The 53,547-nt window shown below is 68.2% G+C and carries 59 protein-coding genes and 1 pseudogene (2 of these 60 only partly in view); 28 read left to right on the top strand and 32 right to left on the bottom strand.

Annotated elements, in window-relative coordinates; translation table 11 throughout:
• The 3 genes from AC23D6_RS16680 to AC23D6_RS16670 form a co-directional block, all read right to left on the bottom strand.
• Nucleotides 1–1,229 carry the 5' portion of an RNA polymerase sigma factor gene (locus tag AC23D6_RS16680; protein WP_487750324.1) on the bottom strand. Its footprint begins 40 nt before the window's first position, so only the first 1,229 of its 1,269 coding nucleotides appear in the window; it begins with the start codon at nucleotides 1,227–1,229; the stop codon falls past the left edge of the window.
• Nucleotides 1,230–1,320: 91 nt separating this feature from the next.
• Nucleotides 1,321–1,734 (bottom strand): VOC family protein, encoded by a 414-nt coding sequence (locus AC23D6_RS16675; protein WP_487750323.1) that lies wholly within the window; start codon nucleotides 1,732–1,734, stop codon nucleotides 1,321–1,323.
• 119 nt (nucleotides 1,735–1,853) lie between these two features.
• On the bottom strand, nucleotides 1,854–2,240 hold the full coding sequence (locus AC23D6_RS16670; RefSeq protein WP_487750322.1) for an MmcQ/YjbR family DNA-binding protein: 387 nt from the start codon (nucleotides 2,238–2,240) through the stop codon (nucleotides 1,854–1,856).
• Between the two features lie 210 nt (nucleotides 2,241–2,450).
• On the opposite strand from AC23D6_RS16670, the gene AC23D6_RS16665 reads away from it, so the two are divergent.
• From AC23D6_RS16665 to AC23D6_RS16655, 3 genes are all read left to right on the top strand, one after another.
• Nucleotides 2,451–2,807, top strand: a complete 357-nt coding sequence (locus AC23D6_RS16665; protein ID WP_487750321.1) for a hypothetical protein — start codon at nucleotides 2,451–2,453, stop codon at nucleotides 2,805–2,807.
• A gap of 25 nt (nucleotides 2,808–2,832) precedes the next feature.
• Complete coding sequence (locus AC23D6_RS16660; protein WP_487750320.1) at nucleotides 2,833–3,168, top strand: hypothetical protein; 336 nt, start codon at nucleotides 2,833–2,835, stop codon at nucleotides 3,166–3,168.
• An 85-nt stretch (nucleotides 3,169–3,253) separates the two neighbouring features.
• On the top strand, nucleotides 3,254–3,649 hold the full coding sequence (locus AC23D6_RS16655; RefSeq protein WP_487750319.1) for a low affinity iron permease family protein: 396 nt from the start codon (nucleotides 3,254–3,256) through the stop codon (nucleotides 3,647–3,649).
• A 76-nt stretch (nucleotides 3,650–3,725) separates the two neighbouring features.
• On the opposite strand, the gene AC23D6_RS16650 is transcribed toward AC23D6_RS16655, so the two are convergent.
• From AC23D6_RS16650 to AC23D6_RS16640, 3 genes are all read right to left on the bottom strand, one after another.
• Nucleotides 3,726–3,926, bottom strand: coding sequence for a hypothetical protein (locus tag AC23D6_RS16650; RefSeq protein WP_487750318.1), 201 nt, complete (start codon nucleotides 3,924–3,926; stop codon nucleotides 3,726–3,728).
• Nucleotides 3,927–3,966: 40 nt separating this feature from the next.
• Entirely contained in the window at nucleotides 3,967–4,434 is a 468-nt protein-coding gene (locus AC23D6_RS16645) for a GNAT family N-acetyltransferase (protein ID WP_487750317.1), read from the bottom strand.
• Nucleotides 4,435–4,812: 378 nt separating this feature from the next.
• Nucleotides 4,813–5,703 (bottom strand): TIGR01777 family oxidoreductase, encoded by an 891-nt coding sequence (locus AC23D6_RS16640; protein WP_487750316.1) that lies wholly within the window; start codon nucleotides 5,701–5,703, stop codon nucleotides 4,813–4,815.
• Nucleotides 5,704–5,818: 115 nt separating this feature from the next.
• On the opposite strand from AC23D6_RS16640, the gene AC23D6_RS16635 reads away from it, so the two are divergent.
• The 7 genes from AC23D6_RS16635 to AC23D6_RS16605 all read left to right on the top strand — a co-directional run bounded on the left by AC23D6_RS16635 (nucleotide 5,819) and on the right by AC23D6_RS16605 (nucleotide 10,714).
• The gene (locus AC23D6_RS16635; RefSeq protein ID WP_487750315.1) at nucleotides 5,819–6,517 is read left to right on the top strand and encodes an alpha/beta fold hydrolase; all 699 of its coding nucleotides are present in this window, start codon (nucleotides 5,819–5,821) and stop codon (nucleotides 6,515–6,517) included.
• A gap of 94 nt (nucleotides 6,518–6,611) precedes the next feature.
• Entirely contained in the window at nucleotides 6,612–7,517 is a 906-nt protein-coding gene (gene gnd, locus AC23D6_RS16630; RefSeq protein WP_487750314.1) for a phosphogluconate dehydrogenase (NAD(+)-dependent, decarboxylating), read from the top strand.
• Nucleotides 7,518–7,609: 92 nt separating this feature from the next.
• Nucleotides 7,610–8,320, top strand: coding sequence for a type 1 glutamine amidotransferase domain-containing protein (locus tag AC23D6_RS16625; protein ID WP_487750313.1), 711 nt, complete (start codon nucleotides 7,610–7,612; stop codon nucleotides 8,318–8,320).
• Between the two features lie 25 nt (nucleotides 8,321–8,345).
• Nucleotides 8,346–8,633: a DUF3247 family protein gene (locus AC23D6_RS16620; protein ID WP_487750312.1), complete on the top strand. Its 288-nt coding sequence runs from the start codon at nucleotides 8,346–8,348 to the stop codon at nucleotides 8,631–8,633.
• Nucleotides 8,633–8,827 (top strand): CPXCG motif-containing cysteine-rich protein, encoded by a 195-nt coding sequence (locus AC23D6_RS16615; RefSeq protein WP_487750311.1) that lies wholly within the window; start codon nucleotides 8,633–8,635, stop codon nucleotides 8,825–8,827. Before AC23D6_RS16620 ends, AC23D6_RS16615 begins: the two co-directional genes overlap by 1 nt.
• Before the next feature lie 64 nt (nucleotides 8,828–8,891).
• The gene (locus AC23D6_RS16610; RefSeq protein ID WP_487750310.1) at nucleotides 8,892–10,205 is read left to right on the top strand and encodes a PQQ-dependent sugar dehydrogenase; all 1,314 of its coding nucleotides are present in this window, start codon (nucleotides 8,892–8,894) and stop codon (nucleotides 10,203–10,205) included.
• A gap of 65 nt (nucleotides 10,206–10,270) precedes the next feature.
• Nucleotides 10,271–10,714 carry a hypothetical protein gene (locus AC23D6_RS16605; RefSeq protein WP_487750309.1) on the top strand — a complete coding sequence of 148 codons (444 nt, stop codon included), beginning with the start codon at nucleotides 10,271–10,273 and terminating at the stop codon, nucleotides 10,712–10,714.
• A 300-nt stretch (nucleotides 10,715–11,014) separates the two neighbouring features.
• Here the strand turns inward: AC23D6_RS16605 and AC23D6_RS16600 are convergent, their stop codons facing one another.
• Together AC23D6_RS16600 and AC23D6_RS16595 are read right to left on the bottom strand one after the other, a co-directional pair.
• Nucleotides 11,015–12,862 carry an ABC transporter ATP-binding protein gene (locus AC23D6_RS16600; protein ID WP_487750308.1) on the bottom strand — a complete coding sequence of 616 codons (1,848 nt, stop codon included), beginning with the start codon at nucleotides 12,860–12,862 and terminating at the stop codon, nucleotides 11,015–11,017.
• 105 nt (nucleotides 12,863–12,967) lie between these two features.
• On the bottom strand, nucleotides 12,968–13,108 hold the full coding sequence (locus AC23D6_RS16595) for a hypothetical protein (RefSeq protein ID WP_487750307.1): 141 nt from the start codon (nucleotides 13,106–13,108) through the stop codon (nucleotides 12,968–12,970).
• 334 nt (nucleotides 13,109–13,442) lie between these two features.
• Here AC23D6_RS16595 and soxR point away from each other — a divergent pair, with 334 nt between their 5' ends.
• The 3 genes from soxR (at nucleotide 13,443) to AC23D6_RS16580 (ending at nucleotide 14,836) form a co-directional block, all read left to right on the top strand.
• Nucleotides 13,443–13,919 carry a redox-sensitive transcriptional activator SoxR gene (soxR, locus tag AC23D6_RS16590; protein ID WP_487750306.1) on the top strand — a complete coding sequence of 159 codons (477 nt, stop codon included), beginning with the start codon at nucleotides 13,443–13,445 and terminating at the stop codon, nucleotides 13,917–13,919.
• A gap of 73 nt (nucleotides 13,920–13,992) precedes the next feature.
• A complete protein-coding gene (locus AC23D6_RS16585; protein ID WP_487750305.1) occupies nucleotides 13,993–14,223 on the top strand; it encodes an SHOCT domain-containing protein in 231 nt (76 codons plus the stop codon).
• Nucleotides 14,213–14,836 carry an HAD family hydrolase gene (locus AC23D6_RS16580; RefSeq protein WP_487750304.1) on the top strand — a complete coding sequence of 208 codons (624 nt, stop codon included), beginning with the start codon at nucleotides 14,213–14,215 and terminating at the stop codon, nucleotides 14,834–14,836. Before AC23D6_RS16585 ends, AC23D6_RS16580 begins: the two co-directional genes overlap by 11 nt.
• An 84-nt stretch (nucleotides 14,837–14,920) precedes the next feature.
• Here the strand turns inward: AC23D6_RS16580 and AC23D6_RS16575 are convergent, their stop codons facing one another.
• Nucleotides 14,921–15,973, bottom strand: coding sequence for an oxidoreductase (locus AC23D6_RS16575; protein ID WP_487750303.1), 1,053 nt, complete (start codon nucleotides 15,971–15,973; stop codon nucleotides 14,921–14,923).
• 172 nt (nucleotides 15,974–16,145) lie between these two features.
• Here AC23D6_RS16575 and AC23D6_RS16570 point away from each other — a divergent pair, with 172 nt between their 5' ends.
• Together AC23D6_RS16570 and AC23D6_RS16565 are read left to right on the top strand one after the other, a co-directional pair.
• Nucleotides 16,146–16,502, top strand: a complete 357-nt coding sequence (locus tag AC23D6_RS16570; protein WP_487750302.1) for a BON domain-containing protein — start codon at nucleotides 16,146–16,148, stop codon at nucleotides 16,500–16,502.
• A gap of 117 nt (nucleotides 16,503–16,619) precedes the next feature.
• Nucleotides 16,620–17,168 carry a lipocalin family protein gene (locus AC23D6_RS16565; RefSeq protein ID WP_487750301.1) on the top strand — a complete coding sequence of 183 codons (549 nt, stop codon included), beginning with the start codon at nucleotides 16,620–16,622 and terminating at the stop codon, nucleotides 17,166–17,168.
• A 172-nt stretch (nucleotides 17,169–17,340) separates the two neighbouring features.
• On the opposite strand, the gene AC23D6_RS16560 is transcribed toward AC23D6_RS16565, so the two are convergent.
• From AC23D6_RS16560 to AC23D6_RS16530, 7 genes are all read right to left on the bottom strand, one after another.
• A complete protein-coding gene (locus AC23D6_RS16560; RefSeq protein ID WP_487750300.1) occupies nucleotides 17,341–17,925 on the bottom strand; it encodes an acyloxyacyl hydrolase in 585 nt (194 codons plus the stop codon).
• 82 nt (nucleotides 17,926–18,007) lie between these two features.
• Nucleotides 18,008–19,423, bottom strand: coding sequence for an efflux transporter outer membrane subunit (locus tag AC23D6_RS16555; protein WP_487750299.1), 1,416 nt, complete (start codon nucleotides 19,421–19,423; stop codon nucleotides 18,008–18,010).
• On the bottom strand, nucleotides 19,417–20,166 hold the full coding sequence (locus tag AC23D6_RS16550; RefSeq protein ID WP_487750298.1) for an SDR family oxidoreductase: 750 nt from the start codon (nucleotides 20,164–20,166) through the stop codon (nucleotides 19,417–19,419). The genes AC23D6_RS16555 and AC23D6_RS16550 overlap by 7 nt, the downstream gene beginning before the upstream one ends.
• A gap of 27 nt (nucleotides 20,167–20,193) precedes the next feature.
• Complete coding sequence (locus AC23D6_RS16545) at nucleotides 20,194–23,364, bottom strand: efflux RND transporter permease subunit (RefSeq protein WP_487750297.1); 3,171 nt, start codon at nucleotides 23,362–23,364, stop codon at nucleotides 20,194–20,196.
• A 90-nt stretch (nucleotides 23,365–23,454) separates the two neighbouring features.
• Entirely contained in the window at nucleotides 23,455–24,657 is a 1,203-nt protein-coding gene (locus AC23D6_RS16540) for an efflux RND transporter periplasmic adaptor subunit (protein ID WP_487750296.1), read from the bottom strand.
• Between the two features lie 131 nt (nucleotides 24,658–24,788).
• Nucleotides 24,789–25,592, bottom strand: a complete 804-nt coding sequence (locus AC23D6_RS16535) for an SDR family NAD(P)-dependent oxidoreductase (protein WP_487750295.1) — start codon at nucleotides 25,590–25,592, stop codon at nucleotides 24,789–24,791.
• The gene (locus tag AC23D6_RS16530; protein ID WP_487750294.1) at nucleotides 25,589–25,861 is read right to left on the bottom strand and encodes a hypothetical protein; all 273 of its coding nucleotides are present in this window, start codon (nucleotides 25,859–25,861) and stop codon (nucleotides 25,589–25,591) included. The genes AC23D6_RS16535 and AC23D6_RS16530 overlap by 4 nt, the downstream gene beginning before the upstream one ends.
• A gap of 526 nt (nucleotides 25,862–26,387) precedes the next feature.
• Between AC23D6_RS16530 and AC23D6_RS16525 the strand changes: the two genes are divergently transcribed.
• Both AC23D6_RS16525 and AC23D6_RS16520 read left to right on the top strand, forming a co-directional pair.
• Nucleotides 26,388–27,419, top strand: coding sequence for a LysR family transcriptional regulator (locus AC23D6_RS16525; RefSeq protein ID WP_487750293.1), 1,032 nt, complete (start codon nucleotides 26,388–26,390; stop codon nucleotides 27,417–27,419).
• A 251-nt stretch (nucleotides 27,420–27,670) separates the two neighbouring features.
• Entirely contained in the window at nucleotides 27,671–28,213 is a 543-nt protein-coding gene (locus tag AC23D6_RS16520; RefSeq protein ID WP_487750292.1) for a hypothetical protein, read from the top strand.
• A gap of 228 nt (nucleotides 28,214–28,441) precedes the next feature.
• Here AC23D6_RS16520 and AC23D6_RS16515 read toward each other — a convergent pair whose 3' ends face one another.
• Both AC23D6_RS16515 and AC23D6_RS16510 read right to left on the bottom strand, forming a co-directional pair.
• Nucleotides 28,442–28,777 carry an OmpA family protein gene (locus tag AC23D6_RS16515; RefSeq protein WP_487752668.1) on the bottom strand — a complete coding sequence of 112 codons (336 nt, stop codon included), beginning with the start codon at nucleotides 28,775–28,777 and terminating at the stop codon, nucleotides 28,442–28,444.
• A 60-nt stretch (nucleotides 28,778–28,837) separates the two neighbouring features.
• Nucleotides 28,838–30,865, bottom strand: a pseudogene (locus AC23D6_RS16510) (sodium-translocating pyrophosphatase); the annotation flags it as partial.
• 249 nt (nucleotides 30,866–31,114) lie between these two features.
• Here AC23D6_RS16510 and AC23D6_RS16505 point away from each other — a divergent pair.
• Nucleotides 31,115–31,636: a hypothetical protein gene (locus AC23D6_RS16505; RefSeq protein ID WP_487750291.1), complete on the top strand. Its 522-nt coding sequence runs from the start codon at nucleotides 31,115–31,117 to the stop codon at nucleotides 31,634–31,636.
• A gap of 52 nt (nucleotides 31,637–31,688) precedes the next feature.
• On the opposite strand, the gene AC23D6_RS16500 is transcribed toward AC23D6_RS16505, so the two are convergent.
• From AC23D6_RS16500 to AC23D6_RS16475, 6 genes are all read right to left on the bottom strand, one after another.
• Nucleotides 31,689–32,174: a DUF2846 domain-containing protein gene (locus AC23D6_RS16500; protein WP_487750290.1), complete on the bottom strand. Its 486-nt coding sequence runs from the start codon at nucleotides 32,172–32,174 to the stop codon at nucleotides 31,689–31,691.
• A gap of 5 nt (nucleotides 32,175–32,179) precedes the next feature.
• Nucleotides 32,180–32,734 (bottom strand): hypothetical protein, encoded by a 555-nt coding sequence (locus tag AC23D6_RS16495; RefSeq protein WP_487750289.1) that lies wholly within the window; start codon nucleotides 32,732–32,734, stop codon nucleotides 32,180–32,182.
• 205 nt (nucleotides 32,735–32,939) lie between these two features.
• Nucleotides 32,940–33,308 (bottom strand): nuclear transport factor 2 family protein, encoded by a 369-nt coding sequence (locus tag AC23D6_RS16490; RefSeq protein ID WP_487750288.1) that lies wholly within the window; start codon nucleotides 33,306–33,308, stop codon nucleotides 32,940–32,942.
• 31 nt (nucleotides 33,309–33,339) lie between these two features.
• Nucleotides 33,340–33,471 (bottom strand): hypothetical protein, encoded by a 132-nt coding sequence (locus tag AC23D6_RS16485; protein WP_487750287.1) that lies wholly within the window; start codon nucleotides 33,469–33,471, stop codon nucleotides 33,340–33,342.
• 70 nt (nucleotides 33,472–33,541) lie between these two features.
• Entirely contained in the window at nucleotides 33,542–33,934 is a 393-nt protein-coding gene (locus AC23D6_RS16480; RefSeq protein ID WP_487750286.1) for a DUF488 domain-containing protein, read from the bottom strand.
• A 7-nt stretch (nucleotides 33,935–33,941) separates the two neighbouring features.
• The gene (locus tag AC23D6_RS16475) at nucleotides 33,942–35,198 is read right to left on the bottom strand and encodes a 6-phosphofructokinase (RefSeq protein WP_487750285.1); all 1,257 of its coding nucleotides are present in this window, start codon (nucleotides 35,196–35,198) and stop codon (nucleotides 33,942–33,944) included.
• A gap of 121 nt (nucleotides 35,199–35,319) precedes the next feature.
• Between AC23D6_RS16475 and AC23D6_RS16470 the strand changes: the two genes are divergently transcribed.
• Nucleotides 35,320–35,898 (top strand): adenylate kinase, encoded by a 579-nt coding sequence (locus AC23D6_RS16470; protein ID WP_487750284.1) that lies wholly within the window; start codon nucleotides 35,320–35,322, stop codon nucleotides 35,896–35,898.
• A gap of 73 nt (nucleotides 35,899–35,971) precedes the next feature.
• Here the strand turns inward: AC23D6_RS16470 and AC23D6_RS16465 are convergent, their stop codons facing one another.
• Entirely contained in the window at nucleotides 35,972–36,772 is an 801-nt protein-coding gene (locus AC23D6_RS16465) for a S1 family peptidase (protein ID WP_487752667.1), read from the bottom strand.
• A gap of 568 nt (nucleotides 36,773–37,340) precedes the next feature.
• Here AC23D6_RS16465 and AC23D6_RS16460 point away from each other — a divergent pair.
• The 4 genes from AC23D6_RS16460 (at nucleotide 37,341) to AC23D6_RS16445 (ending at nucleotide 42,843) form a co-directional block, all read left to right on the top strand.
• Entirely contained in the window at nucleotides 37,341–39,050 is a 1,710-nt protein-coding gene (locus AC23D6_RS16460) for a cellulase family glycosylhydrolase (protein ID WP_487750283.1), read from the top strand.
• Nucleotides 39,051–39,170: 120 nt separating this feature from the next.
• Nucleotides 39,171–40,502 carry a UDP-N-acetylmuramate:L-alanyl-gamma-D-glutamyl-meso-diaminopimelate ligase gene (gene mpl / locus AC23D6_RS16455; protein ID WP_487752666.1) on the top strand — a complete coding sequence of 444 codons (1,332 nt, stop codon included), beginning with the start codon at nucleotides 39,171–39,173 and terminating at the stop codon, nucleotides 40,500–40,502.
• A 280-nt stretch (nucleotides 40,503–40,782) separates the two neighbouring features.
• Complete coding sequence (locus AC23D6_RS16450; protein ID WP_487750282.1) at nucleotides 40,783–42,168, top strand: S8 family serine peptidase; 1,386 nt, start codon at nucleotides 40,783–40,785, stop codon at nucleotides 42,166–42,168.
• Nucleotides 42,169–42,264: 96 nt separating this feature from the next.
• Nucleotides 42,265–42,843: an LON peptidase substrate-binding domain-containing protein gene (locus tag AC23D6_RS16445; protein ID WP_487750281.1), complete on the top strand. Its 579-nt coding sequence runs from the start codon at nucleotides 42,265–42,267 to the stop codon at nucleotides 42,841–42,843.
• Nucleotides 42,844–42,852: 9 nt separating this feature from the next.
• Here AC23D6_RS16445 and AC23D6_RS16440 read toward each other — a convergent pair whose 3' ends face one another.
• Nucleotides 42,853–44,859, bottom strand: coding sequence for a bifunctional DedA family/phosphatase PAP2 family protein (locus AC23D6_RS16440; protein ID WP_487750280.1), 2,007 nt, complete (start codon nucleotides 44,857–44,859; stop codon nucleotides 42,853–42,855).
• Between the two features lie 129 nt (nucleotides 44,860–44,988).
• On the opposite strand from AC23D6_RS16440, the gene AC23D6_RS16435 reads away from it, so the two are divergent.
• The 5 genes from AC23D6_RS16435 to AC23D6_RS16415 all read left to right on the top strand — a co-directional run bounded on the left by AC23D6_RS16435 (nucleotide 44,989) and on the right by AC23D6_RS16415 (nucleotide 48,820).
• Nucleotides 44,989–45,585, top strand: a complete 597-nt coding sequence (locus AC23D6_RS16435) for a protein kinase family protein (RefSeq protein WP_487752665.1) — start codon at nucleotides 44,989–44,991, stop codon at nucleotides 45,583–45,585.
• A gap of 99 nt (nucleotides 45,586–45,684) precedes the next feature.
• Nucleotides 45,685–46,503: an SDR family oxidoreductase gene (locus tag AC23D6_RS16430; RefSeq protein ID WP_487750279.1), complete on the top strand. Its 819-nt coding sequence runs from the start codon at nucleotides 45,685–45,687 to the stop codon at nucleotides 46,501–46,503.
• Between the two features lie 13 nt (nucleotides 46,504–46,516).
• Entirely contained in the window at nucleotides 46,517–46,954 is a 438-nt protein-coding gene (locus tag AC23D6_RS16425; RefSeq protein ID WP_487750278.1) for a VOC family protein, read from the top strand.
• 22 nt (nucleotides 46,955–46,976) lie between these two features.
• Nucleotides 46,977–47,507 (top strand): cysteine hydrolase family protein, encoded by a 531-nt coding sequence (locus AC23D6_RS16420; protein WP_487750277.1) that lies wholly within the window; start codon nucleotides 46,977–46,979, stop codon nucleotides 47,505–47,507.
• A gap of 80 nt (nucleotides 47,508–47,587) precedes the next feature.
• Nucleotides 47,588–48,820, top strand: a complete 1,233-nt coding sequence (locus AC23D6_RS16415; protein WP_487750276.1) for an acetylornithine transaminase — start codon at nucleotides 47,588–47,590, stop codon at nucleotides 48,818–48,820.
• On the opposite strand, the gene AC23D6_RS16410 is transcribed toward AC23D6_RS16415, so the two are convergent.
• The 6 genes from AC23D6_RS16410 to thiE form a co-directional block, all read right to left on the bottom strand.
• Nucleotides 48,795–50,117, bottom strand: coding sequence for a sensor histidine kinase (locus AC23D6_RS16410; protein WP_487750275.1), 1,323 nt, complete (start codon nucleotides 50,115–50,117; stop codon nucleotides 48,795–48,797). The two genes, AC23D6_RS16415 and AC23D6_RS16410, sit on opposite strands and share 26 nt — an antisense overlap.
• Nucleotides 50,114–50,803: a response regulator transcription factor gene (locus tag AC23D6_RS16405; protein ID WP_487750274.1), complete on the bottom strand. Its 690-nt coding sequence runs from the start codon at nucleotides 50,801–50,803 to the stop codon at nucleotides 50,114–50,116. The genes AC23D6_RS16410 and AC23D6_RS16405 overlap by 4 nt, the downstream gene beginning before the upstream one ends.
• A 3-nt stretch (nucleotides 50,804–50,806) precedes the next feature.
• Entirely contained in the window at nucleotides 50,807–50,956 is a 150-nt protein-coding gene (locus AC23D6_RS16400; protein WP_487750273.1) for a hypothetical protein, read from the bottom strand.
• Nucleotides 50,957–51,037: 81 nt separating this feature from the next.
• On the bottom strand, nucleotides 51,038–51,667 hold the full coding sequence (locus AC23D6_RS16395) for an HAD-IA family hydrolase (RefSeq protein ID WP_487750272.1): 630 nt from the start codon (nucleotides 51,665–51,667) through the stop codon (nucleotides 51,038–51,040).
• On the bottom strand, nucleotides 51,664–52,956 hold the full coding sequence (hemL, locus tag AC23D6_RS16390) for a glutamate-1-semialdehyde 2,1-aminomutase (protein ID WP_487750271.1): 1,293 nt from the start codon (nucleotides 52,954–52,956) through the stop codon (nucleotides 51,664–51,666). Before hemL ends, AC23D6_RS16395 begins: the two co-directional genes overlap by 4 nt.
• 103 nt (nucleotides 52,957–53,059) lie before the next feature.
• Nucleotides 53,060–53,547, bottom strand: the 3' portion of a protein-coding gene (thiE, locus tag AC23D6_RS16385) for a thiamine phosphate synthase (protein WP_487750270.1). It continues 151 nt past the right edge of the window; the window shows 488 of its 639 coding nt (coding positions 152–639); the start codon falls outside the window, past its right edge; it ends in the stop codon at nucleotides 53,060–53,062.

The following is a 53,547-nucleotide window of genomic DNA, read 5'->3' as shown; positions in this document are numbered from 1 at the left end:
AGCGCCTGTTCGCGCGCGTTGCGCGTCATCGTCGCGGCGCGCTCGAATTCGGCGCGTGCCTCGTCGTGCCGCGCCAGCTTGAACAGCAGGTCGCCGCGCACGCTGGGCAGCAGGTGGTAGTGCTTCATCGCCGGATCGTCCTGCAGACGATCCACCAGCGGCAGCGCGCTGGCGGGGCCGTCGGCCATCGACACGGCGACCGCGCGATTCAACTCGACCACCGGGGAAGGATTCACCTGCGCGAGCGCGGCGTACAGCGTGGCGATGCGCGTCCAGTCGGTCGCCTCTGCGGTCACCGCGCGCGCATGGCAGGCGGCGATCGCGGCCTGCAACGCATACGGCCCGAAAGCGCCGCCCAACTGTTCCGCCCGCGCCAGCGCGTCCAGGCCGCGCCGGATCAGCAAGCGATCCCAGCGACTGCGATCCTGGTCGAGCAACAGCACGGCTTCACCGTCCTTACCCACGCGCGCATGCAGGCGCGAGGCCTGGATTTCCATCAACGCGACCAGGCCGTGCACCTCCGGCTCGCGCGGCGTCAGCGCGGCCAGCATGCGGCCCAGGCGCAGCGCTTCCTCGCATAGTGCCGGACGCACCCAGTCGTCGCCGCTGGTCGCGGAATAGCCTTCGTTAAAGACCAGATACAACACGCCGAGCACGCTGGCCAGGCGCTCCTGCAAGGCCTCGCCGCGCGGTACTTCGAACGCCACGTCCGCCTCGGCCAAGGTGCGCTTGGCGCGCACGATACGCTGCGCGACGGTCGGTTCCGCGGCGAGGAACGCACGTGCGATCTCGTCCGTGGTCAGGCCGCACAGCAGGCGCAGTGTCAGCGCCACGCGCGCTTCCATCGACAGCACCGGATGGCAGGCCACGAACACCAGCCGCAGCAGGTCGTCGTCGATGTCGTGGTCCAGCGCGTCCTCGTCGCGTTCGCGGCGCTCGTCCTGGATCTCCTCCAGTTCGCGCGCGAGTTCCTCGTGCTTGCGGTCCAGCAACTGCAAGCGGCGCAGGCGGTCGATCGCGCGGCGCTTGGCGGTGGTCATCAGCCACGCCCCCGGATTGTCGGGCACGCCGTCACGGGGCCAGGTCTCCAGCGCGGCGACCAGCGCGTCCTGCGCCAGCTCCTCGGCCAGGTCCAGGTCGCGCACCATGCGGGCGAGACCGGCGATCACGCGCGCGGATTCGATACGCCAGACGGCGTCGATCGCGCGATGGGTGGGGGAGGTCGACATGGCGCGCATCAGACCACGGCGCCGCGGCCGGTGAAAGCCGCAGCGCAGCGAAGGGGAGCGTCACGGTGGCCACGACGCGCCCGCGCCGCCATCACGCGTCCTTTTCGCAGTTGATCATCCACGGCACGCCGAACTTGTCGACCAGCATGCCGAAGCGCACCGCCCAGAACGTCTGCGTCAGCGGCATGGTCACCTGGCCGCCGTCGGACAGCGCGCCGAAGATGCGTTCGGCATCCTTGATGCTGTCCACCGACAGCGAGACCGAGCAGCCCTTCACGCCCTCGTACGGATGCGCCGGATGATTGTCCGAGCCCATCAGCACGGTCTGCCCGAAGATCACGTGCGTGTGCATGATCTTCTGCTTGTGTTCCGGCGGAAAATCTTCGCAGCCTTCGGTGCCGTCGAAGCGCATCATCGGCCCGAGCTCGCCGCCGGTGGCCTGCGCATAGAAGGTGAAGGCGGCTTCGCAGTCGCCGTTGAGGATCAGGTAGGGATTGACGTTCATGGTGGGCTCCTCGGGGGGTCGGGTGCAGGGCCGGCACGGCCTGCTCGTGTTCTCCGACGAACCGGCAGGGCCGGAATCGACAGCGTCGGAGATGAAGATCCATTCGGCCCGCGCATCCGTCAGCGGACGGCGTCGCCGGGATCGGCGGCGGCCCCGGCGATGGCCTCGCGCTGGCGCCGGGTCAGCTTGGCCAGGGCATGGCGGTAGGACCACGCCACCAGGTCCTTCAGGTAGGCGCCGGGCACCGACGACACGTCCACCACGGTCACCCAGCGATGCTTCCCCAGCCAGCGCGCCGGCTTGATGCCCGGTTGGTCGGTCAGTTCCAGGAAGCGCTCCGGCGCCACCTTGAAACTGAAGCGCCACCGCTCCGGTTCGCTGGTCTTGAAATAGGCGAAGCGCTTGCCGCCCACCTCGTACGCCAGGATGTTCGACGGCTCCCCGTACAGCGTTTCCTCGCTGCCCGGCAGGGCACGGCAATGGCGTTTGAGCGCGGCGACGTCCATGCAGATGATGCTAGCGCCGCGAGCGCGGGCGTGGCGTACAGGCGGGGCGGGTCGAGGGCGGAGGTTGTCCTCGAGATGACGCGGGCGCGGATGCGGGGTCGTCCCAGCCTGGGTTGCGTTTGATGTTGCTGTCAGATGGGACGCATCTGCAGGTGCTTCATTCGACCCTTCATTTGAAGTAAAAAGTGCAAATGCAAAGCAGGGGATGTCATGACGAGCCCGATCTACAGTCCGATGCAGGTTGCGGCCGCTTCTTTCATCGGAACGCCGATGGCAGCGGCTTTCCTTGTTCGAGCCAATATCAGCGACCGGACCGGCGGCCCGCAGGCGTGGCTCTATTTCGTGGCTTTTTGTGTGCTGTTCGTGTCCTTTGCGGCCGTGAATCCCTTCGAGAGTCGGGTGGTGAACGTGGGGATGTTCCTCGTCCTGACCTGCTCGCTCCTTGCCGTCAACCATCTGGTTTCCAGGGCGTACGCCCCGCCGTTGAAGCGTTGGGGCCGCGCACTCGCCATTTCAGTGGCGTTCTTCCTGGCGTGGATGACGTTTTTGCTCGTGGTGTTCGGCTGACGCAGTAGATCCCTGGGAAGAGAACATGGCGCCCGCAAAAAGTGTCGTACACATTCTTTCGCTGACCATGCTTGCCGGATGTACATCGGAAGCAGTGACCTGCGGGGGTGATGTTTCTCCCAAGGCGCTTGCCGCCAGCGCGGCGAACATCGTGGAACAGGCAAAGCGGGATGCCGCGTCGTTCTGCGTGCGGAGCAACGGCGGGTGTGATTTCAGGATGGCCAAGACCCGCGACGGGTGGTCGGTCGCCGCCACCTTCCGGGTTGAAAGAGATGGCAAGTGCCTGTCTCGAATCGGCGATCAAAGGTTCTATCTCTACGACGAAGCAGGGGTCCTGCAGCGCGTGATAAACGGCTTGTAGGGCAGCTGCGTTTCAGAAAACGATGTCTTCACCTCCAGTGGGTGTCGACTGGACGAAACTCCGCGAACACCCCAGGACCGCGCCCATGAGCACCTCGTCGGCCTTCACCCGCCTGGCCAAGAAAGCCTCCACGTTCACCGGCCGCCCCGCGTGTTTTGCGTTGGCTCTGGGGACCGTGGTCGTGTGGGCCATCACCGGGCCGGTGTTCAAGTTCAGCGATACCTGGCAGCTGGTGATCAACACGGGTACGACGATCATCACCTTCCTGATGGTCTTCCTGATCCAGAACACCCAGAACCGCGATACCGAGGCGATGCAGATCAAGCTGGATGAGCTGATCCGCGTCTCGCGCAGCGCCAACAACGCATTGCTGGACCTGGAGGATATGGAAGAGAAGGAGCTCGACGACCTGCGCGCGCATTACGAAGACATGGCGCGGCAGGCGCGTGAGGTGCAGCAGGGTAAGGTGCGTCGGCCGTGATGTGGATCGTAGAGTGGGCCCGCGGCTCCGCGCTGGCTTGCGTACCGATCGGCACGAGCACGAACTTCGGAGCGCCTCAGGAAGGCTTCGCGTTGTCGTGCTGGATCGAGCGACGAAGATAAGCCAAGCATCGCCGGTGCAGCGCCATCATCAGCGCGCCCCACGCGAGCGCGAGGACGACCGTACTCCCGGGGAATACGTCCGGAAGTGCCCACAGGCACAGCGCACCGAGCAGGGCAACGCACAGCAGCGCGGCCTGCCACACGAATGACTTCACCACAAGACGCTCCAGACGATGGACGTTGACGAGTACCTTATTACCACCGCTTCTCCATCCGGTAGTTGTGGATGGCCACGCTGTCCATCACGAGGTCGTTGCGGCCGAGCAAGGTGAAGCCGCGGCGTTCGAACAGGGGGCGGGCGAGTTCGCTGGCTTCGACGAAGATCCGGCGCAGGCCGCGGCGCCGGGCGTGCGCTTCGATGGCGGCATACAGCTGCGAGCCCACATGCAGGCCTTCGGCTTCCGGCGCGGCATAGAGCATGTCCAGGTGGCCGTCGGCCTCCAGGTCGGCGAACCCGAGCACCGTACCCGCATCATCCTGCGCGACCACCACGTAGCGTCCGTCGCTGCAGCGCGCCGCGGTGCGCGCGATATCGGCGGTGGCGGCCCACACCGCGACCTGCTCGGGCGTGTACGCGCGTGGCCCGAAGTGGCGCACGGAACGTGCGTACAGCGCGGTCAGTGCAGCGGCATCGGTGGGGTGGTAGGGGCGGAGGGTGGGCATGACCCGCTCTTCTCTCACTAAGGGTGTTGCGAGGACCAAAAAGGCCCGTTCTTCTCTCACTAAGAGTGTCGCTAGGATCAAAAAGGTCCGTTCTTCTCACACTAAGGGTGTCGCGAGGACCAAAAAGGCCCGTTCTTCTCACACTAAGAGTGTCGCGAGGGCCAAAAAGGTCCGTTCTTCTCTCACTAAGAATGTCGCGAGGACCAAAAAGGTCCGTTCTTCTCTCACTAAGGGTGTCGCGAGGGCGAAAAAGGTCCGTTCTTCTCACACTAAAGGTATCGCGAGGCCCCAAAAGGTCCTCTCTTCTCTCACCAAGAGGGTCGCGAGGACCGAAAAGATCCATTGATGCCTGTCTGGGCGAACGGCCCGGGGGCGATATCACGTGTGCACAAGGTCTGACAGCGCGTCGTCCAGGGTAGGAAAGCGGAAGGTGAATCCCTCCGCCAGGGCATGCGCCGGCAATACGCGCTGGCCGGTCAGCAGCAGCTGGGCCATTTCGCCGAAAGCGGCTTTCAGCACGAACGCGGGGGTCGGCAGCACGGCGGGGCGGTGCAGGGCGCGGCCCAGGGCTTGGGCGAAGTCGCGGTTGGTGACCGGCGTGGGGGCGGTGCCGTTGTAGGCGCCGCCGGCGCCGTCGCGTTCCAGCAGCCAGGCGATCAGGCCGATCAAGTCGTCGCGGTGGATCCAGCTCATCCATTGCCGCCCATCGCCCATTGGCCCGCCCGCGCCCAGCCGGAACGGCGGCAGCATCTTCGCCAGCGCGCCACCGTCGGCGCCGAGCACGATGCCGGTGCGCACGCGGCAGGTGCGCACGTCCAGGCCTTCGGCCTGCATCGCCTCGGTTTCCCAGTCGCGGCAGAGCTGGGCGGCGAAGTCGTCGCCGGGCGCGGCGGATTCGTCCAGCGCCTCGTCGCCGCGCGGGCCGTAATAGCCGATGGCCGAGCCTGAGACCAGCACGCGTGGACGCACGGACTGCCGCGCCATCCAGGCGATCAGTGCCCGCGTGGTGTCCAGCCGAGAGCCGCAGAAGGCGGCCTTGCGCGCCGCATTCCAGCGTCCGGCCATCAGCGGTTCGCCGGCCAGGTTGATCACGGCCTCCACATCGCGCGCTTCGTCCAATGCGCCAAGCGCACGCGCGGCGGCCGGCAGCTGCGTCCGCGCCCGCACGGGGTCGCGCGTCAGCACGCTGAGGGTGTGGCCGGCCTGCAACAGGTGGGCGCAGAGCGCCTGGCCGATGAAGCCGGTACCGCCGGTGATCAGGACATGCATGGACGGTCTCGCGAAGGAGCGGACAAGCTTACGCACCAGGGCGTGTTGCGGATGTGGAACGGACCGTGGGCGCGGATCGGCGGTCGCCGAGCAAGGCGCGGCCTACACTACGCGCATGGCTTCCCTTCCCCTGGTCCTGCTGCCGGGCCTGCTCTGCGACGCACGCCTGTGGCGCGACCCCGCGGCCGCGCTGGCCGACGTGGCCCCGGTCCATCACGCCGACCTGACCCTGGACGACAGCGTCGCCGGCATGGCCGCGCGCGTGCTGGCGGCGGCGCCGCCGGTGTTCGCGCTCGCCGGCCTGTCGATGGGCGGCTATGTCGCCTTCGAGATCCTGCGCCAGGCGCCGCAGCGCGTCGCGCGGCTGGCCCTGTTGGATACCAGCGCCCGCACCGACCCGCCCAAGCGGCTGGCGGTGCGCAAGGCCGGCCTGGCGCTGGCCGAGGCCGGACGGTTCGCCGGCGTCACCCGCAAGTTGCTGCCGCAGCTGGTGCACGAGAGCCGGGTCGACACCGAGGTGGGCGAGGAGGTGATGGCGATGGCGCAGCGCGTGGGCCGCGATGCCTTCCTGCGCCAGCAGCGCGCCATCATCGACCGGCCCGATTCGCTGCCGCTGCTGCCGACCATCGCCGTGCCGACCCTGGTCGGCGTCGGCGAAGATGACCGCATGACCCTGCCGGAGGAAGCCCGCGTGTTGCACCAGGGCATCGCCGGCGCGCGGTTGCACGTGTTCGCGCGCTGCGGCCACCTGCCGCCGATGGAAGTGCCGCAGGAAACCGCCGCCGTGCTGCGCGACTGGCTGCAGGCGCCATGAGGCGGCCGGCGCGCACGCGCATCCACGCCCTCGCCACCGACGGCAGCGACAATGGCGCATCCCTTTCTTTTTCGTTGAACGCACGGGAGTACACATGGAACTGGCGATGATCGGACTGGGGCGCATGGGCGCCAACATGGCCGAGCGGTTGGTGCGCGGCGGGCACGCCGTGCGCGGCTACGACCCAGGCGAGGCGGCGCGCCAGCAGGCCGAGGCGCGCGGGATCGTGCCGCACGCGAGCCTGCAGAACGCGGTCGCCGCGCTGCCCACGCCGCGCGTGGTGTGGCTGATGGTGCCGGCCGGGCAGGTGGTCGACGACACGCTCGCGCAGCTGCGTCCGCTGCTGGCGGCTGGCGACACGGTGATCGACGGCGGCAACTCCAACTACAAGGACACCCAGCGCCGCGCTGTGCAGCTGGCCGACGCGGGCATCCACTACATCGACTGCGGTACCAGCGGCGGTGTCTGGGGCCTGGCCGAGGGTTACAGCCTGATGATCGGCGGCGATGCCGATGCGGTGGCGCGGCTGCAGCCGGTATTCGCTACGCTCGCGCCCACGCCGGAGACCGGTTGGGGCCGGGTGGGCCCGAGCGGCGCCGGCCACTTCGCGAAGATGGTCCACAACGGCATCGAGTACGGAATGATGCAGGCCTACGCCGAAGGTTTCGCGATCCTGGAGAAGAAGGACGCGATGGAGTTCGACCTCGGCGCGCTGGCCGAGATCTGGCGCCACGGCAGCGTGGTGCGCTCGTGGCTGCTCGACCTGACCGCCGACGCGCTGAAGAAGAATCCGCAGATGGCCGGCATCGCGCCGTACGTGGCCGATTCGGGCGAGGGCCGCTGGACGGTGGCCGAGGCCATCGACCTCAACGTCTCCGCGCCGGTCATCACGATGTCGCTGCTGGAACGCCTGCGCTCGCGCGAGAGCGATTCCTACGCCGACAAGCTGCTGGCGGCGATGCGCAATGAATTCGGCGGGCATGCGGTGAAGCAGGGCTAGCCGCGGTCAGCGGCGGTTAACGCGCGCGGCACCCGGCTCACCCGACCTTATCGCGCGCGCCGCTAGGCTGCACGCATCGACAGGAGGACCCGATGAAGATCCTGATGGTGCTGACCTCGCACGACCGCCTTGGCGACACCGGCCACAAGACAGGCTTCTGGCTCGAGGAGTTTGCGGCGCCGTACTACGTGTTCAAGGACGCCGGCGCGCAGCTGCTGCTGGCCTCGCCGAAAGGCGGCCAGCCGCCGCTGGACCCGAAAAGCGATGCGCCCGATGCGCAGACCGCAGCCACCGTGCGCTTCAACGAGGACGCCGAGGCGCTGTCGGCGCTGGCCACCACGCACCGGTTGAAGGACGTGGTCGATGAGACATTCGACGCCGTCTTCTACCCCGGAGGCCACGGGCCGCTGTGGGATCTGGCCGAGGACCCGGATTCGATCCGCCTGATCGAACAGACGTTCTCCGCCGGCAAACCGGTCGCGGCGGTCTGCCACGGTCCGGCGGTGTTCCGGCATACGCGTGGCGCGCTCGGCGAGGCCCTGGTGAAGGACAAGCGCGTGACGGCCTTTTCCGACGAGGAAGAAGCGGCCGTGGGCCTGGCCGAGGTGGTGCCGTTCTCGCTGGAGGACGCGCTGAAGAAGAATGGCGCCCGCTACGAGCGCGGCCCTGTGTGGCAGTCCTACGTGGTCGCCGACGGCGCCCTGGTGACCGGGCAGAATCCGGCCTCGTCCGAAGCGGCGGCGGAGGAAGTTTTGCGCCTGCTGCGCGACGGCGTTCACGACGGCTTACCGCCCCGCGCGTAGCGTGGCCCGTGCGAGGAGGTGAGCGATGAACCAGGCGCCCGAGCACCTGTACACCCGACAGGACGACATCGCCCGCATGGAGGCGCTGGTCACGCAGCTGCCCGACGAGGCGGTGGTGGAACTGCACCTCACCGACGGCGGCTCGATCACCGGCATCGTCACCACGCGGCCCAGCGTGCAGGTGTTCCGTGACGGCGATGGACAAGAGGGCTTCAACGCCGTGGTACGCATCGACGACCAGCGGCGTCCCGATGTCACCCATTACCTCTGGCTGGACCGCATCGCTTCGGTCACCCCGCTTGGGTCGGCCTGATGCCGCACCTGCCCACCGCCGACATCGACTGCCCGTATTGCGGCGAGACGATCACCCTGGTGGTCGACGATTCGGCTGGCGACCAGCAGTACGTCGAGGATTGCCACGTGTGCTGCAAGCCCATCGAGGTGCGGGTGAACGTGGACGAGGACGGCACCGTCGACGTGGCCGCCTGGGGTCAGGACGACGCTTGAACCGTTGACGTGACGTTCGCGGTGCCGTGCCTAGGCTCGCGGCATCCTGTCCGGAGCACCTGCCATGTCGCCGATCCGCTGCCTGCTGCCGCTGCTGGTGATCGGCTGTCTGTCGTGCACGGGGCATGCGCAGTCGCCGGACGAAACCGGGCCGCGGCCTACGCTGCCCGCGCCGCAGCAACGCTGGATACCCACGGTCAACGTGGCCCCGGCGGTGGGCTGGCCGAACGGTGCCGGCCCGACGGCCGCCTACGGCCTGGCCGTCACGGCCTTCGCGCGCGGCCTGGATCATCCGCGTTGGCTGTATGTGCTGCCAAACGGCGACGTGCTGGTCGCCGAGACCAACGCGCCGCCGAAGCCCGCGGAAAAGAAGGGCCTGCGCACGTGGTTCATGAAGCGCACGATGAAGAAGGCGGGCGCGGCCACGCCCAGCGCCAACCGCATCAGCCTGCTGCGCGATGCCGACGGCGACGGTGTGGCCGAACTGCGGACGGCCTTCCTGACCGATCTGTCTTCGCCCTTCGGCATGGCCCTGGTCGGCGACCGGCTTTACATCGCCAATGCCGATGCGATCGTCAGCGTGCCGTACCGCGGGGGCCAGACGGCCAGCGATGCGGTGCCCGCCAAGCTCGTCGACCTGCCGGGCGGCCCGCTCAACCACCACTGGACCAAGAGCCTGCTGGCCAGCCCCGACGGTCGCCACCTGTATGTCGGGGTGGGGTCCAACAGCAACGTCGGCGAGAACGGCATGGCCATGGAGACCGACCGCGCCGCGATCCTGGAAGTGGACGTGACCACCGGCGCGCGCCGGGTGTTCGCCTCCGGCCTGCGCAATCCGGTCGGCCTGGCATGGGCACCACAGGGCGGCGCGTTGTGGACCGTGGTCAACGAGCGCGACGAACTCGGCGACGCGCTGGTGCCCGACTACCTGACGTCGGTGCGCGAAGGCGGGTTCTACGGGTGGCCTTACAGCTATTACGGTGCGCATGTGGACACGCGCGTCGAGCCGCAGCGCCCCGACCTGGTCGCTCGCGCCATCGCGCCCGACTATGCGTTGGGCGCACACGTCGCGGCGCTGGGGCTGGCCTTCCACGATGGCACCGGCTGGCCGGCCGCGCTGCAGGGTGGCGCCTTCATCGGTGAGCACGGCTCGTGGAACCGGCGGCAGCCGGCCGGCTACAAGCTGGTGTTCGTGCGCTTCGTCGACGGTCGTCCGCAGGGTGCGCCCGTGGATGTGCTGACCGGCTTCCTCGACGCCGAGGGCAATGCGCGGGGCCGGCCGGTCGGCGTGGCGGTGGATGCGCGCGGCGGGGTGCTACTGGCCGACGATGTGGGCAACGTGGTCTGGCGGGTGTCCCCCGCCACGGCAGGACCGTAACGCGCGTATCGCCGCCGGCGGCGTATGCTCGGCTCCGGTCCGACACCACACCCTGGGGAGGGGAGATGAACACGACCACCACCGTTACACCCAAGCGCTCGCTGGGCTTCTGGCTCATCGGCGTGTTCGCGCTGGTCTGGAACCTGATCGGCGTGGCCATGTGGTACCTGCAGGTCAACATGTCCGCCGAGCGACTGGCGACGATGACCGACCCACAACGCCAGGTCTACGAGGCCACGCCCGGCTGGCTCAACATCGCCTTCGCGGTGGCGGTGTTCGCCGGCGTGCTGGGCGCACTGGGATTGCTGTTGAAGAAGCGTTGGGCGGGCACGATGTTCCTGCTGTCGCTGATCGCCCTGTTGGTGCAGCTGATCGGCGCCTATGTCGTGACGCCGGCCTGGGCCGCGTACGGGCCGGTTGGATTGATCATGCCGGCCGTGCTGTTGCTGATCGCGCTGTTCCTGCTCTGGTATGCCAACAAGGCGCAGGCGCGTCACTGGCTTGCCTGAGATCTGGCAGTAAGCAAGGAAAAAGCCGCCTGGAAACCGGCGGCTTTTTTTACTCCCTTTCCCCGCGTGGCGGGGAGAAGGTGGCCGGAGGCCGGATGAGGGGCGAGCGCAATGCTGGACCGAGCAAGCGCTGCGCTTTGGGATCGCGACGTCGGAGGTGGCGATGCCGCGTCGATGACACTGGCTGCGTCGCCCCTCACCCGCCCCGTATCAGGTACGGGGCAGGCTTTCGGCACCCGCTCCCCGTTTCACGGGGAGAGGGGGCGTGATCGTCTCCCCACCGCGCGGGGGAGGAGGACATCAAGCCTCGACATCCTCCAGATCCACGCCGATGAACCCGCCGGACTGGCGGCGCCACAGTGCGGCATACAGACCGTCCTGCTGGAGCAGTGCCTCGTGGCTGCCGCTTTCGACCACGCGGCCGCCGTCCATCACGATCAGCCGGTCGAGCACGGCGATGGTGGACAGGCGGTGGGCGATGGCGATGACGGTCTTGCCTTCCATCAGCGCGTACAACTGCTCCTGGATCGCGGCTTCGACTTCCGAATCCAGCGCCGAGGTCGCTTCATCCAGCACCAGGATCGGCGCGTCCTTCAGCAGCACGCGGGCGATGGCCACGCGCTGACGCTGGCCGCCGGAGAGCTTCACGCCACGCTCGCCCACCTGGGTGTCGTAGCCGCTGCGGCCCTTGGCATCGGTCAGCCCGCGGATGAATTCGTCGGCATGCGCACGCCGTGACGCGTCCAGCAGGTCCTCTTCGGTCGCATCGGGCCGGCCATAGCGGATGTTGTCGCGGATCGAGCGGTGCAGCAGCGAGGTGTCCTGAGTGACCATGCCGATGTTCCGGCGCAGCGATTCCTGGGTGACATGCGCCACGTCCTGCCCGTCGATCAGGATGCGCCCGCCTTCCACGTCGTAGAAGCGCAGCAGCAGGTTGACCAGCGTCGACTTGCCGGCGCCGGAACGGCCGACGATGCCGACCTTCTCGCCCGGCTTGATCACCAGCGACAGGTCGTCGATCACCCTGGCTTCGCGGCCATAGTGGAACTTCACGTGCTCGAAGCGGATCTCGCCCTGGGTGACCACCAGATCCTTCGCGTCCTTCGCATCGGCGATGGCCAGCGGCTGGGCCAGCGTGCCCATGCCGTCCTCGACCGTGCCGATGTTCTCGAACAGGCCGGCCACCTCCCAGAGGATCCAGTCCGACATCGAGCGGATGCGCATCACCAGCGCGATGGCCACCGCGATCGCGCCCATCGAGATCGACGCCTGCAGCCATGCCCAGATCGCCACGCCCGCCACGCTGGCCAGCAGGAACGCGTTGAGCGTGTGCAGGCTGACGGTCAGCTGGGTGACCAGCCGCATCTGCGCGTGCACGGTGACCATGAACTCGTCCATGGCGCCACGTGCGTAGTCCTGCTCGCGCATGGTGTGGGCGAACAGCTTGATGGTCTGGATGTTGGTGTAGCTGTCGACGATGCGGCCGGTCATCTGCGCGCGCGCGTCCGACTGCGCCATGGACACCTTCTGCAGGCGCGGCACGAAGTGGAACACCAGCAGCAGGTAGCTGACCAGCCAGACGACCAGCGGCAGCACCAGCCACACGTCGGCCTGCGCCACCAGCACCACGGTGCCGACGAAGTAAACGACGACGTAGACGAACACGTCCATCAGCTTCATCACCGTCTCGCGGATCGACAGCGCGGTCTGCATGACCTTCTGCGAAATGCGGCCGGCGAACTCGTCCTGGAAGAAGCCCACGCTCTGCCGCAACAGGTACCGGTGCGACAGCCAGCGGGCGATCATCGGGTAGTTGCCGAAGATGGTCTGGTGGATGATCAGCGACTGCACCAGCACCAGCAGCGGATAGGCCACCAGCACCAGCACGCCCATCCACAGCAGTTTCTGGCCGTGCACCTGCAGGAAGCCGTCGCGGCCGGTACTGCCCATCCAGTCGACCAGCTGGCCCATGTAGTCGAAGAAGGTGATCTCCAGCGCGGAGATCACGCCGGTCAGTACCGACATCACCACCAGCCACGGCAGCAGCGGGCGCGAGTAGTGCAGCAGGAACGGCAGCAGCTTGCGTGGCGGTGTGGTGGGCTCGCCCTTCGGGTACGGATTGATGCGGGTTTCGAAGAATCGGAACATCAGGTCGGTCCATCGTGGGCGCGCATCGGCGCGCCGGGAAAACGTACCGGCTCAGCCGGCGGGATAAGGCCAAACTGCACGCGCCTGGCGGAGCGCATGGCCGAATCAGGCCAGCGGGTCCAGCATGCGGCGGCCAGCGCGTTCGCAGGCATCGCGCTCGCGACGGCTTCGGGTATCGAAGCGGTCCCACGCCAGGGTGAAGTACACGCCGTCGCGGATCGGCACCGCATGCAGGCCGCAGAACACGTGCCGCTGCTGTTCCGCCGCGCGGATACCGCCACTGTGGTCCCCATTAGCGGCGTACTCGACCGTTTGGCCTGCCAGTGGGCCTGGACCGAATCGATCACGACTACAACGCGGACGCCCATGTCAACGAGAAGCCGCCGTGATTGTACTCCGGCACTACCCTGACGAAGGCGTCGGCGCGCCAGACGCGGTGTTGCAGATTCACCCGATCCGCGCTCGGCGCGCGTGCTGCCGTACAGCAGGGCCAGGTGGAGAGGATAGGGCATGGGCGCCGCGGCTTGCAGGACAGGGAAGCGCAGGGTAGAACCTCAACCATTCTTGAGGTCAATGCGTCATGCCTGGAAAACAGCATTCCCAACAGCATTCTCCCATCGAAACAGAACTCACCGTCGGCCAGGTGGCCGCACGCGCGGGCGTCGCCATCTCCACGCTGCACTTCTACGAGTCCAAGGGCCTGATCCACAGTTGGCGCAACGCCGGTAACCAGCGCCGCTATCCGCGCGAAGTGCTGCGTCGCGTGGCCGTCATCAAGGTCGCCCAGCGCACCGGCATCCCGCTGGCAGAGATCCAGGCCGCGCTGTCGTCGCTGCCGGAGAACCGCACGCCCACCGCCGCCGACTGGAAGAAGCTCTCCGCGCGCTGGCACGCCGCCCTCAATGCCCGCATCGCCAGCCTCACCCGCCTGCGCGACCAGCTCGATGGCTGCATCGGCTGCGGCTGCCTGTCGTTGAAAGCCTGCCCGCTGCGCAACCCGTGCGACGAACTGGGCGATGAAGGGCCGGGTGCGCGGTTGCTGGAAACGACCGGGTGACGTGGTCGCCTGGTCCGATGTCCATGGCTAGAATCGCGAAAGCAACCTACGGGCCGTAACGGGGAGTAAAGGCATGGGCGGTATCAGCGTGTGGCACTGGATCATTCTGTTCGTGTTCTTCGTGCTGCCTATCCTGGCTGTTGGCGGCCTCGGCTACTTCCTCATCCGCAGATCGAGGGCCGGGGCGGCTCCGGCGCCGACGACCGAATCCCGGTTGCAGCATCTGGATCGACTCCGTTCCAGCGGGGCGATCACGGAACGCGAATTCGACGAACGCCGGAAGGCGATCCTGCGTGACGTCTGAGCAAACGCAAGGTTCCGGATCCCAGGACCTCGCGCTCTTCGACTTCGACGGTACGCTCACCACGCGCGAGACGTTTCCGGAATTCATGCGCTACGCAGTCGCGCGCGCGCGCTTGATCGCGGGCGGCGTGCTGTTGGCGCCGGTGGTGTTCGGTTACCGGCGTGGCTGGGTGGCGGGCAATCCCACCCGGGCCAGCATCGTGCAAGTGGGCTTGCGGGGCGTGGATGCCGCACGCCTGCGGGCACAAGGGGAAGCATTCGCGCGCGAGGTGTTGCCGGGCGTGCTGCGCCCCGAGGCGATGGCGCGGTTGGCGTGGCATCGCGATCGCGGCGATCGCGTTGTCGTGGTGTCCGGCGGACTCGATGTCTACCTCGCGCCGTGGTGCGCGGCGCAGGGGGTCGAACTGCTGTGTTCGGTGTTGGCCGAACGCGATGGGCGCATCACCGGCTACGCCGGGCCGCAATGCGTCGGCGAAGAGAAGGTGCGCCGCGTGCGCGCACTGTGCGATCCGCAGGCCTATGCCGCCATCCACGCCTATGGCGATACGCATGAAGACCAGGCGATGCTGGCGACGGCGCACCACCGCACCTATCGAGGGCAGTCGGTGGACTAAGGGGTTTGCGGTTGTGGGAGCGACGTAAGTCGCGAAAGCGGAAAGCAACGGACTTTCGGTGCAAAGAGGCTTACCCGTCGCGACTTACGTCGCTCCCACACCGACAGCCTGTTCCCGGCGTTCCTCACTGCTCCGCACCCCCAGCTCGATCAGCCGCATGACGTCCAGCGCCTGTTGGGGCGTGACCGGGGGTGAAGTGTCGTGCAGGACCGCATCGCGCATGGCGGCGTAGTAGCGGCGGTAGTCGCCGGTTTCGGCATGGGCGACTTCAGTGACGAGGCGGTCGTCGCGCTCGTGCACGATCTCGCCGGCGCGCGTGTCCACGCCCCAGCCCGGCGCGCCGGGCACCACGCCTGCGCGCAACTGGTCTTCCTGCACGTCCAGGCCGTGCTTGAGGTAGCTGCCGCGCGTGCCATGCACGGCGAAACGCAGGCCGTTGCCGGCGACCAGCGTGCCGGCATGCAGGTGCACGCGATGGTGGGGGTAGCGCAACGTCGCGTGGGCGTAGTCGGGGGCCTGCGCGCCGTCGCGCAGGCGTGCGATGTCGGCGCTGATCGCCTCCGGCAGGCCGAAGAGTTGCAAGGCTTGGTCGAGCAGGTGCGGCCCCAGGTCGTACCACAGACCTCCGCCGGGCGCGTCGCGTTCGCGCCAGCGATCCTGCACGACGGGGCGGAAGCGATCGAAGTGCGAGTGGAACTCCGCCACCCGGCCGAGCGTGCCGTCGCCGATCAGGCGCTGGACGGTGAGGAAATCGGCATCCCAGCGCCGGTTCTGGAAGACGCTGACCAAACGGTCCGCACGCGTTGCCGCGTCGATCACCTGCTGCGCTTCCTGCACCGTCAGCGTGAATGGTTTGTCGACCACCACGTGCTTGCCCTGCGCGAGCGCGGCGATCGCCAACGGCGCATGCGAGTCGTTGGGCGAGGCGATGACGACGAGCTGGATGTCCGGATCCGCGAATGCGGCATGCGCATCCTCGACCACGCGCACGGCCGGCCAATCCGCATGCACCTTGCCGGCGTCGCGCGAGACCACGGTGTACAGAATCAAACCGGGCGTGGCCTGGATCAGCGGGGCATGGAACACCTTGCCGACGAAGCCGTAGCCGACGAGTGCGGCGCGAAGGGGAGCGCTCATGCGGGCGTGTGCGAAGAGAAGGTGAGTGCATCTTAGGCGCTTCCTGCCGACGGATCACGCGTGCGCGTCGATGAATCGTGCGCAACCGCTAACTGAACATCGCGGTATCTTTCACGTGCGCTCTACGGGTGCGCGCCGAGACTGCGCGTGCGACATGAAAAGGAGGATTCCCATGAAGCATGTATCCCATCGTTCGATGTTCACCGCCGCACTGGCGACGGCCCTGCTGTTCTCCGCCGGTCACGCGCTTGCGGATAATCCGCCGCCGAACGAGCCCGAGGAGAACACGCAGAACGACTCCTCGCAGCCCGTGGGCGATACCTGGATCACCACCAAGGTGAAGGCCGACCTGTTGGCCACGGAGAACGTCTCCGGCCTCGACATCAAGGTCGAAACGGTCGACGGCGTAGTGACATTGACGGGCGCCGTCGCCAGCAAGGCGCAGAAGGACAAGGCCGTTGCAGTGGCCAAGCAGATCAAGGGCGTCAAGCGCGTCGATGCCAGCGGCCTCACGCTCGCCGCGAAGTAAATCCCGACAAGGTGTGGCACGGAGCGGGCGCATCCCAGCGTAGGATGCGCCCGCTCCTCCGTCATGGGCGCGGCCGCCGCCCAGCCAGGCTGTCCATCCGTTACAAGGAGCGAACCCATGAACCGTCTTTCTCTCATGCGCGGCCTGTTGTCCGCGTCGCTGGCCCTCGCCAGCGCCGGTGCCCTCGCGGCAGAACCGGTCACGTCGGTGCCGGAATTGGATATTTCACGCTATGCGGGCCAGTGGTACGAGATCGCGCACTTGCCGATGTCGTTCCAGAAGCAATGCGTGGGCGATATCACCGCGAGGTATTCGCTCGATGCGCCTGGCAGGATCGGCGTGCTCAACGCCTGCAGAACCCGGGATGGCGGTACCGACCAGGCGCAGGGCACGGCGCGTCCGGTGCCCGGCCATCCGGGCAGACTGGAGGTGCGTTTCGCCCCCGACTGGCTGTCGTGGCTGCCGTGGGTGTGGGCCGATTACTGGGTGATCGCGCTGGATCCGGGCTACCAATGGGCGGTCGTCGGCGAACCCGACCGCGACTACCTGTGGATCCTGTCGCGCGAACCGTCGATGGACCGCACGCAGTTCGAGCAGCTCAAGGCGAAAGCCGAGGCCATGGGCTACGACCTGTCACCGCTGATCGTGGCGGCGCCGCTGCGTTGAGTCGCGCTTGCCGACAGGCGTGGGAAGAACAGGTGTGGGAGCGACGTAAGTCGCGATTTGGCGGATCACCGACCTGGCCGGAGGGCGGGAGTGTTTTTCGCTCCAATGGAGCTCCCGCTATCCGATGCTTCCATCGCGACTTACGTCGCTCCCACAGGGAAGCAGTCCGCGCTCAGAACCGCTGCGTATAGCGGAACTGCAGGAAGTTCTCGCCCGGGTTGGGTTTTTCGATGCGGGCGTTGGAGAAGTGTTGTACGCGCAGCGACCATTCGTGCTGCTGGTCGGCACCGAAGCGCTTGCCGATGGCGAGGTGGTCGCCGAAGTTGAAGGTGGTGCTGAATTCCTTCTTCCGCGTGTCGTACTTGGGGAAGATGACGTTCAGGCCGATGCCGCCTTCGATGAACCAGCCGTTGTCCCAGCCGTTCGGGCGCCAGCGCACCGCGGGCGTCACGCCCACCTGCGTGCTGTTCTGGCTGTCGCTGTGCCAGCGTCCGACCTCGCCCTGCCACTGGCCACTGATATGGCCGTAACGGTACTGCTTCTCCCATCGCCAGTCGCGGCTCATGCCGACGGTGAGCGACTGCGCGTCTTCGGCGACACCGCCCTGGACGAACCAGGCGCTGCGCGGTTCGGCGGCGAAAGCCTGCGCGGCGGCCGTGACCAGGAGAGCGCCAAACGCCAGCCGGGGCAGTGCGCGGCGGAGGGAGGAGGAAAGGGAGGAGGGGAGGAAGACAGCGTGAGGGTGTGCAGCGGACACGGGTGACACTCGAAAGGGGAAAAGGGACCGCGCCCCTGCAGGGCGCGGCATTCAATGCATCATCGGAAGAGCCGCGGAAGAATCAGGGCTGCGCCGCCAGCGCAGGTGCGACATCCTGTTCGCCCCAGCCGCCCAGCGACTTGTAGATCGCGACCACGCCCACGTTCACGCCTGCCTCCGCCTGTGCCAGCGCATCGTCAGCGGCCAGCTGGGTACGCTGGGCGTCGAGCAGGGTGAGGAAGTCCGACGAGCCGGCACGATACCGGACTTCGGCCAGCTCTGCTGCACGGCGCGCGGCAACGGATTGTTCCAGCCTGAATTTCAGCTGGGCCTGTTGCTTGGCATAGGACAGCAGTGCGTTTTCCGTGTCTTCCAGCGCGCCCAGCACGGTCTTCTCGTACTGCGCGGCCACGCCGTCGGCCTGTGCTTCGCTCGCGCGCAGTCGCGCACGCACGCTGCCCATGTCGAACGCAGCCCAGCTGATCGAGGGCGTCACCTGCCACGCACGGTTGTCGCCGTTGAACAGGTTGCCCCAGCCGCCGGACAGGAAGCCGACGAAGCCGCGCAGGCTGACCCGCGGGAACAGGTCGGCGGTGGCGACGCCCACGCGCGCGGTGGCCGCGGCCAGGCGACGCTCGGCCGCGCGTACGTCGGGACGCTGGCGCAGCAACTCGGTGGTGTCGCCGATCGGCAGCGCCTTGGCGAATGCCGGGGCCTCGCGTGGGGCGAGCAACGCATCCAGTTCGCCCGGACGTTTGCCGACCAGCACGGCGAGGCGATGGCGCGCCTGGCCTTCGGCGGTTTCCAGCAGCGGCACTTCGGCTTCGACCGCTTTCACGCGGGCGAGGCTGCTCTGCACGTCCAGCTGGCTGCCGGCACCGAGGTCGAAGCGCGACTCGGTCAGGCGCTGGGTCTCGCCCAGGCTGACCAGGATCCGCCGCGCCACGTCCAGCCGCTTCTGCGTGCCGCGCAACTCGAAATAGTTGCGCGCCACTTCCGCGGCCACGGTCACCTGCGCCGCCTGCAGATCGTTGCGCTGCGCCTGCAGGTCGGCATGCGCGGCCTCGGCACTGCGGCGCACGCGGCCGAACAGGTCCAGTTCCCAGGCGGCGTCGAAGCCGGCCGAGTAGCTGTCGGTCTCGACGCGGCCCTGGCCCTCGACGGGCTGCTTGGTGCGCGTGCCTTCCACGCCGGCGGTCACGTGCGGCGCCAGGTCCCAGCGGCGCTCGGAGAACACCGCACGGGCTTCATCCACGCGCGATACGGCGATGCGGACATCCGGGTTGGCCAGCAGCGATTCGCGGACCAGCTGGTCGAGCACCGGGTCGTCGAACTGGCTCCACCACGCGGCGACCGGATGGTCGGCCACGTACTCGGCCGAGGCCGCGTGCTGCAGCGTGGCCGGCGCGGTCTGCGGCGCCACGTAATCCGGCCCCACGGTGACGCACCCGGCCAACACCACCGACGCGATGCCGATGACGAGCGGGCGGATCACCATGGCAGCACCTGGTCGAAGTAGTAGTAGCCGCCGGTGGGGCCGTCGTTGCCGATCAGGGCCAGCTGCACGCTGGTGCGCGCACCTTCCGGCACGGACAGTTCGCCGTTCTGCTGGTCGCCCGACTTGTTCATGTCGGTCTGCACGTAGCCCGGGTGGATGGTGTTGACCTTGATGCCGGTGTCCTTCAGCTCGTGGGCCAGGTGCACGGTCCAGGCGTTCACCGCGCTCTTGGAGACGTTGTAGGCCGGCACGCCCTTGAACTCGTAGATGAAGGAAGCCGGGTTCTGGTGCTCGGAGATCGAGCCCAGCAGGCTGGACACATTGACGATGCGGCCGGCGTCGGACTTGCGCAGCAGCGGCAGGAACGCCTGCGTGGTGTCGATCAGGCCGAACAGGTTGGTATCGAACGTGGTGCGCCAGGTCTCGAGCGACTGGCCGGAGACGCCCTTGCTGGCGTCGTCGACGAGGATGCCGGCGTTGTTCACCAGGATGTCGAGCTTGCCGTGGCGCGCTTCGACCTCTTTCACGGCGGCGGCGATGCTGGCCGAATCGGTGACGTCGAGGGCGATGGCCTCCACCGGCAGGCCCTGCGACTGCAGCTCGAGCGCGGCTTCCACCGCCCTGTCGCGGTTGCGGCCGGCGAGCAGGGTGTGGACGCCGGCTTCGGCCAGCTGGCGGACGGTTTCACGGCCGATGCCGCGGGTGGCGCCGGTGACCAGCGCGATCTTGGATGACGTGTTCATGGCTTTGCCTCGTGATGTGGGGATGGATCAGGAATGGGCATGCGCATCGGCCTGGGCCGGCGCATGGGAAACGAGCGGACGGTTGGCCAGCTTGCGCAGGGCCACATAGAACACCGGGGTCAGGAACAGGCCGAACAGGGTCACGCCGAGCATGCCGGCGAACACCGTGATGCCGGTGACCGAGCGGACTTCCGCACCGGCGCCGGAGGACAGCACCAGCGGCACCGTGCCGGCGATGAAGGCGACCGAGGTCATGACGATGGGGCGCAGGCGCAGGCGGCAGGCTTCCAGGGCCGATTCCACGATGCCCTTGCCCTGCAGTTCCAGCTCGCGGGCGAACTCGACGATCAGGATCGCGTTCTTGCACGCCAGGCCCATCAGCACCACCAGGCCGACCTGCACGAAGACGTTGTTGTCGCCCCCCATCACCCACACGCCGAACAGCGCCGACAGCAGGGTCATCGGGACGATCAGGATCACCGCCAGCGGTAGCGTCCAGCTTTCGTACAGCGCGGCCAGCACCAGGAAGGCCAGCAGCACGGCCAGCGGAAACACCACCAGCGCGGCCTTGCCCTGGGTGGCCTGCTGGTAGCTCAGGTCGCTCCAGTCGATGCCCATGCCGGGCGGCAGCACCTGCTGCGCCAGTTCGGTGACCTTGGCCATCGCTTCGCCGGAGGACAGCACGCGCGGGTCGGCTTCGCCCAGCAGGTCGGCGGCGGGATAGCCGTTGAAGCGGATCACCGGGTCGGGGCCGTACGTCTGCTTGATGTTCACCATGCTGCCCACCGGCACCATCTCGCCGTTGGCGTTGCGGGTGCGCAGGTTGGCGATGTCCTCGACGTTGTCGCGGAAGCCGCCGTCGGCCTGGGCGATGACCTGCCAGGTGCGGCCGAACATGTTGAAGTCGTTGACGTAGGCCGAACCCAGGTAAGTCTGCAGCGTGTCGAACAGCTCGGTCAGCGGCACGCCCTGCGCCTTGGCCTTCACGCGATCGACCTCGGCGTCCAGCTGCGGCACGTTGGCCTGGTAGCTGCTGATCGGGAAGCCCAGGCCGGGCGTCTGCGACGCCGCACCCTGGAACGCCTGCACGGCGCTCTGCAGTTCGCCGTAGCCCAGGCGGGTGCGGTCTTCGACGAACAGCGACCAGCCCGAGCCGTTGCCCAGGCCCTGGATCGGCGGCGGCATGAAGGCGAAGGTGAAGCCTTCCTGGATGCCTGCGAACTTCTGGTTGAGCTCGGCGGTGATCTCCGCCGCGCTGCGCGAGCGTTCGCTGAAGGGCTTCAGGGTGAAGAACACCACGCCGTTGTTCGGGGTATTGGTGAACTGCAGCGGGTTCAGGCCCGGGAACGCGACCTCGTTCGCCACGCCGTCGACTTCCTTGGCGATGGCGGCCATCTTCTTCAGCGTCGCATCGGTGCGCTCGATCGACGCGCCTTCCGGCATCTTCACGCCGGCGATCAGGTACAGCTTGTCCTGCACCGGGATGAAGCCGGCCGGCACCGTGCGGAACATCAGGCCCGCGCCGACCAGCAGCACCAGGTAGACGACGAACACCGCACCGCGTTTGCCGAGGGCACGCGAGACCGCGCCTTCATAGCGCTCGGAATTGCGCTTGAAGAAACGGTTGAACGGACGGAACAGCCAGCCGAACAGGCGGTCGATCAGGCGCGACGGCGCATCCTTCGCGGCATCGTGCGGCTTCAGCAGCTTGGCGGCCAGCGCCGGCGACAGGGTCAGCGAGTTGATCGCCGAGATCACCGTGGAGATCGCGATGGTCACCGCGAACTGCTTGTAGAACTGGCCGGTCACGCCGGTCAGGAACGCCATCGGCACGAACACCGCACACAGCACGAGCGCGATCGCGATGATCGGCCCGGAGACCTCCTTCATCGCCAGGTGCGCCGCCTCCAGCGGCGTGGCGCCGTGCTCGATGTGGCGTTCGACGTTCTCGACCACCACGATGGCGTCGTCCACCACGATGCCGATCGCCAGCACCAGGCCGAACAGGGTCAGCGTGTTGATCGAATAGCCCAGCAGGTACAGCACCGCGAACGTACCGACCACTGACACCGGCACCGCCAGCAGCGGGATGACCGAGGCGCGCCAGGTCTGCAGGAACAGGATCACCACCAGCACCACCAGCAGGGTGGCTTCCAGCAGCGTGCTGATCACCGACTTGATCGAATCGCGCACGAAGATCGTGGTGTCGTAGATCGACTGGATCTCCACGCCCGGCGGCAGGGTCGGACGGATCTCGTCCATCTTGGCCACGACGGCGTCGCGGATCTCCAGCGCATTGGCGCCGGGGGCCTGGAAGATGCCGATCGCCGACGCGTTCTTGCCATCGAGGCGGGCGCGCAGCGTGTAGTCGCCGGCGGCCAGTTCGATGCGGGCCACGTCGGCCAGGCGCACGATCTCGCCGTCGGTGCCGCTCTTCAACACGATGTTGCCGAATTCCTCGACGGTCTCCAGGCGGCCCTTGGCATTGATCGGCAGCAGGAAGTCGCTGCCATTCGGCATCGGCTCCGCACCCAGCTGGCCGGCCGAGACCTGCACGTTCTGCTCGCGTACGGCGCGCAGCACATCGCCAGCGGTCATGCCGCGCGCGGCCACCTTGTCCGGGTCCAGCCACAGGCGCATGGCGTAGTCGCCGCCGCCGAACTGCTGGGCGTCGCCCACGCCGGGGATGCGGGCCAGTTCGTCCTTCACGTGCAGGCGCATGTAGTTGCGCAGGTACAGCGAGTCGTACTTGCCGTCCTTGGAGGTCAGGTGCACCACCATCAGGAAGACCGGCGACTGCTTCTGCGTGGTCACGCCCTGCCGGCGCACGTCTTCGGGCAGGCGCGCCTGCGCCTGGGACACGCGGTTCTGCACGCGCACCGCGGCTTCGTCCGGGTCGGTCCCCGGCTTGAAGGTCACGGTCAGCGAGAGCACGCCATCGGAGCCGGCGACGGACTTGATGTACATCATGTCCTCGACGCCGTTGATCGCTTCCTCCAGCGGGGTGGCGACAGTTTCGGCGATGACCTTGGGGTTGGCGCCGGGGTACACCGTGCGCACGACCACCGAGGGCGGCACCACTTCGGGGTATTCGCCGATCGGCAGCAGCGGGATCGAGATCAGGCCGGCGGCGAAGATCACGATCGACAGCACGGCGGCGAAGATCGGCCTATCGATGAAGAATCTTGAGAAGTCCATGGGTGGATTTCCTGGAAAGAAGAAAGAGCGTCCCCGCCGCCTGCCGCCGGAACGGCAGGCGCGGGTTGCCGCGTTGCGGTGGAAAGCGCGTCAGTTCTTGGCGACGGCCTGGGCCGGCGCCTGTGCGCCCATCGCCACGGTCTTGGCGTCCACCGGCATGCCGGGGAAGAACACCTTCTGCACGCCGCTGACGATCACGCGGTCGCCGGCGGCCAGGCCCTTCTCGACGATGCGCAGGCCGTCGGCCATGCGGCCGACCTGCACGTCGCGGCGCTGCGCCTTGCCCTCCTTGTCGACCACGTAGACGTACTTGCGGTCCTGGTCGGTCAGCACCGCCTTGTCGTCGACCAGCGCGGCCTTGAACTGACCGCTGCCCAGCAGGCGCACACGGGCGTACAGGCCGGGGGTGAAGACGCGGTCGGCGTTGTCGAGTACGGCGCGGGCGCGGATGGTGCCCGTGCTGCGGTCGACCTGGTTGTCGAGGAAGTCGACCACGCCCGCATGCGGGAAGTCGCTTTCATCGGCCAGCGCGACCTGCACCGGCACCTTGCCGTCGCGCTCGCTCGGGCGTTCGCCCTTGCGGGCCATTTCCGCATAGCGCAGGAACGCGCGCTCGTCGGCGTCGAAGTGCACGTGCACCTTGTCCAGCGAGACCACCGTGGTCAGCACGCTGGCGGCGTCGCCGGCGCTGACCAGGTTGCCCGCCGTGACTAGCGCGCGGCCGGCGCGGCCGTCGATGGGCGCGCGCACCTGGGTCCATTCCAGGTTCAGGCGTGCGCTTTCGACGGCCGCCTGCGCCGCGGCGACGTTCGCCTGCGCCTGGTCGGCGTTGGCGCGGCGCTGTTCGTACTCTTCGGTGGACAGCGCCTGCAGGTCGGACAGGCGCTTGGCGCGCGAGGCCTCGCTGCGGCCGAGTTCGGCCAGGGTGCCGGCGCGGGCCAGTTCCGCCTGCGCGCGCGCCAATTCGGCGCGGTAGCTGCGGGCGTCGATGGTGAACAGCACGTCGCCCTTCTTCACTTCCTGGCCTTCGGTGTAGTTCACGCGGTCGATGTAGCCGGACACGCGCGGACGCAGGTCGACGTGCTCGATCGCTTCGACGCGGCCGCTGAACTCGTCCCACTGGCTGACGGTCTTGACCGGCACCGCGGCCACGCTGACCTCCGGCGGCGGGGGCGCGCCATTCTCGGCGGCCTGTCCGCTGCAACCGGCGAGCACGGCGATGGCCAGGGCACTGACGGCCCCCAGCGCCAGCAGGCGCCGCGAACCCGCGGTGAGAGAAATGTTCGTGTTCATGGGTGGTGGTCTCGTGGGGGAGAGGTGGGAAGGAGGGTGGCTAGGCTGCGACCTGAAGCGTGCTTGAGGTCAAGCGGGACGAATAGGAAGCTGATGCGGCAAGGACGGGGCGGGGCGGCATGGCGTGACACTCAGGCCGAGGCACGGCCGTTGCGGTTGGCGCCGGCGACCGCGAACAGGGTCTCTTCGAAATCGCAGGCCACGGTGCGCTCCGGCGGGTGCGCATCCTTTGCCGACCAGGTGACAATGGACGAGGCCTTGCCGGATCGCGTCAGCAGCGAGACCGCGCTGCGGCCCACGGCCAGCGCGCTCGGCCATTCGGCGCAGGCGTTGACGGCGTTCTCCGGCGTGCACACCGGTTTGTCGACCGAGAGCAACTGCACGCGCACGCCCAATGCATGCGCTTCCTCGTGCAGCACCTGCGCCAGCATGCGCATCGCCGCGCCGGTCACCGAGGCGTGGCCGTAACCGGACCAGCCGCGCTCGGCGTACGGACCGCCGATCAGCACGTAGTTGCCTGCGTGCTGGCCTTCGGCGAGCAGCGGCAGCAGGTTGCGCGCGGCGGCCAGATGCGGGATCAGGTCCGCTTCCAGCTTCTCCAGCAGGAAGCTCGCCGGACGGTCCAGCAGACGGCCGCTCTGCAGCGGCGTGCCCATGCTGGCGAATACCGCGCGCAGCGGCCGGCCGCGTTCGCGTACCTGCTCGGCCAGGCGTGCCGCATCGCGGTCGTCGTGGATGCACGGCGCGTGCAGCAGCTCCAGGCCCGGTTCGTCCTCGAAATGCTCGGCCAGTGCGCTCATGCGCGGGCCTTCGCGGCCGACGGCGAGCACGGGGCTGCCGGCTTCGAGCAGCGCACCGACCACGCCGAAGCCGACGTTGCCGCCGGCGCCGAGGACCAGCGCGCCGGGCGTCAGGTGGTCGCGACCGAGGCTCATGACCGGCTCCGCGTGGCCAGCGGGACGACGCGCGCGCTGCTGCCGGCGGCCTTCACCCGCAGGCGCGAGCGTCCGTTTTCGACGAACGCGCGCGGCGCGGTGAATTCGCGGAACCCCATCGCCTTGCCAGCGAACAGGGCGCGCGACACCGGCCGGCCCGTCGCGGGGGAGAGCGACGACGGGGCGGCCGCTGCGCGGAAGAGGCGGGCGACCACGCGCACACCGGCGTCGAGCCAGCGCTGCGCGGCGCGGAGAAGGGATCGGGGCATGCCGTGCAGTGTGGCGACGGCCCTCGCAGGGCCGATATCCGGATCCTGCGCCGCGCTTGCACGATCCTGCGCGCTGGCCACGAATCCCTGGCAGCGACCCAGGCGCAGCGGAGTCGCCCCGGGGAGGTCGGCGCCGTCCGTCGGACGGCAGCGGGCTACTGTCCCGTTCATGGGATGAATACTCCCGCGACAGGGATAATCCCATTCGACGAGGCCAACCGTGCCAGACGGCGACCGGCGCTGACCACGCCGCCACGCTGGGAGCGGGGCGCCATCACCGGACCGGCAACTTCCTGTCGGATCAGGTGATTGGAGCGACGAAAAGCTTGGTAGGACGCGGCCTGCTGGGAGGCTGCGGGGTGTTCCAGGGTCTGGAAGAGCCGGGCGAGCAACATGGCGGGGAAACCCAGGCGGGGACGATGGAAGGCACGTTACGCCTCCAATGAGGACTTGATTAGTCCTGATTTAGGGGAATAATCATCCCGTCAGCGGGCCAATGTCCCGCGTCCCCCCTGGAGCCCGATCGATGAGCCACGATCTCAACGACACCCTGATCTTCGTCAAGGTGGTGGAACAAGGCAGCTTCGTCGCTGCCGCCAACGCGCTACGCCTGCCGAAGACCACGGTGAGCCGGAAAGTGCAGGAGCTGGAAACCCGGCTCGGCGCGCAACTGCTGCACCGGACCACGCGCAAGCTCGGACTGACCGAAGCGGGCAACGTTTACTACGAGCATTGCCAGCGCATCGCGCGCGAACTCAACGAAGCGGCCAGCGCGGTGAGCCAGCTGCATGCCGGCCCCCGCGGCTGGTTGCGCTTCACCGCACCGTATTCGATCGGCATCGACAAGATCGCGCCGCTGCTGGGCGAATTCCATGCGCAGTACCCCGAGATCCGCGTGGAGATGCTGCTCGCCAACGACAACCTCGACCTGATCTCCGGCGAGATCGACGTGGCGTTGCGCATCGGCAGCCTGCCCGACTCCAATCTGGTCGCTCGCCGGCTGAGCACGTTGCGCACGCAGGTGTACGCCAGCCCGAAATACCTGGCGCGCTACGGCGAACCGCTGCATCCGGACGACCTGCAGCACCATCGCGTGCTGGCGATGCAGAAGCACCGTCGCGGTAACGGGTGGGCGATGACCTTGCAGGGCACCGACGGCGAGCATGACTACCCGGTCAATCCCATCCTGGTCGCCAACGATCCTGCCGCGTTGAAAGGCGCGTTGCTCTGCGGCGAAGGCTTGATGCTCGGTGCCGACGTGATGGTCAAGCCATACCTGGAGCAGGGCCACCTGCAGCGCGTGCTGGCGGGGTGGACGGGACCCGAGTACGAGTTCAACGCCGTGTTCCCGCGCGGCCACGTGCAATCGCCGAAGGTGCGCGCGTTCGTCGACTTCCTTGTCGAGCGGATGAAGTTCGACGTCGACTACATGATGGAGCACTGCCCGGTCTACCTGAAGCAGCAGGCCGAGGCCCGGGCGGCGGCGGAAGCCGCGCCGGAAGTCGAAGCCGCGGCCGCGGCGGTGGGACGCAAGGTGCTGGCCGACGTGTTGAGTTGACCGGTGCCAACGGAATGGCGGCCCATCGACAGGCCGTCATCCCGGCGCAAGCCGGGACCCCCGCGTAGTTCGCAGGCACTCGGGTATCCACACACATCACCGGGTGCCGGCCTGCGAGGGGACGACGGCTCGCTAACGATTCCCGAACGCAAGCTGTCGCCGGGCTGGCTAGGATGGGACCGCATCGTCGGAGTTTGGCAGTCGCCCTGGACGGGCCGTCGCACCGCGTCCCCCTGACAGGAACCCGCACGATGAAGACACTGATCGCCGCGCTGACGGCGCTTTCGCTGGCGGCCTGCGCGCCGGCCATGCCCGATCCCGACGCTTCGGTACCGGGCGCGGCCTCCGCCAATGCCGCGGCAGAGGCGACCCCGACCAAGGCTCCGGTTCCCGCCGTCGCCGAGGTGGTCGACGATCCTGCCGCGGTGAACCAGGCGATCGACGAAGTGCTGGGCGACCACGTCCGCTACGAAACCGTCATCCGCCAGCTGCAGCAGTCGGTCGCCGCACGCGATGCCCCCGCCGTCGCGGCGCTGGTCGACTATCCCTTCACGACGGTGCGCGACGGCGAGCCGCTCAAGCTCGCCGATGCCGAGGCCTTCGTGCGCGAGTACGACCGCATCGTCACGCCGGCCATCGCCGACGCGATCACCAAGCAGAAGTACTCGCAGCTGATGGTCAATTACAAGGGCGTGATGTTCGGCAACGGCGAGGCCTGGGTGAACGGCATCTGCCGCGACAACGCCTGCAAGGAGGTCGACGTCCGCGTGGTGGCGCTGCAGCCGACGTCGTGAGCTCCACGGCGCCACGGGAGGAGCGACGTGAGTCGCGACCGCGCGGCCTCGCATGTCATGGCGCATGGGACAGGCAGTATGCGAGAAGGCAAGCGTTTCCCTGCATGAATCCTGGCAATGCTCGCGGACGCGGACAGATCGCGGTCGCAACTTACGTCGCTCCTACAAGAGGCGACAAAAAAAGGGCGGCCACTGGCCGCCCTTTTCGTTGACGCATCGTGCGGGCGCCTAGTCCACTTGCACATCCACGCGCCGCGCTTCGTCGGCATCACCGCTGCCGGTGGTCTGCATCGGCTTGTCCAACGCGATGCGTTCGGATGCCACGCCGTTGACCACCAGCCATTGCTGGATGGCTTCCGCGCGCTGTTTCGCCAGGGCCTCATTGGCCGCGGCATCGCCGCTGGCGTCATGGAAGCCGGAGACGCGCACGCGCGCGGCGGGATCGGCGCCCAGCGTGCCCAGCACGCCGGCCAAGCGCGCACTGGTGTCCGACGGCACCACCGCCGATCCGCTGTCGAACAGGATGCGCGCACTGCGTCCCTCCACGACATCGCCGGCTGACATCGGGGCCGCATGCGCCGCCACGTCGTGCGAGGTCGCGCTGCCCAGCCAGCCATTCACCGGCAGCACCGGCACCAGCAGCAGGGCGACGATGTTGATGATCTTGATCAGCGGGTTGATCGCCGGGCCGGCCGTGTCCTTGTAGGGATCGCCGACGGTGTCGCCGGTGACCGCGGCCTTGTGCGCCTCGCTGCCCTTGCCGCCGTGGTGGCCGTCCTCGATGTACTTCTTGGCGTTGTCCCAGGCACCGCCGCCGGTGGTCATCGAGATGGCGACGAACAAGCCGGTGACGATGGTGCCGATCAGCAGGCCGCCCAGCGCCTGCGGACCCAGGAGCAGGCCGACGATGATCGGTACGATCACCGGCAGCAGCGAGGGCACGATCATTTCCTTGATCGCCGACTTCGTCAGCATGTCGACGGCCTTGCTGTAGTCGGGCTTGGCCGTGCCTTCCATGATGCCGGCGATCTCGCGGAACTGCCGGCGCACTTCCTCCACCACGCTGCCCGCGGCGCGGCCGACGGCCTCCATGGCCATCGCGCCGAACAGATAGGGGATCAGGCCGCCGATCAGCAGGCCGACGATCACCAGGTGGTTGGACAGGTCGAAGGTGAATACCGTGCCGGGATTCTCCGTCTGCAGGTTGTGCGTGTAATCGGCGAACAACACGAGCGCCGCCAGCGCGGCCGAGCCGATCGCGTAGCCCTTGGTCACCGCCTTGGTCGTGTTGCCCACCGCATCCAGCGGATCGGTGATGTTGCGGATTTCCGGCGGCAATTCCGCCATCTCGGCGATGCCACCGGCGTTGTCGGTGATCGGCCCATACGCATCCAGTGCCACGATCATGCCGGCCATCGACAACATCGCGGTCGCGGCGATGGCGATGCCGTACAAGCCGCCCAACGCGTAGGCGCCGAGGATGGCGGCGCACACCGCCACCACCGGCCACGCGGTGGAACGCATCGACACCCCCAAGCCGGCGATGATGTTGGTGCCGTGGCCCGTCGTCGACGCGGCGGCGACGTGCTTGACCGGCGCGTACTGCGTGCCGGTGTAGTACTCGGTGATCCACACGATGACGCCGGTGAGCGCCAGGCCGACCAGGGCGCAGAAGTACAGGTTCATCGCCCCGTAGGCCGAATCGGCCATCAGCTGCGTGGTGATCGGATAGAACGCGATGGCCGCCAGCACCGCCGACACGATCACGCCCTTGTACAGCGCGCCCATGATGGAGCCGCCCGCCTTCACCTTGACGAAGAACGCGCCGATGATCGAAGCGATGATCGACACGCCGCCGAGCACCAGCGGATACAGCACGGCGTGCTCGCCGGCCTGCGCGGCCATCAGGCTGCCCAGCAGCATCGTGGCGATGATGGTGACCGCGTAGGTCTCGAACAGGTCCGCCGCCATGCCGGCGCAGTCGCCCACGTTGTCGCCCACGTTGTCGGCGATCACCGCGGGGTTGCGCGGGTCGTCTTCGGGGATGCCGGCTTCCACCTTGCCCACCAGGTCCGCGCCGACGTCGGCGCCTTTGGTGAAGATGCCGCCGCCCAGGCGCGCGAAGATCGAGATCAGCGAGGAGCCGAAGGCCAGGCCGACGAGCGCATGCAGCGCGTCGGCTTCGGTATAGCCCATGTGCAGGTGGAGCACGGCGAAGTAGCCGACCACGCCCAGCAGGCCCAGGCCGACGACCAGCATGCCGGTGATGGCGCCGCCCTTGAAGGCCACGTCCATCGCCGCGCTCATGCCCTTGCTGGCCGCCTCGGCGGTGCGCACGTTGGCGCGTACCGAGACGTTCATGCCGATGTAACCGGCGGCGCCCGACAGCACGGCGCCGATCAGGAAGCCGATGGCGCTGGGCCACGACAGAAAGAAACCGATCAATGCGAACAGCACGATGCCAGCGATGCCGATAGTCGTGTACTGGCGGTTGAGGTAGGCGCTGGCGCCTTCCTGCACGGCCGCCGCGATTTCCTGCATGCGGCTGTTGCCGGCGGGTTGTTTCAGGATCCAGCGCGCGGCTACCACGCCATAGATGATCGCCACGCCGGCGCAGATCAGCGCCAGCGTCAAACCGTGTTGTTCCAGCATGACCCCTCCCAAGGTTGATGGATGTCGTCCAGCGAAGCGCGTGAACTTGCAACCCAATCCCGGTGGAGCCTGTTGAACGATTGAGCGCACTCGACCGCTGCGATGCCCTGCAGCTCGAAACCCTGTTCAGACGTCCCTGGAGCCGGCCCGAGTATGACCGGATGGCGTGCGCGCCGCCATACGTGACGGGCGGGTTCAGGCGGTCCGTGCCAGCCTTGCGACCCACGTCTTGTTCTTCCCGGAGTCCGCATGCGTCCGAGCGTCGCAGCCCCGCTGATCGCCACCTGCCTGCTGGCGCTTGCGCCCGCCCGCGCGGCCGAACCCGCGCCGGAGATCCAGCGTCCTCCCGCGAAAGCCCAGGCCGTGGGCGTGGCCCACAGCCTGCGCCAGATTCCGGAAGCCTGCGCGCGCCTGGAAGGCGCCTTCACCGGTGATGCGGCGCAGCCGTACCGCTACGCGCCGGTCCGCACCAGTCCGCAGTGCCAGCCGCGCGCCCGCTTCGTCGATTTCGACAAGGCCCAGCCCTCCATCGCTGCGGGCTGGAAACTCAACGACGTGATCCGCGTGCCCAACGCCGCGTGCCCCTCGCAGCAGGCTGTGGTCCGCGTATGGCGCAAGCCGGGCAGCGCGACGCCGCCAGCGGCCGATGGCCAGGGCCAGTCGCGCATCTACCTGCAGGACGCCAAGCAACAGGCCGCGGGTGCCGCGACGGCAGCGTCGCTCACGCTGTTCGCTGCCCGCCTCGATGTCGAGGGCAAGGGCTGCAAATGAAAACGGCGACGGCCTCCGACGAGACCGTCGCCGCAATACCCGTTGACGGGACTTACTTCTTCGCGGGCTTCAGGTCTTTCGCCATGCCGTTGAAGGCGACTTCGTCGGAGGGCGACAGGTTCGGGCGACCCGCCATGAAGCCCATCGTGACCGAACCCAGCACGTAGTAGGTCTCGCCAGCCTCCACTTCGAGCGTCAGCACGTCCTTGGCCTCGGAATGCACCGTGTATTGATGGGTGCCCGGTGCCACGGACGCGATGAAGTAGGTGCCGCTGCCCAGCTTGCCCAGCTCGGTCTCGCCTTCACGCACCTTGTACTTGACGGCCGCGCCGGCGAATTTTTTCTCGCGGAAGAACACGACCTGGCCCATGCCGTCGGCGGGGGCACCTACCAGGCCGCTGGTAGGCGCTGCAGGTGCATCGGCGGCAGGGGCTGCGGTCTCTGCGGCGGCAGGAGCATCCTGCGACTGGGCGTGCACGGCGACGGTCGGCAGGAGCAGGGTGAGGCACAGCAGGGCGCGGTTGAGCGGGTAACGCATGCGGATTACTCCAGGTGGTTGGATGGAAGGGGGTTGGGGGGTGGGGTCATGGGCTGCGGCGCCGCCGGGTCGACGGCCGCCCCGGCTGCGTCGGGGGTGGGCGACGCGTGCAGGGGTTCGGCCAGCTTGGCCGTGCCGGTCGTCAGGGCAGGAATCTCGATTTCCTTGCCGTGGATGAAGTGTGCGAACGGGCCGATGCCCACCGCGACGCCCAACGCCACCCCGCTGGTGTCCTTGCCGGCGCCGCCGAGCTTGAAGCCGCGCAGCTTCACCTCGCGGTCGCCCACCTGCAGCCGGCGCGCGGCGAGGATCAGTTCCCCCGGTTTGCCGCCTCCCCGCGAAGGTTCGGCATGGACGATTTCGCCAATGCCTTCGGTGCCTGCGGCGAGGACCACGGCGCCATCGACGCTGACGGCTTCACGGACGCGCAACCTGAAAGCGTCGCCGCGCTTCGCACGTGCGGAACTGATCGGGTCGAGGATCTCGAGCACGAGCGGCGTACCTTCAGGCAGCTCGCAGCAGGTCGAGGCGGGGGCCACCTCCAGGGACGCTTCTGCCACCGGCAGGGTCGCCTGGGCTGGCGCGTCCTGCGCACTGCACGGCAGCATGCATGACAAGACAAGCAGGCCGACGCCTGCGCGTATCCGTACTCTCAAGATGTCCCCCTCCCCTGGATCGCTACGCTAGCGCAACGCGCGAGCGCCGCCAAGCCGGGGAGCGAGGGAGCGGGGGAGGTCTCGGGGCCGGTATCGGCAGGCAGCGCGATCAGTCGCCCGCAGGCGTGCCCTGGTGGTAGTGCAACTGCCAACCCACCGCGGTTCGCCGCCATACGGAAACACGCAGTGCGGCATGGCGCCGCGTACCGTCATTGTCGCGCGCGTGCGACGCGAAATGCAGCAGGGCCACGTCGTCCGCGAGCTGTTCGACGCGGTGGTCGTAAGCGACGACAGCCGGTAACGACACGCGATCCGCAAGGAAGTCGATGACGGTCTGCCGCGTGTAGCGCTTGCCCGAGCGGCCGACTTCGTGGAAGTCCGGGTGCAGCAGCCGCTCCAGCCGCTCGCGCGTGCAGGTTGCGCCGGGATGGTGGAGTTCGGTTTCGAGGGCCGTCAGTTCGGCGAGCAGCGCATCCATCACGGCATGCTAGCGCGATGGGCGCGCGCGATCAGGAGGTCGTGCGCGCGGGCGATGCGGCGTTTTCCTTCAAGGCGAGGTACTGGCCGAAGCGGTAGCCGGCACCCGCGATGGCGAGGCCGAGGGCGACGAGCAGCAGGCCGACGAGCACTTTGCGGAACATGGCGGGATCCCGGTGGTGTGGCGATGAGCCCACGCTAGCACCGCCGGATGCGGCTCACCGGTGCTTGAAGTCACCCGGTTCGAAGTACTGCGCCGCGGTCGTCCAGCAGCGTGCGCAGCACCGACCGGTGGCAGTGCGCCTCGTCTTCGCAATAGAAGCCCACCGAGAAATCGCTGGTGTGCGACAGCGCGGCCAGCAGGTCCAGCGTGCGGGCGGTCTCGGGCGATGCCATTTGGGCGCGGTACTTTTTTACGAAAGCCGCCCACGCTTTCGGCGTGGCAGCGTGCTGCGCTTCCTTCACCAGCTCGGCGCTGGGCGCGAGGTTGGGATACCAGACGTCGTACCAGTCCTGCGAAGCGAATTCGGATTTCGGCACACCACGCGGAGGCCGGCGCACCGTACCGATGCGCAGGCCTTCGTCTTTCGCGCGCGGACTGCCGAGGCGGACGATGCGGATCGCCACCGTGCGCTCAGCCCTCCCAGGCCGGCAGCTTCTTCTTCACCGCGACGTTCTTCAGCGCGACGTACTTCGGCAGGCCGTCGGTGCCGTAGGGTGGGTAGGCTTCGCCGCGGATCAGCGGCTGCAGGTAGGCGCGGGCCTTGTCGGTGATGCCGTAGCCATCCTTGCGGATGAAGTTCGGCGGGAACTTCTTCTCGTGGTTCGCCACCTTCGACAGCGGCGCGGCCTCGATCTTCCAGCGGAACGGCGCGTCGGACGTGCGCACGATCACCGGCATCACCGCGTTCTGTCCCTTGAGCGCGAACTGCACGGCGGCCTTGCCCACGGCCTGGGCCTGTTCCCAATCGGTCTTCGACGCAATGTGGCGCGCCGAGCGCTGCAGGTAGTCGGGCAGGGTCCAGTGCACCTTCATGCCGAGCTGGTCCTTGACGCGCCCGGCCAGGTACGAGGCGACGCCACCGAGCTGCGTGTGGCCGAACGAATCCTTGCCGCCGCCGGCATCGGCCACGAAGCGGCCGTCGGCATGCTGGATGCCTTCGCTGGCCACCACCACGCACCAACCCACGCGGTCGACGACCTTCTTCACCTGCGCGAGGAACTGCGTCTCGTCGTAGGCGCGCTCCGGGAACAGGATGATGTGCGGCGCCTCGTCCGCCGACTGCCCGGCCAGGCCGGCCGCGGCGGCCAGCCAGCCGGCGTGCCGGCCCATGGCTTCATAGACGAAGACCTTGGTGGAGGTTTCTGCCATCGCGGCCACGTCCAGCGCGGCTTCGCGCACGGAGACGGCGGTGTACTTGGCGGCCGAGCCGAAGCCGGGACAGGTATCGGTGACGGCGAGGTCGTTGTCCACCGTCTTCGGCACGCCGATGCAGGTCAGCGGATAGTCGAAGGCCTGCGCGAGCTGCGAGACCTTCCAGGCGGTGTCGGCGGAGTCGTTGCCGCCGTTGTAGAGGAAGTAGCGCACATCGTGCGCCTTCAGCACGGCCAACAGGCGCTCGTACTTGGCCCGATCGGCCTCCAGCGACTTCAGCTTGACGCGGCAGCTGCCGAACGCACCGCCGGGCGTGTGGGCGAGGGCGCGAATGGCCGCGGCCGATTCCTTGCTGGTGTCGATCAGTTCCTCGCGCAACGCACCGAGGATGCCGTTGCGCGCGGCCAAGACCTTGATTTTGCGGGCGCGGGCTTCGGTGATGACCGCCGCAGCGGAGGCGTTGATGACGGCGGTGACACCGCCGGACTGCGCATAAAGTAGGGTGCCAGACGACATGTGGGGTTCGTTCCGGGGTACGGGGATGCGGTAAGCTTCACACAGATGACGCGGTGCAGCGCGGCGCGAGGCGCCCGGCGCGGTCCACCGCCCGCACGATTCCAGTTTCGGGAGTGACAGCATGCGATTGGTTCTACTGGGCCCACCCGGGTCGGGCAAGGGCACCCAGGCGGCGCGCCTGAAGGACTACCTGCAGGTACCGCACATCTCCACCGGCGACCTGCTGCGTGCCGAAGTCGCCGCCGGCAGCCCGCTGGGCCTGCAGGCCAAGGAAGTGATGGCGCGCGGTGAGCTGGTCAGCGATGACATCCTGCTCGGCATGCTGGAAGACCGCTTCTCCCGCGACGACACGAAAGCCGGCTTCATCCTCGACGGCTACCCGCGCAACCTGGTGCAAGCCGCCGCGCTGGGCCAGCTGCTGACCAAGCTGGGGCAGAAGTTCGACTTCGCCGTGCAGCTGGACGTGCCCACCGACCTGCTGGTCGAGCGCATCGCCGGCCGCGCCAAGGCCGAGGGCCGTGCGGACGACAATCCGGAATCGGTGCGCAAGCGACTGCAGGTCTATACCGATCAGACCGCGCCCGTCATCGATTTCTACCGCCAGCAGGGCGAATTGACCGTCGTCGACGGCGTCGGCTCGCTGGACGAGGTGTTCACCCGCATCACCGAGGCGATCGCGCCGGAGAAGGCGGTCGGCTGAGGCCGGCAGCGACTTCCGCATAAGAGAACGCCCCGGCTCGCCGGGGCGTTCTCGTTGGTGCGCGCGTTGGCGCTCAGGGCGTGGTGGAAAGCGTCAGACCGTAGGCCTGCAGCAGCGGATTCAGCGGCTGGAAGTAGCTGGTCGCCAGCTGCGCCTGCTTGCCCTTGCAGCTGTAGTTGCCGCCCGAGAGCACGCCCTGGCCCTGGCCGGCGGTGGTGATGAACGAACCGCCCGAATCGCCGCCTTCGGCACACACCTTCACCTGGGTCATGCCGTTGACGGTGCCGTCGGCGCCGTAGCTGACGGAGACATTCTTCGCCTCGATCACGCCGCACTTCCAGCCCGTGGTGCGGCCGGAGCGGCAGACGGCCGCGCCGATCGGAGCCTCCGTGCTGCCGCGCACGGCGACATCGCCCGATCCGTAGCCGCTGACCGACGGCAGCAAGGTATGGGCGGCGTCCACCTGCACCCAGGCGCGGTCGGTGTTGGGGAAGTTGGACGCCTGGAAGGTGCCGATGCGGCTCAGCGAGCGCCTCACCAGTACGTTCGCGCCATCTCCCGCGTCGCCGCAGTGGCCGGCGGTGGCGAAGCCCTTCGCGCCGTTGCGCGTGACCGAGAAGCCCACCGAACAGTAGTAGGCACCGGTCGCCGTTGTGGACAGGTATTCGCTGCCGCCTTGCAGCGTGGCCAGCGGACGCGGGGCGTCGGCCATTGTCTGGAAGCGCAGCGTCGACGCATCCGCGCCGCTGGCCGCGATGAAGTCCACCGCGGCCTGGTCCGCGCCCGGCGCGACGTTGACGGTCACGCTGTTGGTCTTCACGTCGACGAACCAGCCGTAGACGCCCGCGGGCGCGCGACCGCCCTGCGCCAGCACATCGTCCAGCCGGGCCTTGGCGTTGCCCAGCGCGTCCAGGTTGTGGCGCACCTGACGCACGTCGGCGCCGGCGACAGCGCGCTTGCTGGATGACGTGGTGGCGACCACCCAGCGGAAATCACCCGACGGCGAGCGCTCGATCCAACTGCCGGCGAAGTTTCGGCCCTGGGCCTGCGCTGCGGCTTTCTCCTGCTGCGCATTCAGGCGTTCGACCTTCAGGTATTGCCCGAGCTGCTGCTCGGACAGGCCGAGGTCGCGCTTCATCGCGGACTTCAGTGCGGCATCGACGTCGGCGGCCATCGCCGGGCCCATGGCCAGGGCGAGGACGGCAGCGAGCGCGAGGGGGGCCGAAGCGGGACGTACCAGGGAAACGATCTGACGCATTCCGGTGCTCCTGAGATGGACGGGTGGCGCGGTCCGCACCGGTGGCTGCCTGGGGACGTCGCGGGGGCGCATCCTCTGGGTCGCGGAACCGCCTGCCGAACCTATCACTTCCTGCGGCAGTAGATTGTGAGTTGGCGGCAAGCTCTGTAACGTCCGGTACGCCTCGGCACCGGGAAGCATCCACGTGAAGAAGATCGCCTGCCTCCTGCTGGTCGGGGTGCTCGCCTCGCCCCTCGCGACCGCCAAGGATTTCCTGCGTGCCCAAGGCACGCAGATCGTCGATGCGGCGGGCAAGCCGGTGATCCTGCGCGGGATGGGGCTGGGCGGCTGGATGCTGCAGGAAGGCTACATGCTGGATATCGACGGCGTGGGTACACAGCGCAGCATCCATGCGCGCATCGCCGAGCTGATCGGGCCGGAGAAGGCCGACGCGTTCTATCAGGTCTGGCGCGACAACCACACCACCAAGGCCGACATCGATGCGCTGGGCCGATGGGGCTTCAACTCCATCCGCCTGCCGATGCATTACGCGCTGTACACGCTGCCGGTGGAACAGGAGCCGGTCGCCGGTCGACAGACCTGGGTGGAGGAAGGGTTCCGCCGGACCGACCAACTGCTGGCCTGGGCCAAGGCGAACGATCTTTACCTGATCCTCGACCTGCACGCCGCGCCCGGTGGGCAGGGCAACGACAACAACATCGCCGACCGTGATCCCACGCAACCGTCGCTGTGGGACGACCCGCGGCACCAGGACAAGATGGTGGCGCTGTGGAAGAAGCTGGCGCAGCGCTACAAGGATGAGCCGTACATCGCGGCGTACGACATCATCAACGAGCCGAACTGGGGTTTCGCCGACAAGGCCGACAGCAACGGCTGCAAGGAGAACGGCAACGCGCCGCTGAAAGACCTGTTGGTCCGCACCACGCGTGCGATCCGTGAGGTCGACACGCGCCACATCATCGTCATCGAGGGGAACTGCTGGGGCAACAATTACCGTGGCGTGCTCGACGACGGTCCCTGGGACGACAACCTGGTGATCAGTTTCCACAAGTACTGGAACGTCACCACACGCGAGAGCATCGCCGACCTGCTGGCATTGCGGGACAAGCACCGCATGCCGTTGTGGCTCGGCGAGACCGGCGAGAACTCCAACGACTGGTTCGCGCGCACCGTGGCCCTGGCGGAAGGCGAGGGCATCGGCTGGGCGTGGTGGCCGCTGAAGAAGATCCGCTACAACAATCCGCTGCAGGTCGTCCCGAACGACGGCTATCGCCACGTGCTGGCGTACTGGAAGGGCGAGGGTCCGAAGCCCTCGGCGGAGGCCGCCGAAGCCGCGCTGATGCGCTTCGCCACCGACGACGTGCATTACCGGAACAACGTGCAGCATCCCGACGTGATCGACGCGCTGTTCCGCGCGCCGCATTCGGACCAGGCGGTGCCGTTCAAGGCGCACGTGATTGGCGCGGCAGGCGGCGCCATCGCCGCCGTCGACTTCGACATGGGCCGCAACGGTGTGGCGTACCACGACCTCACGCCGGCCAACCACCATATCTCCGACGGCGGCGAGCGCGTGGTGTGGAACCCGGCGATGACCTATCGCAACGACGGCGTCGATCTCGGGAAGGGTCCCGACGGCCGCCTTCATGTCGCCGGTCTGCAGAAGGACGAATGGCTGAAGTACACCTTCGACGCGCCCAGTGGCGGGACCTTCCGGCTTGCGTTGGAAGGACGCGGCGACGGTCGGGTGTCGCTGGTGCTCAATGGCGCGTCGATCAAGGCCGTCGGCCGTGCGCGCGGATTCGGCGCGCTGGTGCTCGCGCCTGGCCGCAATACGCTGGTGGTGAAGGCCGAGTCGGGCTCCTTGGATCTGGAGACGCTGCGCTTTTCCCGCTGAACCGCGGTCATGCCAGACGCGGAACCGGATGCCGAAGCGCGCCCGCTCGGCTAAAGTCTGCGCAGTCATTCCGGAACCGCAGTCTTGAAGATCCACATCCTCGGCATCGCCGGCACCTTCATGGGCGGCGTGGCCGCCCTGGCCCGCGAACTGGGCCACACCGTCGAAGGCAGCGACCAGGCCATCTATCCGCCCATGTCCACCCAGTTGGAGACGTTGGGCATCGCGCTGGCGCAGGGCTACCTGCCGCAGAACATCGCCCCGGACTGCGACGAGATCGTCATCGGCAACGCGCTCTCCCGTGGAAATGCAGCGGTGGAGGCCGTGCTCGACCAGGGCCGTCGCTACATCTCGGGTGCGCAGTGGCTGTCCGAACGGGTGCTGCCCGGCCGCGACACGCTGGCCGTGGCCGGCACGCACGGGAAGACCACCACCACGACCATCCTCACCTACCTGCTGGAGTCGGCCGGCCGTTCGCCGGGCTTCCTGATCGGCGGCGTGGCCGAGGATTTCGGCGTGTCTGCGCGCATCGGCGGCGGCCGCGAGTTCGTCGTCGAGGCCGACGAGTACGACACGGCCTTCTTCGACAAGCGCAGCAAGTTCGTCCACTACCGCCCGCTGGTCGCCATCCTCAACAACCTGGAATACGACCACGCCGACATCTTCCCGGACGTGGCCGCGATCCAGCGCCAGTTCCACCACTTGGTGCGCACGGTGCCGCGCCGCGGCCGCCTGATCGTCAATGGCGAGGATGCGCGCCTGGCCGAGGTGCTGGCGATGGGCTGCTGGACGCCGGTGGAGCGCTTCGGTTTCGACGCATCGCTGGAGTGGAGCGCGCGCCTCATCCGCGAGGATGGCAGCGCCTTCGCGGTGCGCCACAACGGCATCGAGATCGGCGAAGTGCACTGGCCCATGCTGGGCCGGCACAACGTGCTCAACGGGTTGGCCGCGCTGGCCGCATGCAACGCCGTCGGTGTGGACGTGGCCACCGTGCTGCCCTCACTGGCTGCCTTCCGCAGCGTGAAGCGCCGGTTGGAAGTGATCGGCCAGCACGACAACGTCACGGTCTACGATGACTTCGCCCACCATCCCACTGCGATCCACACGACGCTGGAAGGCTTGCGCGCGCGCGTGAGCGATGCACGCATCGTGGTGGCGATGGAGCCGCGCAGCAACTCGATGCGCCTGGGCGCGCATGCCGACGCGCTGGCGCCGTCTCTGGATATCGCCGATGCGGTGGTATTCCTGCATCGCCCCGAATTGCCGTGGGACGCGGCGAAGGTGGTCAGTGCCATCCGCGGCGACGCGCGCACGGTGCCGGATGCGGACGCGCTGATTGCAACGCTCCGCGACATCGTGCGTCCTGGCGACCATGTCGTCTTCATGTCCAACGGCGGCTTCGATGGCGCGCCGCGACGCTTTCTTGCAGCGCTGTCCACGCCGCCGGGCTGATTGGCCACTTCACGCATGTAGCGGGGCTGTCGCCTCACAACAGAGGCGGCGGCACACGCGTGCAGGACTGTTGCAGTGCGGCGTACGCGCTGCGCTTCTCGGCAGAAATAGCGGCAAGACAAGGCATGCGCGTGCATGCGCGAGCGTATGGCGTGGGGCATGCGCGGCTTGTCCGGTCGTCCGCGCAATCGACGTGGCGAGTGGCGGATTCCCAGGCGTCTACAGTGGGCCCACGCGCGGCAGTGCCGCGTCCTTCGTCCATTCCCAGGAGATGCTTTGCATGAACCGACTTGCCCAGGCCCTTGGACTCGCCATCGCAACACTCGCGTGCACCACCGCGGCGCAGGCGGCGACCTACGTGGTCACCGCCAACAGCACCAGTTTCGACAACCAGCTCGCCAGCCGCATCGAAGCTGCTGGCGGCCGCATTGTGGCGCGACTGCCGCAGATCGGCGTGGCGATCGTGGAGTCCGACAATCCTGCGTTCGGCACGACGGCAGGTCGTATTCCCGCCGTGCGTTCGGCGGTCGCCGATGTGGCGATCCAGTACGACCTGCCCGCTGCTGCGGAAGAAGTCACCGCCGACTACGCCAATCCGCCCGCATCGGGCGACAACGACAGTTTCTTCGACTTCCAGTGGGGCCATGCGGCGATCGATGCGGCCGGCGCCTGGAATGCAGGTTACCGTGGCCGCGGCGCGACCGTCGCCGTGCTGGACTCGGGCGTCTACTGCGCGCATGTGGACATCATTCCCAACCTCAACACCGCCAAGTCGGCGTCGTTTGTCGCGGGGCAGACCTACTGCAACACCAGCGGCAGCACGCATGGCACGCACGTCATGGGTACGATCGGCGCGGCCGATAACGGCATCGGCACGATCGGTGTCGCACCCGAAGCAGAGTTGATCGCGGTGAAGGTGCTGAATCCGGTGACAGGCAGCGGTTCGTTCGCTGCGATCATCCAGGGCATCGTGCATGCCGCCGACGCAGGCGCGGATGTCATCAACATGAGCCTGGGCGTGAACGGCGGCCTGCAGGTCGGCGGCAGCGAGGTGGCCGAGCTGGTCAACGCGACCAAGCGCGCGGTGCAATACGCCAACAAGCAGAACGCGACCGTGGTGGCATCGGCCGGCAACGATGGACGCGACCTGGACCACGACAGCGGCCGGGTCTGCGACACCGACGGCACCTGTACCACGGTGAATCTGCGCTCGTTCCCCGGCCAGTTGCCCGGCGTCATCACGGTCAGCGCGCTCGGACCGCTGGCTTGGCTGAAGAATCCCACCGGCACCGACTTCGACATCCGGGCCAGCTACAGCAACTATGGGCAGTCGGCGATCCATTTCGGTGCGCCGGGCGGCAATTACGACTATCCCGGCACCGAAAACTGCACCTTCAAGGGCATCGTTCGCCCCTGCTGGGTGTGGGACATGGTGTTCAGCACCACGTCCGGCACGGGGGGTTATGGCTGGTCCGCCGGCACCAGCATGGCGGCGCCGCACGTTGCCGGCGTTGCCGCGCTGATCGTCGGCAAGCACGGCGGCGAGCTCTCGCCGGCGGCGGTGGAGCGGATCCTGCGTGCATCCGCGGACGATCTCGGCAAGCCGGGCAACGACGCCACCTTCGGTGCGGGTCGCGTGAACGCACGGCGCGCCGTCACCCAGTGAGCCGTTGATCCGGGCTTCACCGACACGAGGGCCACGCCGGCGACGGCGTGGCCCTTCCGCTTCCCCGCATCGAAGGCCGGCCCGTACACTGGCCGCATGCCCGCGCTCGAATCCCTCCCCTTGTTCCCGTTGCAGACGGTCCTGTTGCCCGGTGCAGCGATGGACTTGCGCGTGTTCGAACGGCGCTACCTGGACCTCGTGCGCGACTGCGGCCGTTCCGGCAGCGGTTTCGGCATCTGCCTGATCCTGGAAGGGAGCGAAGTCGGTGCGCCGGCCACGCCTGCGGCCTACGGTACCGAGGCGATGATCGAGGACTTCGACATGGGGGCGGACGGCCTGTTGTCCCTGCGGGTGCGCGGCCATCGACGCTTCCACGTGCACCGCACGCGCGTGCGCGACAACGGCCTGGTGCTGGCCGACGTGGAATGGCTGGCCGCGGACCACGACGGGGCGCTGCGGCCCGAGCACGCCCTGCTCGGCACGCTGCTGCAGACGATGATGGAAAAGACCGGCGCGGATCTGAGCAAACTGCCGGCGCGCATCTTCGAGCAGGCGGCCTGGGTGGGTTGGCGGCTGGCGCAGATTCTGCCGATCACGCCGGAGCAGCGGGTGAAGGTGCTGCAGGAAGACGATCCCCACGTTCGCCTGCAACACCTGCTGAACTGGATCGACTGAGCACCGCGCTCAGCGCGGCGTATCCACGTCCGTGGTGCAGAGGCGCAGCACCGGCAGCCCGGAGTCCGGGTGCGGCGCGACGGCGTGGTCGAGATCCGAGGTGGCCTGGCTGACCGCATCCAGTGCCGTGCGCGCTTCGCGCAGTGGCCGCCACAGGCGCACGAGGTTGAACGCGCGCTGCTGCTGCAGCACCTGCGCGCTGCCGATCCACAGCGGCACGTTGCCGGGCTGCAGGCGCGTGTCCGCCGGCCACAGGCGAAGCACGAAGACTTCGCCCGGTTGGTCGCCCGCGCGCACCATCAGCAGGCTTTCCGCGCGCGTGTCGAGCGTGGCAGGCAACACGGGCTGTTCATCGTCGGGCGAGTCGCTGTCGAGCAGGTTCAGCGCCTCCTCCCAGCCCGCCTGCGATTGCTCGCGCCAGCCCTGGGTGGCCAGGGCCGCCTTGAGCGGCGCCAGTGGGCCGGCGACCTGCACGTCCAGCGGCCAGCGCTGCTCGTCGTCGAACTCGTTGCGGCGTGCGGGCAGCGTCTGCCAGTCGTGCTGCCACCAGTTCTGCAGCGCCACCGCGCGTTCGATCACCGGCGTCTGGAACTGCGCCAGCATGTGCTCCACGTTGCGAGGCGCGTGCCACAGCCCGGCGACCGCGAACGCGCCGTAGAACAGCCAGGCGAGCGGCTTGATCCAGAACGAGCGCACCATACGGCGCCGATAGGCGATGCCCAGCACCAGCAGCCAGACCAGGCCGAACAACATGCCGCCGATCACGTCGCTGAGCCAGTGCGCACCCAGGTAGATGCGGGCGAAGCCGATCAGCGCGACCACGATGCCGGAGACCAGGTAGGGCCACACGCGCGTCCGTCCGGGCAGCTCGCGCGCGATCAGCACTGCGAAGAAGCCGAACGTGATGGTGGACATCGTCACGGCGATCGACGGAAAGCCGAATCCGCTGCTCACCGACGGCGGCTTGGGGATGTCGACCGATGCACCGAGCCATGCGGTCAGTGCCAGGCCGAACGCGAGCGCGGCCAGCCAGTGGGCCGCCGCCATCCACCGTTTGCGCCAGCATAGGTAGACCAGCACCAGCAGCGAGGCCGGGGCCAGCACCTGCTCATCGCCCAGCGAGGCGATCGCGGCCAGCGGGTAATCCGCCAGCGGATTACGCAGGGCGCGCATCAGGTCGTAGACCATCAGGTCCATCGCCAGCGGCTCGCCGTGGCCGATGACGATCACCAGGAATGCGAACCACACCCAGACGATGCCCAGCAGCAGGATCGCCAGCAGCGCCAGCGGCACCGATTCGCGCCGGCCCGGATCGAACACCGCCGCCGTATACCGCCCCAGCACCGGATGCGCATGAGACCACGCCAGGGCGCGCGCGAGCAGGGCATCCGCGTGCGCCGCGAACCAGCGGTAGGTGTACAGCACCAGTGCCCAGGCCACCGCGAGCACCACGACCAACAAGCCCAGCACCAGCGCCAGCCGGCCGGCGACGGCGGCGACCGCGTCGTACGCGTGACCCAGCACCCAGCCGGGCAACAGGAAAGACACCGCCCACGCCAGGCAGGCGGCCGCGCTCGCCGCGCCATAGCGGCGCAGCGGCATTTTGGAGATGCCGGCCACGGCCGGCACGAACGGCCTGATCGGTCCGACGAAGCGCGCCACGAAGATGCTCTTCCACGCATTGCGCCGGAACAGGACTTCGCCCCGGTCCAGCAACTGCGGGTAACGGCGGAACGGCCACACGGTCCGCAACTGCGGACCCCAGCGATGGCCGACCCAATAGCTGGAGGCGTCGCCGATCAGCGCGCCCAGCATGGCGCAGGCCACCGCGTACGGCCCCGAGATCTCGCCCAGCCCGATCAGCACGCCGACGGCGAACAGCAGCGGCAGCGCGGGCACGATGGCGCCCAGGATGATCACCGCGTCGCAGAAGGCGATCGCGAAGATCACCAGCCCGGCGGCCACGGGATGCGCGCTGATCCAGGCCAGCAGGGAATCGAACCAGGTGGAATCCATCGCCCGATTATAGGCGGCGGTCGCTGACCGGCGCCCGCTTGCCCTGGACGGTAGAATGACGAGGTGGACTTGCGCTCGCCTTCCGAAATCGCCGCTCTCAAGGCCGACACCTTCGGCCGCATCTCGCTGATGCAGGGCCCGGATGGCCCGTTCGTGCGCCGCGACCTCGCGCACGTGCCATGGGCGGTGAGGTGGTTGGCGTGGTGGCTGGCGCGCCGCGAAGCGCTGGCACTGAAGGCCGTGGCCGGCATGGCCGACATTCCCCAGTTGCGGGCATGGACCGGGCGCCGGCTGGACCGCAGCTACATGGAAGGCGCGGCGATGTACCAGCGTCCACCGCGCGGCGACGTCGCCTATTTCCGCGCCGCACACAGGCTGCTCAAGCAACTGCACCGCCGCGGCATCGCCCACAACGACCTGGCCAAGGAAGCCAACTGGCTGGTGCTGTCGGACGGGCGTCCGGCCATCATCGATTTCCAGCTTGCCACCCGCGGCCATCCACGCTCGCGCTGGATGCGGCTACTGGCGCGCCAGGACCTGCGCCACCTGCTCAAGCACAAGCGCATGTACTGCCGCGCCGCGCTGACCCCCACCGAGCTGCGCGTGCTCAAGCGCACGTCCTGGCTGCGCGATCTCTGGTTCCGCACCGGCAAGCCGGTCTACCGCTTCATCACCCGCAAGGTGCTGAAGTGGGAAGACAACGAAGGGCAGGGGCCCAAACCCTAGGAGAGAGAGGAGAGGGAGAGAGGAACGAGTAGAATCGACACGCTGCTTTCACGCGTCCCGCGACCTCTCAAACTCCTTCCTCTCGGACTCGTTCCTCACATGACGACCCTCGCAGGCAAGACCCTCTTCATCACCGGCGCCTCGCGCGGCATCGGCCTGGCCATCGCCCTGCGCGCCGCGCGCGACGGCGCCAACGTGGCGATCGCCGCCAAGTCGTCGGTGCCCAATCCCAAGCTGCCGGGCACCATCCACACCGCGGCCGAGGCGGTGAACGCCGCCGGCGGGCGTGGGCTAGCGCTGAAGTGCGACATCCGCGAAGAAGACGATGTGAGGGCGGCGATGGCCGCCACCGCCGATACGTTCGGCGGCATCGACATCCTGGTCAACAACGCCAGCGCCATCTGGCTGGCCGGCACGCTGGACACGCCGATGAAGCGCTTCGACCTGATGCAGCAGGTCAACGCGCGCGGCAGCTTCCTTTGCGCGCAGGCCTGCCTGCCGTACCTGAAGCAGGCCGCCAATCCGCACATCCTGACCCTGGCGCCGCCGCCGTCGCTGGACCCCAAATGGTGGGCGCCGCATACCGGCTACACGTTGGCGAAGATGGGCATGAGCTTCGTCACGCTGGGCCTGGCCGGCGAGTTCGGTCCGCAAGGCGTCGCCGTCAATGCCTTGTGGCCACGCACCATCATCGCCACCGATGCGCTGAACATGATCCCCGGCGTGGAGATCCCGCGCTGCCGCACGCCGGAGATCGTCGCCGATGCCGCGCACGCGGTGCTGGTGCGGGAGGCGCGCGGCTTCCACGGCCATTTCCTCATCGACGAAGACGTGCTGCGCGAGGCCGGCACCACCGATTTCTCGGGCTATGCCGTCGATGCGTCGCTGTCGCCGCTACCCGACCTGTTCCTCGACTGAGCCAACGAGCGCCATGAAATACCTGCACGCCATGATCCGCGTCCACGACCTGGACGCCACCGGCCGCTTCTTCACCGAAGGCCTGGGCCTGACCGAAACCCGTCGCATGGAGAACGCGCAAGGGCGCTTTACCCTGGTGTACTTCGGTGCGCCTGAGAATCCGGAAGCGGAAATCGAGCTGACCTACAACTGGCCGCCGGAAGACGGCGGCCCGGCGGAGGACTACGGCAGCGCGCGCAACTTTGGCCACCTGGCCTTCGAAGTGGACGACATCTACGCGCTCTGCACGCACCTGCAGTCGCTGGGCATCACCATCAACCGCCCGCCGCGCGACGGCCGCATGGCCTTCGTGCGCACGCCCGACCTGATCTCGATCGAACTGCTGCAGAAGGGCGCCGCCCTCCCGCCGCAGGAGCCTTGGCTTTCGATGGCGAATACGGGAAGCTGGTAGGACGTTCCAAGGAGTCCAACGCATGAATCTTGCCCTGGTCGTCATCGACGTGCAGCGTGGCCTGTTCGAACCGGCGCCGGCCGATGCCGACGCGGTCATCGAGCGCATCAACGCGCTGTCGGCGAAGGCAAGGCAGGCAGGCGCGCCGGTGATCTTCGTGCAGCACGAGCGCGCCGACGACCTGGTGCCGGATTCCGAGGCGTGGGCGCTGCATCCCGCGCTGGCGGTGGAGCAGGGCGACCACCGCATCCGCAAGGCCACGCCGGATTCGTTCCTGCGCACGGGCCTGGACGAGGTGCTGTCCTTCTGCGGCGTGGAAGGCGTGGTGCTGTGCGGCTACGCCACCGAATTCTGCGTGGACACCACCACGCGCAGCGCCGCGGCGCACGGTTACCACGTGCTGTTGGCCTCGGATGCGCACACGACCCACGACAAGCCGCATGCCGACGCCGGCCGGATCCGTGAGCACCACAACGCCACGCTACCGGCGATCCGCAGCTTCGGCGTCGGCATCCGCGCGCTGCCGGCCGGCGAGATCGCCTTCGCGGCCTGAGGCGCGTGTTGCGGCGCCCGCTGGCGCCGGCTTCCTGATCGGCGACAATACGCCGCCATCTCCGCTGCCGAACCGCCGCCATGAGCGCCACGACCTCCGCCGACCTGCTGGCCAACGGCCAGCGCTACTACCTGCCGGTATACCGCCCGCGCGAAGTCGTCCTTGAACGCGGCCAAGGCGCGCGGGTGTGGGACAGCGAGGGCCGGGAATACCTGGACCTGTCGGCGGGCATCGCGGTCTGCGGACTGGGCCATAACGATCCGGACCTGGTTGCGGCGCTGACCGAACAGGCCGGCAAGCTCTGGCACACCAGCAACGTCTTCTACAGCGAGCCGCCGCTACGCCTGGCCGAAGAACTGGTGACCGCGTCGCGCTTCGCCGAACGCGTGTTCCTGTGCAATTCCGGCGCGGAAGCCAACGAGGCGGCGATCAAGCTGGTGCGCAAGTGGGCGGCCTCGCAGGACCGGCCGTCGGACCAGCGCGTCATCGTGACGTTCCGCGGCAGTTTCCACGGGCGCACGCTGGCCGCTGTCACCGCCACCGCGCAGCCGAAATACCAGGAAGGCTACGAGCCGCTGCCCGGCGGTTTCCGCTACGTCGACTTCAACGACCTGACCCAGCTCGAAATCGCCATGTCCTGTGGCGATGTGGCTGCGGTGATGCTGGAGCCGGTGCAGGGCGAGGGTGGCGTGATGCCGGCCGCGCCCGGGTTCCTCAGCGCGGTGCGTGCCTTGTGCGACCACTACGGCGCGCTGCTGGTGCTGGACGAGATCCAGGCCGGTATGGGCCGCACGGGTACGTTGTTCGCGCATTGGCAGGACGGCGTGGTGCCCGACATCGTCACCCTGGCGAAGGCGTTGGGCGGTGGCTTCCCGATCGGCGCGATGCTGGCCGGCCCAAAGGTCGCACAGGTGATGCAGTTCGGCGCGCACGGCACCACCTTCGGCGGCAACCCGCTGGCGGCCGCGGTGGCGCGCGTGGCCTTGCGCAAGCTCGCGTCGACGCAGATCGCCAACAACGTGGCGCGCCAGTCCGCCGCCCTGCGCAAGGGCCTGGACACGATCAACGCGGAGCTCGGTCTGTTCGCCCAGGTGCGTGGCCGTGGCTTGATGCTCGGCGCCGTGCTCAACGCCAAGTACGCCGGACGTGCGGGCGAGGTGCTGGACCTCGCCGCCGTGCAGGGCCTGCTGATGCTGCAGGCGGGCCCGGATGTGCTGCGCTTCGTGCCGGCCCTCAACATCACCGACGAGGAAGTGGCCGAAGGCCTGAAGCGCCTGCACGCGGCGCTCAGGGCGTTCGCGGCACCGCGCTGACGGAATCCGCCGGACCTGCCCGCAGCCGCAGGCGGACGGTGGTGCCGTCCGCCTCGTGATCGAAGCGCAGGTCGATCGCGTGCCGTTCGCAAAGGCGCCGCACGATGGACAGCCCCAGGCCGAAGCCGGTGCTGTCCTCGCCCTTAGCGAAGGGCGCGAAATCGGTATCGCGGATGGCCTGGCCGGGGTTGCGGATGCGGAGCGCATCCGCCTCCTGCGTGATAGTGATGCGGCCCTCGTGGGTGTGCGCGAACGCGTTGCCGATCAGGTTCGCCAGCAGAACCTGCATCACGGGTGCAGACAGATCGGTGGTGGCGTCAGTCGGAACATCGACGGCGACCTGCACCTGTTTGCCTTCCAGCAAAGGCGATTGCTCGACCACCACGCGTTCCAGCAGTGGCAGCACACGGGTTTCGGTGATCGTGGACGGCGCAGATGTCTGCTCGCGCGCCAGCGCCAGCAGCAAGGCGACGGTCTGCTCGAGGTGCGTCGCGGACAGCCTGACATGCTCCACGCTCGCGCGCGCATCCGCACTCAGCGAGCCGTCCGTCGACAGGCGTTCGCTGGCGGCACGGATCACGGCCAGCGGTGTTCGCAGCTCGTGGCTGGCGTCGCGGGTGAACTCGCGCTCGCGTTCGACGAAGGCGCGGATGCGGGCGATCAGGTCGTCGAGCCGGCGCGCGACCACGCCCACTTCGTCGTCAGGAAAGCTGGCAGCGAAACCGGGCGGCAGCCGATCGGGTGCCGCGTCGCCCACGGCATCTGCGAGCCGCGACAGGGGCGCGGTGGTGCGTCGTGCCAGCCAGTTGCCCAGCAGCAGGGCCAGCGCCACCATGGCGACTCCGGACCACGAGAGCAGCTGGAGCAGCTGCGCGCGCATCGGCCGGACCACCAGCAACGCACTGACCTCGGCCACGAGCCACGCGGGTGGCTCGTTCGCGTTGGCAGGCTGCAGAACACGCAGGTGATAGTGGCGACCGTCGACGCCGGCAAACTCGCGCCGCCCCGGCGCCTCGCGCAGTACCTCGGCGATGCCGTCCGGCAGCGCGGCCGTGGAAGGAACGACGGACATGAAACCGTCGCGCGGCGCAGTCCAGCGCCCGTGATCACGATGATGCTGTTGCTGCGCGGCGACCTCACGATCCAGCATGGTCTCGAAGAGCTCGTCCTCGACGGAGTAGACGAACAGCACCACGTACAGCGCGAACAGCGCGGCGACCAGCAGGGTGAAGCCGGCGAAGGCCAGCATCAGGCGGTTGCGCAGGCGTCGACGGGGCAGAACGACGCGGGCACTCATGCGTCGGCCTCCAGGCGGAAGCCGACGCCATGCACGGTCTTCAGCATCGGCGTCGCGAAGGGTTTGTCGAGCGCCTGGCGCAGCAGGTAAAGATGGGTGCGCAGCGGGTCGGAGTCGGGTGGCGCATCGCCCCACAGGCGTTGGATCAGCTCGCTGCGTGTCAGCGTGCGCGGCCATGCCTCGGCCAGGGCGAGCAGGATCTGGTACGGCGTGTGGTGCAGGGTGAGCGGCTGATCGCTTCGCATCGCCCGGCCCATGCGGCGGTCGATACTGAGCGTGCCGATGCGCAGCAGGTGCGCTTCGCCGCCACGGTGGCGCAGCGAGAGCGCCTGGCAGCGCGCGACCAACTCCGCGCCGGCGAAGGGCTTGACCAGGTAGTCGTCGGCGCCGGCCCGGAACCCCTGCAGCTTGTCCTCCAGCGCGTCGCGCGCGGTCAGCATCAGGACCGGCACGTGGCGGTCCGCCTGCGCGCGCAGGCGCTCGCACAGGCGCAAGCCGTCCAGGCCCGGCAGGCCGATGTCGAGCACGAGGACATCAGGCGGCGCATCGAGCGCCATCTGCAGCCCGCTCAAGCCATCGGCCGCGAACTCGACCGCCAGGCCGGCATCGGCGAATAGGTGATGCAACTGCGCCCGCAGCAGCGCGTTGTCTTCGATCACGAGGATGCGGGGCGCGGGTGCCGCCATCGTTCAGCCGTCGATGCGTTGCAGGAGGGCCCTAGCTTCGGCCATGTCCGGCTTGCCTGCCAGCACCCGCTGTACCAGCGCCCGCGCCTGCGCGTGTTCGCGCAACCGCAGGTGGGCTTCGGCGGCGCCGAGTTTCAGTCGGGGTTGGGCCATGTAGGGCATCGCCGGCTGCGCGCGGCTCTTCGGTGGAGACCGCCAGTCTCCCGTGCCCGGATCAAGCAACCCTCAAACGCGCTACCAGCCCGTCTGCGGACCGAATGCGTAGCGCTTCAGCGCCTTGCCGAAGCTGCGCGCATCGGTGACGGTCTCGGCGTGCAGGCCCGCTTCGCGCGCGCCCTGCACGTTGGTGAACATATCGTCGACGAACAACGTGCTGCCGGCGTCCCAGCCTAAAAGGTCGACCGCTTTTGTGAACGTTGCCGGCGCCGGCTTGCGCATCTGTAGTCCGCCACTGGTCAGCACGCGACCTTCGAGGCGGGCCGCCATCGGCGCGACTATGCGCGGAATCGCGTGTGTCATCAGCACGCCGTTGTTGGTCAGCACGCCCAGGGCGAGAGCGGGGTGCAGCGTGGCGATGCGCGCCAGCACGCCGTCGATGGCAGTACTGCCGGCCATCCGCGAAGCCAGCCAGGTATCTTCATCCACCCCCGCGCCCAGGCCATCCCCCAGCTGGCGGAGGTAGGCCGCGGTGTCGATCGCGCCGCTGTCGTATTCGGTTTCCAGTCCCGAAACGAACAACACCTCGCGCACGCGTTCGGGCGCGCAGCCCGCATGCGCGGCGAGGTGCGCGATCCGTACCTCGTGCCGGTAATGCGACAGGACACCGTCGAAATCGAACAGCACCTGGTGGATGCGGGGCTTCATCCCGCGGCGACCACCTTGAAGGCCTCGCGGGCGGCAGCGATCGTCGCTTCGATGACGTCGGGCGTATGCGCGCTGGACATGAAGCCGGCTTCGAATGCCGACGGCGCCAGGTATACGCCGCGCTCCAGCATCGCATGGAAGAAGCGGTTGAATGCCGCGGTGTCGCACGCGACGGCCTGGGCGTAGGTGTCGACCTGCTGGTCGGTGAAGAACAGACCGAACATCGCGCCCACGCGGGTCGTGGTCAGCGGCACACCGGCCTCGCGGGCCGCGATTTCCAGGCCCTCGCACAGCGCGGCCGTGGCTGCGGTGAGCCCGTCGTGGAAGCCCGGCGCCTGGATCAGTTCCAGCATCGCCAGACCGGCGGCCATCGCCACCGGATTGCCGCTCAGCGTGCCGGCCTGGTAGATCGGGCCGGCCGGGGCGATCTGCTGCATGAGCTCACGTCGACCGCCATACGCACCCACCGGCATACCGCCGCCGATGATCTTGCCGAAGGTGGTCAGGTCCGGTGTGATGCCGTAGTGCGCCTGCGCGCCGCCCAGCGCCACGCGGAAGCCGGTCATCACTTCGTCGAAGATCAGCAGCGCGCCGTACTGCGTGCACAACGCGCGCAGGTGCTGCAGGTAGCCTTCGCGCGGCGGCAGGCAGTTGGCGTTGCCGACCACCGGCTCGATGATCAGGCACGCGATCTCGCTGCCATATTGTTCGAACAGGGCGGTCGCGCCGTCGAAGTCGTTGTAGCTCAACGTCAGCGTCAGTTCGCTCAGGCCCGCCGGCACGCCGGGCGAGGTCGGCACGCCCAGCGTCAACATGCCGCTGCCGGCTTTCACCAGGAACGAATCACCATGGCCGTGGTAGCAGCCTTCGAACTTGACGATGCGGTTGCGCCCGGTCGCGCCGCGCGCCAGGCGGATCGCCGACAGCGTGGCTTCGGTACCGGAATTGACCATGCGCACCATGTCGCACGACGGCACCAGCCGGGTGATCGTTTCGGCCATCGTCACTTCGGCCGCGCAGGGTGCGCCGTACGACAGGCCGTGCTGGATCGCTGCCTGCACGGCGTCGCGCACGGCCGGATGGTTGTGGCCGACGATCATCGGGCCCCACGAGCCCACGTAGTCGATGTAGCGGTTGCCATCCACGTCATGCAGGTAGGCGCCATCCGCGCGCTGCACGAAGAACGGCTCGCCCCCGACCGACTTGAACGCGCGCACCGGCGAATTGACGCCGCCGGGCAGCAGGGCCTGGGCGCGGGTGAAGAGGGCGTGGGACTGGTCGTGGTTCATGGGATTCCAGGAAGTAGAGGGTCGTCTTGTGGGAGCGACGTAAGTCGCGATGGAAGGACCGTGATGCCTCGTCGCGACTTACGTCGCTCCCACACCACGGTGGTCAGCGGCTTTCGAAGCCCTGCCGGTAGGCGATTGCCGCGGCCACCGGATCGGCCGCCTCGAACACGCCGCCGATCGCGGCGACCAGGTCGGCGCCGGCGGCCACCAGCGGGCCCATATTGTCAGGCGTTATGCCGCCTATCGCCACCCGCGGCACGCCCAGCGCAGCGGCGTCGGCCAGCAAGGCCGGCGTGGCGCGTCGTGTGGTGATCTTGCTGGTGGTGGGGAAGAACGCACCGAACGCCACGTAGCTGGCACCGGCCGATACGGCGCGCTCGGCCAGGATCGCGTCGTCGTAGCAGGAAGCGCCGACGATGGCGTCCGCGCCCAGTCGCGCGCGGGCGGCCGCGATATCGCCATCGTCCTCGCCCAGATGCACGCCCGCGGCGCCTATCGCGGCCGCCAGGCCAACGTCGTCGTTGATGATCAGCGGCACGCCCGCCTGCGCGCAGAGCGCCTGCAGGGCCGCGGCTTGGACAAGACGGCGGC

Source organism: Pseudoxanthomonas sp. G3, from assembly GCF_057654715.1.
This window is presented reverse-complemented; position numbering and strand designations above follow the sequence as displayed.

Bases quoted from the DNA above. Each gene is read 5' to 3' on its own strand.
- AC23D6_RS16570 (WP_487750302.1), top strand. From the start codon at position 16,146: ATGAAGCATGTATCCCATCGTTCGATGTTCACCGCCGCACTGGCGACG.
- AC23D6_RS16500 (WP_487750290.1), bottom strand. From the start codon at position 32,174: ATGCGTTACCCGCTCAACCGCGCCCTGCTGTGCCTCACCCTGCTCCTG.
- AC23D6_RS16575 (WP_487750303.1), bottom strand. From the start codon at position 15,973: ATGAGCGCTCCCCTTCGCGCCGCACTCGTCGGCTACGGCTTCGTCGGC.
- AC23D6_RS16475 (WP_487750285.1), bottom strand. From the start codon at position 35,198: ATGTCGTCTGGCACCCTACTTTATGCGCAGTCCGGCGGTGTCACCGCC.
- AC23D6_RS16445 (WP_487750281.1), top strand. From the start codon at position 42,265: ATGCCCGCGCTCGAATCCCTCCCCTTGTTCCCGTTGCAGACGGTCCTG.
- AC23D6_RS16490 (WP_487750288.1), bottom strand. From the start codon at position 33,308: ATGGATGCGCTGCTCGCCGAACTGACGGCCCTCGAAACCGAACTCCAC.
- AC23D6_RS16670 (WP_487750322.1), bottom strand. From the start codon at position 2,240: ATGGACGTCGCCGCGCTCAAACGCCATTGCCGTGCCCTGCCGGGCAGC.
- mpl (WP_487752666.1), top strand. From the start codon at position 39,171: ATGGGCGGCGTGGCCGCCCTGGCCCGCGAACTGGGCCACACCGTCGAA.
- AC23D6_RS16405 (WP_487750274.1), bottom strand. From the start codon at position 50,803: ATGGCGGCACCCGCGCCCCGCATCCTCGTGATCGAAGACAACGCGCTG.
- AC23D6_RS16525 (WP_487750293.1), top strand. From the start codon at position 26,388: ATGAGCCACGATCTCAACGACACCCTGATCTTCGTCAAGGTGGTGGAA.
- AC23D6_RS16585 (WP_487750305.1), top strand. From the start codon at position 13,993: ATGGGCGGTATCAGCGTGTGGCACTGGATCATTCTGTTCGTGTTCTTC.
- AC23D6_RS16640 (WP_487750316.1), bottom strand. From the start codon at position 5,703: ATGCATGTCCTGATCACCGGCGGTACCGGCTTCATCGGCCAGGCGCTC.
- AC23D6_RS16675 (WP_487750323.1), bottom strand. From the start codon at position 1,734: ATGAACGTCAATCCCTACCTGATCCTCAACGGCGACTGCGAAGCCGCC.
- AC23D6_RS16400 (WP_487750273.1), bottom strand. From the start codon at position 50,956: ATGGCCCAACCCCGACTGAAACTCGGCGCCGCCGAAGCCCACCTGCGG.
- hemL (WP_487750271.1), bottom strand. From the start codon at position 52,956: ATGAACCACGACCAGTCCCACGCCCTCTTCACCCGCGCCCAGGCCCTG.
- AC23D6_RS16530 (WP_487750294.1), bottom strand. From the start codon at position 25,861: ATGCCCCGATCCCTTCTCCGCGCCGCGCAGCGCTGGCTCGACGCCGGT.
- AC23D6_RS16610 (WP_487750310.1), top strand. From the start codon at position 8,892: ATGTCGCCGATCCGCTGCCTGCTGCCGCTGCTGGTGATCGGCTGTCTG.
- AC23D6_RS16485 (WP_487750287.1), bottom strand. From the start codon at position 33,471: ATGTTCCGCAAAGTGCTCGTCGGCCTGCTGCTCGTCGCCCTCGGCCTC.
- AC23D6_RS16535 (WP_487750295.1), bottom strand. From the start codon at position 25,592: ATGAGCCTCGGTCGCGACCACCTGACGCCCGGCGCGCTGGTCCTCGGC.
- AC23D6_RS16565 (WP_487750301.1), top strand. From the start codon at position 16,620: ATGAACCGTCTTTCTCTCATGCGCGGCCTGTTGTCCGCGTCGCTGGCC.
- AC23D6_RS16645 (WP_487750317.1), bottom strand. From the start codon at position 4,434: ATGCCCACCCTCCGCCCCTACCACCCCACCGATGCCGCTGCACTGACC.
- AC23D6_RS16435 (WP_487752665.1), top strand. From the start codon at position 44,989: ATGCAGGGCCCGGATGGCCCGTTCGTGCGCCGCGACCTCGCGCACGTG.
- AC23D6_RS16635 (WP_487750315.1), top strand. From the start codon at position 5,819: ATGGCTTCCCTTCCCCTGGTCCTGCTGCCGGGCCTGCTCTGCGACGCA.
- AC23D6_RS16440 (WP_487750280.1), bottom strand. From the start codon at position 44,859: ATGGATTCCACCTGGTTCGATTCCCTGCTGGCCTGGATCAGCGCGCAT.
- AC23D6_RS16550 (WP_487750298.1), bottom strand. From the start codon at position 20,166: ATGAACACGTCATCCAAGATCGCGCTGGTCACCGGCGCCACCCGCGGC.
- AC23D6_RS16430 (WP_487750279.1), top strand. From the start codon at position 45,685: ATGACGACCCTCGCAGGCAAGACCCTCTTCATCACCGGCGCCTCGCGC.
- AC23D6_RS16420 (WP_487750277.1), top strand. From the start codon at position 46,977: ATGAATCTTGCCCTGGTCGTCATCGACGTGCAGCGTGGCCTGTTCGAA.
- AC23D6_RS16470 (WP_487750284.1), top strand. From the start codon at position 35,320: ATGCGATTGGTTCTACTGGGCCCACCCGGGTCGGGCAAGGGCACCCAG.
- AC23D6_RS16625 (WP_487750313.1), top strand. From the start codon at position 7,610: ATGAAGATCCTGATGGTGCTGACCTCGCACGACCGCCTTGGCGACACC.
- AC23D6_RS16555 (WP_487750299.1), bottom strand. From the start codon at position 19,423: ATGGTGATCCGCCCGCTCGTCATCGGCATCGCGTCGGTGGTGTTGGCC.
- AC23D6_RS16425 (WP_487750278.1), top strand. From the start codon at position 46,517: ATGAAATACCTGCACGCCATGATCCGCGTCCACGACCTGGACGCCACC.
- AC23D6_RS16540 (WP_487750296.1), bottom strand. From the start codon at position 24,657: ATGAACACGAACATTTCTCTCACCGCGGGTTCGCGGCGCCTGCTGGCG.
- gnd (WP_487750314.1), top strand. From the start codon at position 6,612: ATGGAACTGGCGATGATCGGACTGGGGCGCATGGGCGCCAACATGGCC.
- AC23D6_RS16545 (WP_487750297.1), bottom strand. From the start codon at position 23,364: ATGGACTTCTCAAGATTCTTCATCGATAGGCCGATCTTCGCCGCCGTG.
- AC23D6_RS16450 (WP_487750282.1), top strand. From the start codon at position 40,783: ATGAACCGACTTGCCCAGGCCCTTGGACTCGCCATCGCAACACTCGCG.
- AC23D6_RS16605 (WP_487750309.1), top strand. From the start codon at position 10,271: ATGAACACGACCACCACCGTTACACCCAAGCGCTCGCTGGGCTTCTGG.
- AC23D6_RS16505 (WP_487750291.1), top strand. From the start codon at position 31,115: ATGCGTCCGAGCGTCGCAGCCCCGCTGATCGCCACCTGCCTGCTGGCG.
- soxR (WP_487750306.1), top strand. From the start codon at position 13,443: ATGCCTGGAAAACAGCATTCCCAACAGCATTCTCCCATCGAAACAGAA.
- AC23D6_RS16615 (WP_487750311.1), top strand. From the start codon at position 8,633: ATGCCGCACCTGCCCACCGCCGACATCGACTGCCCGTATTGCGGCGAG.
- AC23D6_RS16415 (WP_487750276.1), top strand. From the start codon at position 47,588: ATGAGCGCCACGACCTCCGCCGACCTGCTGGCCAACGGCCAGCGCTAC.
- AC23D6_RS16395 (WP_487750272.1), bottom strand. From the start codon at position 51,667: ATGAAGCCCCGCATCCACCAGGTGCTGTTCGATTTCGACGGTGTCCTG.
- AC23D6_RS16410 (WP_487750275.1), bottom strand. From the start codon at position 50,117: ATGAGTGCCCGCGTCGTTCTGCCCCGTCGACGCCTGCGCAACCGCCTG.
- AC23D6_RS16660 (WP_487750320.1), top strand. From the start codon at position 2,833: ATGGCGCCCGCAAAAAGTGTCGTACACATTCTTTCGCTGACCATGCTT.
- AC23D6_RS16665 (WP_487750321.1), top strand. From the start codon at position 2,451: ATGACGAGCCCGATCTACAGTCCGATGCAGGTTGCGGCCGCTTCTTTC.
- AC23D6_RS16620 (WP_487750312.1), top strand. From the start codon at position 8,346: ATGAACCAGGCGCCCGAGCACCTGTACACCCGACAGGACGACATCGCC.
- AC23D6_RS16515 (WP_487752668.1), bottom strand. From the start codon at position 28,777: ATGTCAGCCGGCGATGTCGTGGAGGGACGCAGTGCGCGCATCCTGTTC.
- AC23D6_RS16655 (WP_487750319.1), top strand. From the start codon at position 3,254: ATGAGCACCTCGTCGGCCTTCACCCGCCTGGCCAAGAAAGCCTCCACG.
- AC23D6_RS16520 (WP_487750292.1), top strand. From the start codon at position 27,671: ATGAAGACACTGATCGCCGCGCTGACGGCGCTTTCGCTGGCGGCCTGC.
- AC23D6_RS16600 (WP_487750308.1), bottom strand. From the start codon at position 12,862: ATGTTCCGATTCTTCGAAACCCGCATCAATCCGTACCCGAAGGGCGAG.